This window comes from Halarchaeum grantii (assembly GCF_014647455.2).
Lineage (GTDB): Archaea > Halobacteriota > Halobacteria > Halobacteriales > Halobacteriaceae > Halarchaeum > Halarchaeum grantii.
In genome coordinates this window covers 111910-168029 of sequence record NZ_BMPF01000004.1, presented here as the reverse complement: position 1 = coordinate 168029, position 56120 = coordinate 111910, and the positions used below count along the sequence as shown (strand labels likewise).

57 protein-coding genes and 3 pseudogenes (1 of these 60 running past the window's edge) are annotated in these 56120 nt (G+C 60.1%); 14 read left to right on the top strand and 46 right to left on the bottom strand.

Going from position 1 to position 56120, the window contains the following annotated elements; all coding sequences use genetic code 11:
• A protein-coding gene (locus IEY12_RS13210) for a heavy metal translocating P-type ATPase (RefSeq protein ID WP_188884134.1) crosses the window boundary here: on the bottom strand, positions 1-983 show its beginning. It extends 1294 nt beyond the left edge of the window; 983 of the gene's 2277 nt are visible here — the first part of the coding sequence; the start codon lies at positions 981-983; the stop codon falls past the left edge of the window.
• 131 nt (positions 984-1114) lie between these two features.
• On the opposite strand from IEY12_RS13210, the gene IEY12_RS13205 reads away from it, so the two are divergent.
• Positions 1115-1669, top strand: a complete 555-nt coding sequence (locus IEY12_RS13205; RefSeq protein WP_188884133.1) for an ArsR/SmtB family transcription factor — start codon at positions 1115-1117, stop codon at positions 1667-1669.
• Positions 1670-1727: 58 nt separating this feature from the next.
• Here the strand turns inward: IEY12_RS13205 and lpdA are convergent, their stop codons facing one another.
• Complete coding sequence (lpdA, locus tag IEY12_RS13200) at positions 1728-3104, bottom strand: dihydrolipoyl dehydrogenase (RefSeq protein ID WP_188884132.1); 1377 nt, start codon at positions 3102-3104, stop codon at positions 1728-1730.
• 117 nt (positions 3105-3221) lie between these two features.
• Positions 3222-4676, bottom strand: a complete 1455-nt coding sequence (gene merA / locus IEY12_RS13195) for a mercury(II) reductase (protein WP_188884131.1) — start codon at positions 4674-4676, stop codon at positions 3222-3224.
• A 78-nt stretch (positions 4677-4754) separates the two neighbouring features.
• Between merA and IEY12_RS13190 the strand changes: the two genes are divergently transcribed.
• Entirely contained in the window at positions 4755-5099 is a 345-nt protein-coding gene (locus IEY12_RS13190; RefSeq protein ID WP_188884130.1) for a winged helix-turn-helix transcriptional regulator, read from the top strand.
• A gap of 56 nt (positions 5100-5155) precedes the next feature.
• Here the strand turns inward: IEY12_RS13190 and IEY12_RS13185 are convergent, their stop codons facing one another.
• The 8 genes from IEY12_RS13185 to IEY12_RS13155 form a co-directional block, all read right to left on the bottom strand.
• Positions 5156-5467 carry a hypothetical protein gene (locus IEY12_RS13185; RefSeq protein WP_188884129.1) on the bottom strand — a complete coding sequence of 104 codons (312 nt, stop codon included), beginning with the start codon at positions 5465-5467 and terminating at the stop codon, positions 5156-5158.
• Positions 5468-5564: 97 nt separating this feature from the next.
• A complete protein-coding gene (locus IEY12_RS13180) occupies positions 5565-6725 on the bottom strand; it encodes a hypothetical protein (protein WP_188884128.1) in 1161 nt (386 codons plus the stop codon).
• 68 nt (positions 6726-6793) lie between these two features.
• Positions 6794-8494, bottom strand: a complete 1701-nt coding sequence (locus tag IEY12_RS13175; protein WP_188884127.1) for a DUF262 domain-containing protein — start codon at positions 8492-8494, stop codon at positions 6794-6796.
• A gap of 280 nt (positions 8495-8774) precedes the next feature.
• On the bottom strand, positions 8775-9164 hold the full coding sequence (locus tag IEY12_RS13170; protein ID WP_188884156.1) for a DUF7522 family protein: 390 nt from the start codon (positions 9162-9164) through the stop codon (positions 8775-8777).
• A 73-nt stretch (positions 9165-9237) separates the two neighbouring features.
• Positions 9238-9780, bottom strand: a complete 543-nt coding sequence (locus IEY12_RS13165; protein WP_229871330.1) for a hypothetical protein — start codon at positions 9778-9780, stop codon at positions 9238-9240.
• The gene (locus IEY12_RS13160) at positions 9777-10241 is read right to left on the bottom strand and encodes a hypothetical protein (protein WP_188884125.1); all 465 of its coding nucleotides are present in this window, start codon (positions 10239-10241) and stop codon (positions 9777-9779) included. The genes IEY12_RS13165 and IEY12_RS13160 overlap by 4 nt, the downstream gene beginning before the upstream one ends.
• A gap of 197 nt (positions 10242-10438) precedes the next feature.
• Positions 10439-10570 carry a hypothetical protein gene (locus tag IEY12_RS15900; RefSeq protein ID WP_008458061.1) on the bottom strand — a complete coding sequence of 44 codons (132 nt, stop codon included), beginning with the start codon at positions 10568-10570 and terminating at the stop codon, positions 10439-10441.
• Positions 10570-11256: a DUF6166 domain-containing protein gene (locus IEY12_RS13155; RefSeq protein ID WP_188884124.1), complete on the bottom strand. Its 687-nt coding sequence runs from the start codon at positions 11254-11256 to the stop codon at positions 10570-10572. Before IEY12_RS13155 ends, IEY12_RS15900 begins: the two co-directional genes overlap by 1 nt.
• Before the next feature lie 118 nt (positions 11257-11374).
• On the opposite strand from IEY12_RS13155, the gene IEY12_RS13150 reads away from it, so the two are divergent.
• The gene (locus IEY12_RS13150) at positions 11375-12739 is read left to right on the top strand and encodes a restriction endonuclease (protein WP_188884123.1); all 1365 of its coding nucleotides are present in this window, start codon (positions 11375-11377) and stop codon (positions 12737-12739) included.
• 13 nt (positions 12740-12752) lie between these two features.
• Here the strand turns inward: IEY12_RS13150 and IEY12_RS13145 are convergent, their stop codons facing one another.
• Entirely contained in the window at positions 12753-13325 is a 573-nt protein-coding gene (locus IEY12_RS13145; protein ID WP_188884122.1) for a hypothetical protein, read from the bottom strand.
• A gap of 186 nt (positions 13326-13511) precedes the next feature.
• Here IEY12_RS13145 and IEY12_RS13140 point away from each other — a divergent pair, with 186 nt between their 5' ends.
• Complete coding sequence (locus IEY12_RS13140; RefSeq protein WP_188884121.1) at positions 13512-15614, top strand: hypothetical protein; 2103 nt, start codon at positions 13512-13514, stop codon at positions 15612-15614.
• A 147-nt stretch (positions 15615-15761) separates the two neighbouring features.
• On the opposite strand, the gene IEY12_RS13135 is transcribed toward IEY12_RS13140, so the two are convergent.
• From IEY12_RS13135 to IEY12_RS13075, 13 genes are all read right to left on the bottom strand, one after another.
• A complete protein-coding gene (locus IEY12_RS13135) occupies positions 15762-16157 on the bottom strand; it encodes a DUF7567 family protein (protein WP_188884120.1) in 396 nt (131 codons plus the stop codon).
• Between the two features lie 132 nt (positions 16158-16289).
• A complete protein-coding gene (locus IEY12_RS13130; RefSeq protein ID WP_059058927.1) occupies positions 16290-17567 on the bottom strand; it encodes an RNA-guided endonuclease InsQ/TnpB family protein in 1278 nt (425 codons plus the stop codon).
• Complete coding sequence (locus IEY12_RS13125) at positions 17564-17719, bottom strand: DUF2080 family transposase-associated protein (RefSeq protein ID WP_004048587.1); 156 nt, start codon at positions 17717-17719, stop codon at positions 17564-17566. The genes IEY12_RS13130 and IEY12_RS13125 overlap by 4 nt, the downstream gene beginning before the upstream one ends.
• A gap of 133 nt (positions 17720-17852) precedes the next feature.
• On the bottom strand, positions 17853-18221 hold the full coding sequence (locus IEY12_RS13120; protein WP_188884119.1) for a DUF7568 family protein: 369 nt from the start codon (positions 18219-18221) through the stop codon (positions 17853-17855).
• 3 nt (positions 18222-18224) lie between these two features.
• Positions 18225-18716, bottom strand: coding sequence for a DUF7995 family protein (locus IEY12_RS13115; RefSeq protein ID WP_049983737.1), 492 nt, complete (start codon positions 18714-18716; stop codon positions 18225-18227).
• Between the two features lie 310 nt (positions 18717-19026).
• Entirely contained in the window at positions 19027-21816 is a 2790-nt protein-coding gene (gene acnA, locus IEY12_RS13110) for an aconitate hydratase AcnA (protein WP_049983736.1), read from the bottom strand.
• 186 nt (positions 21817-22002) lie between these two features.
• Positions 22003-24393, bottom strand: a complete 2391-nt coding sequence (locus tag IEY12_RS13105; RefSeq protein WP_188884118.1) for a heavy metal translocating P-type ATPase — start codon at positions 24391-24393, stop codon at positions 22003-22005.
• 60 nt (positions 24394-24453) lie between these two features.
• Positions 24454-25200: a helix-turn-helix domain-containing protein gene (locus IEY12_RS13100; RefSeq protein WP_188884117.1), complete on the bottom strand. Its 747-nt coding sequence runs from the start codon at positions 25198-25200 to the stop codon at positions 24454-24456.
• Positions 25201-25261: 61 nt separating this feature from the next.
• Positions 25262-25546, bottom strand: coding sequence for a DUF7967 family protein (locus IEY12_RS13095; protein WP_006825398.1), 285 nt, complete (start codon positions 25544-25546; stop codon positions 25262-25264).
• 37 nt (positions 25547-25583) lie between these two features.
• Entirely contained in the window at positions 25584-26246 is a 663-nt protein-coding gene (locus IEY12_RS13090) for a DUF6735 family protein (protein ID WP_188884116.1), read from the bottom strand.
• Between the two features lie 67 nt (positions 26247-26313).
• Positions 26314-26694, bottom strand: a complete 381-nt coding sequence (locus IEY12_RS13085; RefSeq protein ID WP_188884115.1) for a hypothetical protein — start codon at positions 26692-26694, stop codon at positions 26314-26316.
• 91 nt (positions 26695-26785) lie between these two features.
• Positions 26786-26974 carry a DUF8012 family protein gene (locus tag IEY12_RS13080; RefSeq protein WP_188884114.1) on the bottom strand — a complete coding sequence of 63 codons (189 nt, stop codon included), beginning with the start codon at positions 26972-26974 and terminating at the stop codon, positions 26786-26788.
• A gap of 138 nt (positions 26975-27112) precedes the next feature.
• The gene (locus tag IEY12_RS13075; RefSeq protein WP_188884113.1) at positions 27113-27994 is read right to left on the bottom strand and encodes a biosurfactant protein 1; all 882 of its coding nucleotides are present in this window, start codon (positions 27992-27994) and stop codon (positions 27113-27115) included.
• Positions 27995-28138: 144 nt separating this feature from the next.
• Between IEY12_RS13075 and IEY12_RS13070 the strand changes: the two genes are divergently transcribed.
• Entirely contained in the window at positions 28139-29368 is a 1230-nt protein-coding gene (locus tag IEY12_RS13070; protein WP_188884112.1) for an RNA-guided endonuclease InsQ/TnpB family protein, read from the top strand.
• Between the two features lie 108 nt (positions 29369-29476).
• Here the strand turns inward: IEY12_RS13070 and IEY12_RS13065 are convergent, their stop codons facing one another.
• The 10 genes and pseudogenes from IEY12_RS13065 to IEY12_RS13020 all read right to left on the bottom strand — a co-directional run bounded on the left by IEY12_RS13065 (position 29477) and on the right by IEY12_RS13020 (position 40916).
• On the bottom strand, positions 29477-30403 hold the full coding sequence (locus IEY12_RS13065) for a transcription initiation factor IIB (protein WP_188884155.1): 927 nt from the start codon (positions 30401-30403) through the stop codon (positions 29477-29479).
• 284 nt (positions 30404-30687) lie between these two features.
• Positions 30688-31356 (bottom strand): hypothetical protein, encoded by a 669-nt coding sequence (locus IEY12_RS13060; protein WP_188884111.1) that lies wholly within the window; start codon positions 31354-31356, stop codon positions 30688-30690.
• Entirely contained in the window at positions 31328-33856 is a 2529-nt protein-coding gene (locus tag IEY12_RS13055; RefSeq protein ID WP_188884110.1) for a hypothetical protein, read from the bottom strand. Before IEY12_RS13055 ends, IEY12_RS13060 begins: the two co-directional genes overlap by 29 nt.
• Positions 33857-34250: 394 nt before the next feature.
• Positions 34251-34880: a hypothetical protein gene (locus tag IEY12_RS13050; RefSeq protein ID WP_188884109.1), complete on the bottom strand. Its 630-nt coding sequence runs from the start codon at positions 34878-34880 to the stop codon at positions 34251-34253.
• A gap of 198 nt (positions 34881-35078) precedes the next feature.
• On the bottom strand, positions 35079-35945 hold the full coding sequence (locus IEY12_RS13045) for a DNA-binding protein (RefSeq protein WP_188884108.1): 867 nt from the start codon (positions 35943-35945) through the stop codon (positions 35079-35081).
• 589 nt (positions 35946-36534) lie between these two features.
• Positions 36535-37044, bottom strand: coding sequence for a PIN domain-containing protein (locus tag IEY12_RS13040; protein ID WP_188884107.1), 510 nt, complete (start codon positions 37042-37044; stop codon positions 36535-36537).
• Positions 37041-37637, bottom strand: a complete 597-nt coding sequence (locus IEY12_RS13035; protein ID WP_188884106.1) for a DUF7437 domain-containing protein — start codon at positions 37635-37637, stop codon at positions 37041-37043. The genes IEY12_RS13040 and IEY12_RS13035 overlap by 4 nt, the downstream gene beginning before the upstream one ends.
• Positions 37638-37686: 49 nt before the next feature.
• Positions 37687-38055 (bottom strand): annotated as a pseudogene (locus IEY12_RS16015) (DUF7558 family protein).
• Positions 38056-38225: 170 nt separating this feature from the next.
• Positions 38226-40409, bottom strand: coding sequence for an LUD domain-containing protein (locus tag IEY12_RS13025; protein ID WP_188884105.1), 2184 nt, complete (start codon positions 40407-40409; stop codon positions 38226-38228).
• The gene (locus IEY12_RS13020; protein ID WP_012289746.1) at positions 40410-40916 is read right to left on the bottom strand and encodes a LutC/YkgG family protein; all 507 of its coding nucleotides are present in this window, start codon (positions 40914-40916) and stop codon (positions 40410-40412) included. It lies immediately after the preceding gene.
• Between the two features lie 172 nt (positions 40917-41088).
• On the opposite strand from IEY12_RS13020, the gene IEY12_RS13015 reads away from it, so the two are divergent.
• The 3 genes from IEY12_RS13015 to IEY12_RS15765 all read left to right on the top strand — a co-directional run bounded on the left by IEY12_RS13015 (position 41089) and on the right by IEY12_RS15765 (position 44190).
• A complete protein-coding gene (locus IEY12_RS13015; RefSeq protein WP_188884104.1) occupies positions 41089-42801 on the top strand; it encodes an L-lactate permease in 1713 nt (570 codons plus the stop codon).
• A gap of 106 nt (positions 42802-42907) precedes the next feature.
• A complete protein-coding gene (locus IEY12_RS15770; RefSeq protein ID WP_229871325.1) occupies positions 42908-43609 on the top strand; it encodes a hypothetical protein in 702 nt (233 codons plus the stop codon).
• The gene (locus IEY12_RS15765; protein ID WP_206674357.1) at positions 43609-44190 is read left to right on the top strand and encodes a DUF2238 domain-containing protein; all 582 of its coding nucleotides are present in this window, start codon (positions 43609-43611) and stop codon (positions 44188-44190) included. Before IEY12_RS15770 ends, IEY12_RS15765 begins: the two co-directional genes overlap by 1 nt.
• 446 nt (positions 44191-44636) lie before the next feature.
• Here IEY12_RS15765 and IEY12_RS13005 read toward each other — a convergent pair whose 3' ends face one another.
• From IEY12_RS13005 to IEY12_RS12985, 5 genes and pseudogenes are all read right to left on the bottom strand, one after another.
• Complete coding sequence (locus IEY12_RS13005; protein ID WP_188884154.1) at positions 44637-45563, bottom strand: transcription initiation factor IIB; 927 nt, start codon at positions 45561-45563, stop codon at positions 44637-44639.
• A gap of 284 nt (positions 45564-45847) precedes the next feature.
• Positions 45848-46120: pseudogene (locus IEY12_RS16010) on the bottom strand (DUF8030 family protein); the annotation flags it as partial.
• A 574-nt stretch (positions 46121-46694) separates the two neighbouring features.
• Entirely contained in the window at positions 46695-46976 is a 282-nt protein-coding gene (locus IEY12_RS12995; RefSeq protein ID WP_188884103.1) for a hypothetical protein, read from the bottom strand.
• Positions 46977-47142: 166 nt separating this feature from the next.
• Positions 47143-48168 (bottom strand): phospholipase D-like domain-containing protein, encoded by a 1026-nt coding sequence (locus tag IEY12_RS12990; protein ID WP_188884102.1) that lies wholly within the window; start codon positions 48166-48168, stop codon positions 47143-47145.
• 8 nt (positions 48169-48176) lie between these two features.
• Positions 48177-48659, bottom strand: a complete 483-nt coding sequence (locus IEY12_RS12985; protein ID WP_188884101.1) for a hypothetical protein — start codon at positions 48657-48659, stop codon at positions 48177-48179.
• Between the two features lie 55 nt (positions 48660-48714).
• On the opposite strand from IEY12_RS12985, the gene IEY12_RS12980 reads away from it, so the two are divergent.
• Positions 48715-49353 carry a hypothetical protein gene (locus IEY12_RS12980; protein ID WP_188884100.1) on the top strand — a complete coding sequence of 213 codons (639 nt, stop codon included), beginning with the start codon at positions 48715-48717 and terminating at the stop codon, positions 49351-49353.
• A gap of 70 nt (positions 49354-49423) precedes the next feature.
• Here the strand turns inward: IEY12_RS12980 and IEY12_RS12975 are convergent.
• Together IEY12_RS12975 and IEY12_RS12970 are read right to left on the bottom strand one after the other, a co-directional pair.
• Positions 49424-49889 (bottom strand): annotated as a pseudogene (locus IEY12_RS12975) (primase-associated protein); the annotation flags it as partial.
• A 98-nt stretch (positions 49890-49987) separates the two neighbouring features.
• Positions 49988-50878, bottom strand: coding sequence for a DNA-binding protein (locus tag IEY12_RS12970; protein ID WP_188884099.1), 891 nt, complete (start codon positions 50876-50878; stop codon positions 49988-49990).
• A 605-nt stretch (positions 50879-51483) separates the two neighbouring features.
• Between IEY12_RS12970 and IEY12_RS12965 the strand changes: the two genes are divergently transcribed.
• The 3 genes from IEY12_RS12965 to IEY12_RS12955 all read left to right on the top strand — a co-directional run bounded on the left by IEY12_RS12965 (position 51484) and on the right by IEY12_RS12955 (position 52871).
• On the top strand, positions 51484-51780 hold the full coding sequence (locus IEY12_RS12965; protein WP_188884098.1) for a ribbon-helix-helix domain-containing protein: 297 nt from the start codon (positions 51484-51486) through the stop codon (positions 51778-51780).
• Complete coding sequence (locus tag IEY12_RS12960; RefSeq protein WP_021780587.1) at positions 51770-52057, top strand: type II toxin-antitoxin system RelE family toxin; 288 nt, start codon at positions 51770-51772, stop codon at positions 52055-52057. Before IEY12_RS12965 ends, IEY12_RS12960 begins: the two co-directional genes overlap by 11 nt.
• 295 nt (positions 52058-52352) lie before the next feature.
• Complete coding sequence (locus tag IEY12_RS12955; RefSeq protein WP_188884097.1) at positions 52353-52871, top strand: DUF7342 family protein; 519 nt, start codon at positions 52353-52355, stop codon at positions 52869-52871.
• Positions 52872-52904: 33 nt separating this feature from the next.
• Here IEY12_RS12955 and IEY12_RS12950 read toward each other — a convergent pair whose 3' ends face one another.
• Both IEY12_RS12950 and IEY12_RS12945 read right to left on the bottom strand, forming a co-directional pair.
• Complete coding sequence (locus IEY12_RS12950; protein ID WP_188884096.1) at positions 52905-53435, bottom strand: PIN domain-containing protein; 531 nt, start codon at positions 53433-53435, stop codon at positions 52905-52907.
• On the bottom strand, positions 53432-54130 hold the full coding sequence (locus IEY12_RS12945; RefSeq protein ID WP_188884153.1) for a DUF7437 domain-containing protein: 699 nt from the start codon (positions 54128-54130) through the stop codon (positions 53432-53434). Before IEY12_RS12945 ends, IEY12_RS12950 begins: the two co-directional genes overlap by 4 nt.
• 121 nt (positions 54131-54251) lie before the next feature.
• Here IEY12_RS12945 and IEY12_RS12940 point away from each other — a divergent pair, with 121 nt between their 5' ends.
• Both IEY12_RS12940 and IEY12_RS12935 read left to right on the top strand, forming a co-directional pair.
• Entirely contained in the window at positions 54252-54500 is a 249-nt protein-coding gene (locus tag IEY12_RS12940; protein WP_188884095.1) for a hypothetical protein, read from the top strand.
• Between the two features lie 134 nt (positions 54501-54634).
• Positions 54635-55042 (top strand): hypothetical protein, encoded by a 408-nt coding sequence (locus tag IEY12_RS12935; RefSeq protein WP_188884094.1) that lies wholly within the window; start codon positions 54635-54637, stop codon positions 55040-55042.
• Here the strand turns inward: IEY12_RS12935 and IEY12_RS16005 are convergent.
• Positions 55028-55417 carry a DUF7558 family protein gene (locus IEY12_RS16005; RefSeq protein WP_425433169.1) on the bottom strand — a complete coding sequence of 130 codons (390 nt, stop codon included), beginning with the start codon at positions 55415-55417 and terminating at the stop codon, positions 55028-55030. The two genes, IEY12_RS12935 and IEY12_RS16005, sit on opposite strands and share 15 nt — an antisense overlap.
• A complete protein-coding gene (locus tag IEY12_RS12925) occupies positions 55414-55698 on the bottom strand; it encodes a DUF8069 family protein (RefSeq protein WP_188884092.1) in 285 nt (94 codons plus the stop codon). The genes IEY12_RS16005 and IEY12_RS12925 overlap by 4 nt, the downstream gene beginning before the upstream one ends.
• Between the last annotated feature and the right edge of the window lie 422 nt (positions 55699-56120).

The following is a 56120-nucleotide window of genomic DNA, read 5'->3' as shown; positions in this document are numbered from 1 at the left end:
ATCGCCCGCGCCTCTTCGATCTCGCGGGCCACCTGATTCAGGAACGCGTCCTCGCCGGTTGCAGTTACCTCAATGAGCAGGGTCCCGGTTTCGTTGACGCTGCCACCGATCACCGTGTCGCCGCCCGTTTTCTCCTCGGGGATGGACTCGCCGGTGGCGACTGACTCGTCGACGGTGGACTCTCCCTCGACGACCGTCCCATCGACAGGGATGTTCTCGCCAGGCTTGACCCGGACGTAGTCGCCGACGTCGAGGTCGTCGAGGGAGACTTCCTCGACGTCACCGTCATCACTGACGCGGCGTGCCGTGTCGGGCTGGAGGTCGAGCAGGTTCTGGACGGCCTGGGAGGCGCGCGTGCGGACGATGAGGCTGGTGTACTCCGAGAGGATGTGGTAGGTGGTGATAAACACGGAGACGGCAAAGAAGTGGACGGTCGGGAAGCTCGGGAAGACGAACAGGCCGAGTAACCCGCCGAGGAGCCCGGCGAACGCGCCCGCTTCCAGGAGGACGTGCTGGTTGAAAATACCCCGGCGTACGCTCTGGAAGGCTTTCTCTTTGATGTAGCGGCCGGGCCCGAACATCGTCCCGAGCGCCAGTCCCAAGCTCACTATATCCATCGCGAGAGATGCTGACTCGAAGCGCCCCATCACGAGAATCATCCACCCCATCAGGGCAGCGACCACGATAGATGCGCCACCTGCGAGGAGGAGGCGGCGCTTGCCGTCGGCGAGTTCGGCCTGCTGTTGCTCATACCGCTTCGCTTTGTCCGGGTCGCGGATGGTGTACCCGAGGTCCCGGAGCGTGTCCTTCACTTCGACCTCACTCAGCAGGTCGTTGTCGTATTCGACGAGAACTTCCTCGTGGGCGAGACTCACGTCGACGTCCTCGACACCATCGGTTCGGCTGTAGGCCTTCTTGATGCTCTCGGCACAGAACGAGCAGGACATTCCCCCGACGTTGAATTGTTCGTGTGTCGTTCCCATCGTGGATGGTGGTTACCGTGCGACGCGGATAACCATTACGACGATAGTTATAGCGGTCTCGATGTTATACTACCACTGTCGGGTGAGTGGCGTTACTCTTACTGTCGTTGTCCGTCTACCTCCTCACAAGAATGGCGCTCCTCGAATCTGACGTGCCGATCCGGGAAGTCGTAACCACCGACCCGGAGAAAGCGAAGGCGCTGGAGAACGATGTCCGGGCGAAGATCCTCGATATGCTCGCGACCGAGGAGATGACGATCGAGGAGATTCACGACGAACTGCATCGTCGCGGCGAGGAGAAGGCGGAAACAACGGTCCGTCACCACGTGAACGTCCTGAAGGACGCCGGGATGGTCGAAATCGCGCGGCTCGAGGAAGCTGGTGGTGGGACACGGAAGTACTACAAGTCGAACACACGGGTCTTCTCGTACGACCTTCCAGAAAGCAGCGGAGAGCAACTTGCTCCGGCGCAGGACACGACTCGTGAAGAGCTAGCTGCGGTGATCCAGACCCTCGCCGAGCAACACGGCGACGAGATCGAGGCCGTAGCCAAGGAGATGAAGCCGTGTGAATACTGCGAAACCCAGCACTACGAGGAGTTCGTCGTTCGAGAACTGCTCAATCGCGCGCTCATCGACCTCGGCGAAACTGGGGAGCTCGACGAACTCTTATCGGCAGCTGAGTGATCGATTTCGCGGTGAAATATCGCCTGCTCTGTGACGTAATAACTCGCTTCAAGACGCGTTACGAGGGTTGGTGAACGCCTCCGGCGGCTGAGTTGATGCTCTCGGGGAGCGTGGGGTGGATGTGCATCGTGTCGGCGATCTGGTCGGCGGTCGCGCCGAGTTCGATGGCGAGGATGAGTTCGTGGACGATTTCAGCCCCTTGTTCGCCGACGACGTGCGCACCAAGGAGTTCGTCGGTGTCGGCGTCGGTGACCAGTTTGACGAATCCCTCGGTCTCACCGAGTGCCTTCGGCTTGCCCTGGTCGGCGAAGTCCTGGCGGCCGATGCCCACCTCGTACCCTTCGTCTCGTGCTTCCTGTTCGGTCAGTCCGACGTGGCCGACCTGCGGGTCGGTGAACACCGCCCACGGGACGGTTCGGTTCTCGGTGCTGATCGTTTCGTCTTTCGCGAGGTGTCGATACAGGAGGTCGGCGTCGTCGCGCGCGGAGTGGGTGAACATCGGTGGCCCGCTCACGTCGCCGATGGCGTAGATACCGTCGGCAGTCGTTTCGAAGCTGTCGTCGGTCTCGACGAATCCTCGCTCATCGAGCGACACGTCGACATCTTCGAGGCGGAGACCGTCCGTATTCGGCGTCCGCCCGGTGGCGAGCGCGACGTCTGAGACGGTGACGGCGCCGGCACCATCGGCATCGACTCGGATGCCGGAATCAGTCTCCGACAGTGCCGTCACGGGCGCGTCTGTCTGGACGGTGATTCCTTCGTCTTCGAAGGCGCTCTCGATAACCTCGCTCACCTCGGGATCCTCGTCCGGGAGGAGGCGGTCACCGCGCTGGAAGACGGTGACGTCAGCGCCGAACCGGCTGTACATCTGGGCATACTCGCAGCCGACGTACCCCCCGCCGATGACGGCAAGCGAATCGGGAACTGCGTCAAGCTCGAGCAAATCTGTACTGTCATGGACATCGACGGCGTCGAGACCGTCGATCGGCGGCTTCGCCGGGCGTGCCCCCGTATTGATAATGACCCGGTCGGCCGAGAGTGTCTGGTCGTCGACCTGGACTTCGTGTTGTGACGTGAAGACGCCGTGGCCTTCGATGAAATCGATGTTCTCGTTTTCCTCGACATTTTCGTAGGCGCCCTCACGGATGCTCTCGACGATGTCGTCTTTGCGATCGAGAACCGCTTCCATGTCGGCCTCGATTGCGCTGTCGATGTCGATGCCGAACTCCTCGCTGCGGCGGGCGAGATTCGCGACCTCCGCGCTCCGGAGCATGGTCTTTGTTGGGATACACCCGCGATTGAGACACGTTCCGCCGAGGAGATCCTCCTCGACAAGGGCCGTCTCCATGCCCGAATAGGCACACTTCATCGCGACGGGGAGGCCGGCCATCCCACCCCCGAGCACGAGCAGATCGTAGTCGTATCCGTTACTCATCGCTCTGGCTCCCGATCTGGATTGTATTGTGGTCCGCCGTTGCTTCTCGGGTAGTACATTGAACGAGAATCACTGTATTCTTGGATACGGTCATAATTCGGATAATGTTGGTGGGGATTACTCAACGCAGCAGCTCATTGTGGATGTGTCCCGCCGGAACGCCTGGCAAGCGTGTTTGAACGCTTCGCTGAATGTCGGGAACGGGTGGGTGGTGTCAATAATATCGTCGACGGTGAGGCCGAACTTCACGGCGAGCGTCGCTTCCATAATCATGTCGGCGGCACGGGGGCCGACCATGTGGACGCCGACGATCTCGTTGGTCTCGTGGTGCTTGACGACCTGGACGAGTCCATCAGTGTTCTTGACCGCCTTCGCCCGCGGGACGTCCTCCATCTGGACGGTCCGACACGAACAGGTGCCGTGCTCGTCCATGTATTCGAGTTCGGTCGTGCCAACGGCTGCGACCTCGGGACTGGTGAAGACGACTGCGGGGACCGCATCGTAGTCGATGCTGAGGTCCTCGTCGCCGAAGGCGTTCTTGACGGCGTGGTTGCCCTCCTTGGCGGCGACCGTCTCCAGTTCGGGTTCGCCGATCACGTCGCCCGCAGCGTAGATGTCGGGGTTCGTCGTTTGGAAGTGCTCGTCGACGCGAATGGTTCTGTCGGGATTCGTTTTGACACCTGCCGTATCGAGGCCAATGCCCTCGCTGTTCGGCTGAACGCCGGTCGCGACGAACAGGGCGTCGCCGGTGACTGTCCGTTCGGGGCCGTCGACGGTTGTTTCGATGACCACTCCTGACTGGATCGTTTCGGTACCGCCGTCGGTTGCTGGCGTACGGATGCGTTGGAAGTTGTTGCCGGTGATTACGTTAATTCCTTCCTCCTCGAACGCGCGCTGCATCTCGCGACCAAGTTGCCCTTCCATCCCCGACAGCACGCGCTCGGAGCGCTGAAGGAGGGTCACGTCGACACCCACGCGGTGGAGAATCTGGCCCCATTCGAGCGCGATGTACCCGCCACCGAGCATCACGATACTTTCGGGGAGGTCGCGCTCTTCGAGGATGGTCTCGCTGGTGTAGTAGTCGATGTCGTCTAGGCCGTCAATGGGCGGTGCCCACGGTGAACTTCCAGTCGCGACGAGCGCCCTCTTCCCAGTAATGCGCGCGCCCTCGTCGGCGCCGTCGACGACATCAATAGTCGTGTCGTCCACCAGCTGGCCGTACCCCTCGTAGATGTCGGTCTCGAAGTGCTCGGCGACGTCGATGTAGTTCTCCTGCCGGAACCGTTCGACGAGTTGGTCGGTGCCATCGAGTGCGTCGGCCCAGTCGACAGTCGGTTCCTCGGGGTATCGAACGGCGTCGAAGGGATTCTCCGTCGCTGTGGCACCGCTCTCAGCGACGGCGAGAAGATGCTTGCTCGGGACACAGCCGACGTTCACGCAGGTCCCGCCGATTGGCAAGCCTGTGTTCACCATCGCCGTCGAGAGGTCCCGCCGGCTCGCTTCAGTGATCGCGGCGAAGGCTGCGGCGCCGCCGCCGAGGATCACGAGATCGTATTGAGAGTCGCTCGTCACGTGTACTGCGACTTTACGACGGGAAGCTCTTATACTTCGGAGTCTAAAGCTATGGAGTAAGTTGGAGGCCGCAAAGCTATGGCAGATACCACCTCATCAGCGCCCGTCTGTGATGTCGACGGGACGTGTTACTGTCCGCTCACAGGAGTTATCGATACGTTGAGCCGGAAATACGCGATGCAACTCGTCAGCATTATCGGCGCACACGATTCACTGCGGTTTGCGGAGATCGAGGAGCACCTCCCGACGGCGAGCACGTCCACGATCTCGAAACGTCTCGACGAATTCGAGGAGGCAGGGCTCGTCTCACGGACACAGTACAACGAAATCCCCCCGCGTGTCGAATACGCGTTGACTGATGACGGGGACGAGGTTCGAACGCGATTGGAACCGCTACTCGAGTGGGCAACAGAAAACAGCTGAGATACGGGAATTCACGTCAAGAGAACGTTACTCGATGGGACTCCACTTGAGCCTAGCTAGGCGTCTGGAGATCCTAGCAAAACGAGATTCTGAACAGGGTACGGGTTATTCTCGCCGGCGAACTCGTCCTCAGGGACGTAATGCCAGAGGTGGCCGTCTACCTGGTAGAGAAACGACTCGCCGCCTTCTGCTTCTACTCTCACCCGCTTCCCGACATTATCGTCTTCTTCCCAGCCGATGACGGTCAATGGCTCGACGGGCCATTCAAAGAATTTGACCGAGTCACCAGGCTCCAACTCTTCAAAGGTCTCTATATCCCCCTGCTGTGGCTCTCGCGCGTCGAGAGTCGGATTATGCTCAATAGACATGGTCTCTGGGTGCGCCCCTACTCACTTAATACTGTCAGCAGTGGATTCCAGCCGCTAGAACGGAAGCACGCCTAGCGAATCTTCTCTCCGACTGCTCTTAGCCCATCGCCTCTTGGAACCGCTCACGTAGCGCGTCCTCGCGTTCTTCGAACTGCTCGACTTTCTCCTGCAGGTCGTCGCTGACGCGCTCGATGCTCGCCAGCGCTCGTTCGCCGGCCAGCGACGCCTGTGACCCGTCGTCACCGTCCGCCTCTAGCTGCTGCTGGTAGGCCTGCTCGACGCGCTCGATCGTGCCTTCCGGATTGAACAGGATGTCGTTGGCGATGCGGACGTACTGATCGAGGGATGCCCCCTCTTTCCCCTGGAAGAAGTGGGTGAGGGCGTACGTCGCGCCGGAATGCAGCGTCCACATATCGATCTCGAAGGGGGACGCCGCATTGGCTTCTGCATCGCCGGCGGCACGCTCGGCCAGGTAGTCCGGGAACCCCAGCAGGGTGTAGAACTCCGTGACGGTGAACGGGAGTTCGGAGAAGTCGAGTTCGATGTCCTGGGCGTCCCGGATGAACTCGAAGAGGTCGTCGGCGACGAGTTCGATCTGTGCGAGGAGTTCCTCCCACCAGGTCCGGAAGTTCCGGACGTCGCCGACGTGTTTGATGACCTCCTTGTCGGTGAGCGAGCGCATCGTGTTCGAGCAGTAGCCATCCTGAGCGAACCCTTCCACGTAGACGGCGTGCTCGCCGAAGAAGTCGTAGCCCGACGTGACGCCCATCGTGATCGGGTCCGACCGGCCGGGGAGGCGCACCTCGAGGCCGTCGAACATGATGTCCATATGGACCTCGCCGCCGCCCCGGTAGCGCCGAATCTCGCCGAACATCACCTCGCCCAACGGCGTCTCGTCGATGGTCTCCTCACGGAGGACCTCCTCTAGCGGCCCGTAGACGTCGACCGGGTTGATGATCGCGTACGAGTCTGTGGGAACGTGGAACAGCGGATCCGTCTCCGCGTCTCCATCTCGGGCCTGCTCCCGAGCGCGACTCGGCTCGACGAGCGCGTTGAACCGCTCCGTCTCGACCCACTCGCCGGTGTGTGGATTGCGATACGCGACTGCTGTGTCGACTGCCTGGGGCAGCTCTCGAATCGCCGCACTGAAGCTGATCGGTTCGGGACCAGCGTGTTGCTCGGCGTACCAGTCGGGTAGTTCGGTGTCGGTTCGCCCATCGAGGCCTACGAAGACCGTAGCTGTCTCTGGGTCTTTCATGGATTCCATCCCACAGGCGCAATGCGTTCCGAACCGCGCCTGCACCCATCGCAGGCGCAAAACAGACGCTACGTATCGTCGATATCTGGAATTGTCCAGATTGAGGCGACGCGCTCGGCGAGGTCTTGATTACGTTCCCTGATTTTGTCTTCAGTCCAGCGTTCCAAATCTTCGAAATAGCTGTTTAGTTCGACGTGGCTTTCCATAAGCAGTTCTCGCTTCTCCGCGAACGGCCGATTCGAGAGCTCGGGGTTGTATCCGCTGAGAGTCAAGTTACCCAGTGCGTGTAACCACTGGTCATGAATACGCTCCCACTCTTCGCCGAGCATATCCTTCCATTCGTCACCCCACTCGTTGTCATCGATGGTCTGGGGCATCACATGCTCTATCGTTAATTCATCGTACTGTACTGGCTCTTGGTGGCCGAACTGCTCTTCGAGCGTCCAGAGAATAAGCCACGTTTTCTTCTTATCCCGGTTGTACATATCGAATCGATTGATATTATCGAAGAGTTCTGCGTCATCAGGCCACCCTTGGCTCTCCAGATAGGCGAACAGCGATTCTATCTCGTTGCCATCTTCGATTGAGCGGGCCGCAATTGGGAACGTCCGATAGTACCCCCGGGTACTACGACCGCAGATGAATCGACGGAGCACGAAGCTCTCTAGTCCGTGAAGGATGTCGAGGAGCTCATCGAGGCTGAGCTCATCGGAGTTCCACCGGTCAAGCAAATTCAGGATCAATTGGTGGGCAGTCCCGATTTCCAGATACTGGATGCGTTCTAGCGCATCCGTCAGCTCCTCACGGGGGGCTGTTCCAGGCCGATGGATCCAGAGGTACAGATCGGCATAGTACGATAATTTGTCAACCAATTCGTGGGGAGTCAGGTCTGCGGTTCGTTGCTTGAACTGATGGTAGATCTCATTCTTCTGAACGTATTCACCGTTTCGCATCATGTAATCCCGATAGAACTCAGTGAGATCGACCCCGCCATGACGGTCTGTTTCTTCGAATTTTTGCTCGAATGGCATCCAGTGATCGTCGTTGAACTGGTCCTGTTCGGTCAGAGATAGCTGCATAAAGACGTGATTCCGGATAAGATCCGATTCCTCAAGCTGGAGTCCACGCTCGTTCAACGTCTCAAAAATCGCATAGGGATTCTCATCTTCAGACGTCGTAATCATCACCAGTGGAAGCTGCTGGATAATGATTTGTTTGAGCCGATCTAAGGTTTGTAGTTCGTCGTCGCCGTTGAGGTCGTCAATCCGTTCATAGAGGAACTCGTAGCTGCTATAGATCGAAGTATCCGCCAAATCCCCATCCACCGATTCCTGCTCAACGATTGCGAAGAGGGCGTCTCGATCCTCAGCGCGGGAGACGACCTTGAATTTCTCAACCCCGTCTTTGAACTCGTCAATAAGATACTTCTTGTTGATCTCCTCAGCGAAGTTCGTGTACTTCTCGCCCCCGATTTCGGCTGCGTAGTCACGAATGGCGCTCAAAAACAGCGTGAGTGAAATGAGGCGCTGCTGTCCGTCAATCACGAGATATTCGGGAACTGTCCCGGGTCGGTGGTTGCCGGGCATAACGACGAAGGTTCCAATGAAGTGTTCTTCCGAGATTGAGTCGGCTTCTAAGAGATTCTGGATATCAGACCAGAGGGCTTCTAATTCCTCTTGTCCCCATGAATAGTTCCGTTGAAAAACCGGTATGACGAACTGCTTCTCGCCCGCAAACACATTTTGGAGAAATTGATCTTCAGCGTCCATTCGTGAATCTATAACAATCACCTAATGCGAATCTCATAAACATAAGGGAAGTCTCCGGATAGAATCGTCCTACACCGCGTGATTCAGTCCTTTGTAGAGGTCTACGGCTCGGAAGCTGAATATATGGGTTCTTGATCTGTCGTTTCGGTCGCCTGAAGCAGCAACGCCCACCAATTTGCGATTGCATCGTCTCGGCCCCGCGAAAAGGTAGTTAATCGATTTTTCACTAAAAGGCGCGGCGAACTTCACAAAAGGCAGCTGGATGGCCTGTTGTCAGCGACTACTCTCGTTCTTCGAGGACGATTCGCCTTGCCTCAGCTACCAGTCCGTGGGCATCAGCCATTGCTTTAGCATCAAGAGCGACGGCGGCCCCAACACCGTCCTCAAGGACAAAGTTCATCTCAATAACGTTCTCGAAGCACTGCACCAAGCAGGTGAGATTTCCGTGGTCTCTCGAATAGGTGTCTTCATAGATTGGAGCAGTTAATGATTCCATCCGAGAATCGTCGATCGCGGATTCAATCTCCTCGGTAGTATATTGCTCAGCGACATCATCCCTGAGATAGACGATCTCGTAGGAATTCTCCTCGTATTTCACGATACTACGAAGGTGCCCATCTGTTCGTTGCTCGAAAAAGTCCTCGAGACGGGTGGCCATCCTTGTCGCCATATTACCATCTCTCGTCTCTTTCACTATATGTGTACGGCAAAGAACCCGGCGTAATATTTCAAGTGTTCGACTTTTAGGGGTCAGTACTCCGCTGACGACGGACCTGTTCGGGTATTGGAACCCAGGGGTGTGCTTCCCAGCAATGCCGAGCGTGGCTTTGCGGTGAGTCGAACTCTCTACTACAGGATCCACACTCGTAGGTGGCATCGGGCCAGGGCTCGCTGACGAACATCGCTGTCACCGTCGTCGCCACCGGGTCGGGGGCCTCGTTCCGCGTAACGTACCTGTAGCCGAGAACCGTCCGTTGGCCCATCGCTGTTCGGGCGACCTCTGCAGGCTTGTCCTCGGGGAGATACACCCAGCGAACGAAGTCGTCGACCGATTTCTTGGCTGAGGGCTGGAGGATGAACCATCGCTCGTGGCCATCTCGGAACAGGTAGCGTTCAGTCCCCCTGTTTTGGAGGTATATTGGGTCACCCCTGCCGGGGACGAGCTGCAGTCCGAGCGACGGCGATACCGGCTTCAACAGCTGGTCGACGACCGATGGGCCGTCATCTGTCTGGCTGTCCGAATCTGGCTCCGCTACGAATTCATCGAGACTGGCATTCGTGGTCACGGGGACCACCTCCCGAGTGAGGCCTGTTCCCGGTCGGACTCAGCTGGAACTTCGCAGAGAAACCGCCACTTTGGCTGTTCTCGGATCTGCTTATCGGGGCGATTTCCCGCTTGGCCGGGGTCCGTTTTACCGGCACAGTGCCAGCCCTTGTCTCTGAGCGCTTTGATCATCGAGCCGTCGAAGTCGGCTCGCACGAACGTCAGCAGGAGCCGAACGCCTCGTCGCCTGCCGTGCCGACGCACGAACTGTTCCATCGACCGGGCGAGGGCGGCAGAGGCGAGATTGGGGAAATCGACGCCGATGCAAATCCGTGCTGCCTCGACGATCTCGTCGCCCTCGAATCGCGTCCCGTCGTACTCCAGCGAGCGAATCAGCGGATAGCGCCACGTAATCGCTCCTAGTAGCTGGTTCTGATAACAGAGTCCGTGATGGACGAGATTCGTCCGGGGGACATCGTCCATATAGGAGTGATGTGCTTCGTAGATCGCGCCAGCGACGTGGCGCGGGATCGATTCGATATGGACGCGCTCTGCGAACCGCAAACCGAGCGGCGCCGTGATCGGCTGCCCCTCCCGATGGATGGGACACGAGCACCCCTCGGGGGTAGGCGTATACTGGAAGCCGGTACTCCGTATTTGGTCTAGAGAGTGAGTTTCGGTCACGAGTCGGTGTCGTCGGTGCGCTCCTGTCGGTCGTTGTATCGCTCCAGTTCGCGCCCGATTTTCTCGAGCGCCTCAACACCACGTTCGAGGAGCTGGTGGGTGGCTCGCGCCAGTCGAAGCGTCTCCATCAGTGCTCCTCCTCCGGGGGTTCGATGAGGTCGTTGCTCTCTTCGGTGAGCTCCTGAATCACCTGTTCTAGGTCAGCATCCTCGGCAACCGTCCGATGTGCGAGCGGGGCAGGATATGCACGGTCGCCCTGGCTGCAGAGCACGACCAGCCACTCGTCGCTTCCATCCCCGAGTACGATGTAGTGGTCGCGATCAGCGCGCTGGAAGACCCGCCGGTCCGGGCGAGAGACGGTTCGCCAGTTCTCGGGGAGCGACGGTGACGGCCGTCCGCCATCCGCGAGCGCGACGACGTCGTCGGTAAGGGTCGCCATCGCGGTGTCGATCTCCTCGCCGGTGAGGTGCCAGCACGCCGCTTCACCGTCGCACTCCAGTTGTGAGACCACCTGATTCCGGAACGCGATGTAGTGCTCACGGGCGAACTGCTCATCGTCGTAGTAGTCGAGGAGGAGCGCGCACGCGAGCTGGGCGGGCCCGCTACCACTGTACCCCCACTCGAACCCGCTTGGACTGTGGTTGACGAGGTCCAGACTGCGCTCGAGGGGGAGTCGCCGATGCTCCGAGAGGTTCAGGACGACGGCTTGGCCATCGACGCGGAAGCCGACGTACTCGACTGTGTCTCGGTGAGACTGTACAGGCGATGCGACTGGAACCGATTCCGAACTTGCTACAGGTACATTCCCGTTCATTCGTTGCTCGCGGGCGGTTCGGTGACCCCCGCACCCCTCTCAGGGGTTCAACAAACAGGATGGCGTAGCGTTCGGCAACGTATTTGGCAGTTGCAACGTACTATCCAGATATATCGGAATGGCTGTACTGGACGACCTCTCCGGGTTCGAGTTTGAGGACGTGATGGAAGACGTGTTCCGCAACCTCGGCTACGAGAACGTCCGCCAGGCAGAACGGACTGCCGACGAGGGACGCGACGTCATCATGGAGGAGGTCGTCGACGGCACTCGGCGCGCGATCATCGTCGAGTGCAAGCACACGGACACCGTCGGGCGACCGGTTGTCCAGAAGCTCCATTCGGCGATTGCCACATTCGAATTCGACGGCCCGAAACGGGGTATGGTCGCTACCACCGGCCGATTTACCAACCCTGCCCAGGAGTACGCGACCCGCCTCCAGCAGAACGACGACCCACATCCTATCGAGCTGCTCGACGGCGAAGATCTGCGGGAGATTGCCGACGATATCGGTCTCGACCTCTACAACGGCCGGATCGAAATCCTCTGTGACGAAACGCTTCGGCCGTACGACCCCGCGGCCGACGTCGATGCGCCCGTTGAGGAGGCGTTCCGCGACATCGAGAATATCGAGGCGGCCGACCTGCCGACCCCCCGCTCAGAAGCGACCTTTCGACCGGTGGTGGCTGTCACTGCCGACACGAACGCGGTCTTCGAAACGTCAGTCGGCGTTATCCACCGAATCAACGAGCGGACAAGGTTCGTTGTCCATGCCGAACGCGGGCAGCCGCAGGTCGCTGCCGACGACGTCGCGACGTTGGTCACGGAGAACCTCCACGCGACTGTCGACTTGGACACCGACCGCTTCCGCGAGGTGTTCGACGAGGCCGAAGCACGGCGGTTCGGACAGACCCAAACCGAGTACAAGGAGTGGGCCGTCGACCGGCTTCAAGATCATCACACGACGACGGTGACCTACACTGGCGATAACAACGTCACATACAACAAGACCTGCGAGCCGAATCGCTCGGATATCTCCGTCCAGTCGATCGAGCCAGTCTACCTCCCCGAGGTTCGACAGACGACCGAGATCCAGGAGTACACCTACCCCTACGAGTACTACGCGGCAGGCCCGTCACGAGTGACCACCGAGGACGGCATCCACCGCTGCGTCCATTGTGACACGAGCGGCGGCGACGAGACGTACACCTACTGTCCGAACTGCGGGGCCATCGCCTGCTCCAGCCACATCAAAACGGAGCGGCTGGAAGGCGAGCCGATCTGTACGGGCTGTGCGGTGACGGAACGGTTCGCGCTGAAGACGAAGTACTTCTACGACGAGGAGAATCTCGAAGCGTTCCGCGAGGAGTACGCCGCGATGCCGCTTCACGAGAAGGCGATGGAAAACAAGTGGCTGGCCGGGGGAAGCGTTGTCGCGACGCTGCTGGTCGTCGTCGGACTACTCGTCATCGGCGGCATCATCTGAGCGGGCTAAGCGTTCACGCCGGCTCAGCGACCACCTCTTCGAGCGCGTGCCCAAGCGGGCCGTGGAACTGCCAGCTGGCCCGCTCGAAGGCTTCCTCGGTCGGACCATCCCAGCGCGGGAAGGCGGAGTGACCACTCACCTTGACGGTCCACTCGGCGGGCTCCTCGAACGGGTTCCGGGTCGGGAGCTCGACGACGTAGAGGTACTCCTCGTCGCCGTGAATGCCGTCGGCTGGGTTCTCAACGCCGTGTCCGAGCAGGAACATCGGCTGGTCGAGGTGCTCCATATTGTCCGGCTCGAGGAGATCCGAGGGTTGGTCAGCGTGGATTCTCCGGTCACGCCCTTCGTCCACGTAGAGGGTCATCGACGTGAGCGTGTGGAGGAACAAGAACTGGGCAGCAGCGTATGCAGTCCCGCGCTCTGTTCGTGTCTCGTCCAGCAACTGCTTCAGCTGGTCCAGGTCATGGAGGACGCTATCGGGATACCCGTCCGAGTGGCGGTAGATTTGTGCGATGCGGTCGGTTTCGGACTGTTCGTCTGTGGTCTCGCTCCGTTGGATGAATCGGAGTTGACTTCGTGTCGACATCGATCACCGCCGACGCGTGTGCGCCGGCACTCATCGCCGGCGCAGAAACAAACCCTACAGACTCATGGTGAGTGGCCGAAAGTTTGTAAATTGACTGAGGAGATTAGGTTCTACAACGAGTAGCTCTATAGTCCGAACGTACGAACGTCCATTTATAATCCAGTTCCACAAGCAGAGTAGTATAGGATGAGCATCGACTTCGGGGAACTCCGCGATCTAGAACTCGAAGACGAAGAGCAACGGGAGTGGTGGGAAGCCAATCGCCAAGAGCTAACTAGAAGCCAGAAAGACAAACTGTTCTACTGGATCTTCGACGAACAACCTTTCCATTACCGTTGGCTAGTAATAGAACTCTCCCTAGATAACCTCAAGAACCCTCCGAGACTCGTTGACGATTTCCAACGACTAGCACCTCATATCGATGGCGACCTTGCTTGGCAAGAATTCTACGACGCATTCAGAAGTCGAGTGGAAGGGCATGAAGATTTGATGTGGGACATCTACGAGCACCTCATTGAAACGGACGATGAGTGGTTAACGTGGATGGCCGGAGTAGTACTGGCTCAATTACCAGAGGATCAAATGCGCGAAACCACTCTTGATCTCCTCCATGCGGATGAAGGTACAAAGGTGCGGGCTGGACTCCAAGCAACACTTGAGCAGTATCAGGAGCAGGAACTACCTGAGGAGTATATTTCAGCATTTCGTGGATTGGCATTAGATTCGGAATCCGCGACGTTACAGGAACTGATCAGGGCAAATGTCGTCCTCTTCGAGGAAAACAACCAACTTTGGGATATGACGGTGGACATTGCGGAGCGTAACCCAGAAACGATTCCCCAGATCAGCCGACGCTTTGCGAGCAAAATCGAGAATGAACATCTTGAGGAGTACATCCAGATTCTCAAACACGGAATTGAAAACGGCCAAGACGTAGACTTAGCGCACGTAAACCAGTTCCTTCAATCCAACTTCGCCAATGCAACCGAAACCTTGGCAGAGTTCACCATTTGGCTCGACAACCGAGATGCACTGACTTCAAATCGGTTGGCGGAGGATGTCTCCCGGGAAAATCCCGAGTATCTCCCAGAACTCTTCAGTCGGCTCGACGACTACGAACACCCGCTCAAAGGACAGTTTTCGTTTATTCATGCAGGCAGATCCAGACCGGCCGAACTCGTACAGCTCATCCTCGAAGAATATGACGAAGAGAAATCAGTGTTCTACCTCGAACTGCTGCGAAAGGCGCTCGGTGAATTATTTGAGCACGAGGACACGCATCTTTCCACCGTCGAGGACATTTACGAATTCTTGGTTGAACATTTTTCTAGCGAACAATTCGTACACGCTCTCGACCGTGACCGACTAAATCTGGATGATCCGGACGTATACGATGAGGAAAGAGCCCTTGGGGCGCTTCGGGAGTTCCTCATCGAATTGCACACCATCCGGGATTTTGACGATGAACTCTTGGAAACGCTCAATGAATATGAGTCGCTGTCAGACCACTTTTATGATCTCGTGGCAACCAGGATAGAAACGGGCAGCCCACATCCCTTCCTGTATCTACTCCGGGACGAAAGGAAGGAACTTGATCTCCTTGAGAACAACTGGGACCGGATACCCCAGGACAAGCGTGATGATCTGCTAGCCAGCACCGGGTTCTACGATTTTCTCTCCGAAATTATGTTCTATCTCCACTTGGACAACCAAAAAGTGGCGTTCGAGCCGGAGGTCCCGTTACATGATTGGCAGACGGATGAGCTGAAGGGAAACGTCGACTTGGTGGTCGACGATATCTTCATCGATATTTACCGGCCTGAAGCATGGACCCCACTGGCCTTGTCGAACCGGGGTAGGTTCATTCCGAATAACGCCGAGAGTAAAATCCTGGGTAAGTTCAAGAGTAAATTCCTCGGGACACGGGAAATGGCCGATAATCCGTGTTTCATCGCTCTCGATATCGACCGGTCCGAGATTGATCGTGAACAAGTTGTGGCAGCGCTCCTCGGCTCGATGCAGGTGAGAATCTATTATGACGAGGAGACGGGAGAGACCGTTGGTGAGGACTACGTTAGAAACAGAGATGAACGTCTCGAAGGCGACTATTATCTGTTAGACAAGCATCTCAATGGGGTCATCTGGTACGAGACAGACCTCGTTGAAGGAGAAGATGGAGTTATGCCTGCTCTGGACCTTGGTGTTGTCCCGAATCCGGAACATGAAGACGGAGAGAGTAATTTCGAACTTTGTCAGAAGCTTGAGCGTTCGCTTACTGGGGGTAGCTGAGGAGATCCCGACTCATATCGGGCTTGAAAGTGCTCCTTCAAGTTACCAAGGCTTGGTTTGTTGGCTAAATTGAGGTTACTAAGTTCCTGCCCTCTATTCAGCAAGATTGCTGAGAACCATTACCTACTACGGATTTCATCAAGGTCACTATGCGAGATGCGACACCTCTGATGGTTCTTCGACGTCGTCGAACTCTCCACGCTCCACAGGTTCCCAGTCCTCACCTGGCTCCGGACTCCACCAGTCGACGTCGTAGGCGCCCGGTGCGCCGAGGATCTTCACGCGGGCCGACCCATCAGGCAGGTCGCGGCGTAGTTTCTCGTCGACGTGGAGGTTCCAGGTCGTGGTAGAATCGAAGCAGGCGAGCACGGCCTCCTCGTAGCCGCGTGTCTCTCGGGATTCCTGGAGTTCGACCTGGGTGTTGCAGTTCTTGCAGAACACCCCCTCGAACGGGATGTGAGTGAAGACCTCCTGCCCGCAGACGGGACACCAGAGGAACTCGAACAGTGCCTCGCTGTGTCGGTCAAGTACTTCGAGACTCATTGGTTGACTCACCCGGTCGTACCGGGCTACCACCTCGTGCCCGGCCGAAAAACAGCGGCCAGCGGGGATCCACCCGCTCACCGTTCGGCGCCGTGAACTGTCTCGAGAACGGTCCTCGAGACTTCCCGTGGATTAGTCGGACACTCCCGCGACGCCATCGGTCTGATAGCCTCGAACGGCGTCGTGGGTCACGGTCGGGGCGTCCACGGCCCCCGATGCCTGCCGTCGCACCGTCCGCACAGTGGGAAGGCTGTTGAGAGCAGGCACAGTCCACTCTTGATGCTCTTCGATACCTTTCACGGCGATATTCACGCTTGCACTCCGGTCGGCGTGGTCTTGATGCGAACAGGACTGGCACTTGAACCGCTTCTTGTGACGGTTCGATCGTTCCGTATGACCGCACATCGGACAGCATTGGCTCGTGTATTCGGGATTGATCCAAGCCGTCGGAATACCCGCGAATGCTGCCTTGTAGGACGTGTAGTGCTGAAGCGCGCGGAACGGGAGGCGGTGCAAGCGTCGGTTCATCCGGCATCCGTAGTCGAGGCCATCGCGCATCTCTTTGAGGTCTTCAAAGACGATGCACGGCTTCTCGAACTGCTGGCTCCACTCGACGATATGACGGCTCACTTTGTGGAGTCGGTCGCGGACAAACCGTTCCTCACGTCCTTCCAACGTGTCGTGGATGCTGTCCTTCCCCGCGTTCTGCACGCGCTTCCGCATCGTGAAATAGCGGTGGCGCTTGAACTTGATGTCCGGAAATTCGATAACGACTGTGTCCTCGACACTGCCCTTGGAGAGTGCAGTCAGCGCCACATTGTCCTCGTTGACATCCACGCCAACGACTGTCCGTGAATTTTCCTTGTCTCGAACGGTCCCCTCGGAGCTAGTTACGTTGACGTGCAGCTCGGCGTTGCCGTTTCGGAACAGGGCTTCCGCCGTCCCAATCGTCCATGCATCGCTTTCGAGGGCGGTCTTGAGAATGTCGAGATGAGCGTCGTCACCATCGAGGACGCCCTTGACGTGCTTGTAGGGCTTCGCGCTGATCCGGAACGCCACGTCGCCGTCGTCGGTGAGTGACAGGTTGTACCCCTCCTCGTAGTTCGCCCGGAGCGGGTACGTTCCGTCTTTGGTGTGGCTGGGTTTGTTGTAGTCGTCATACTCGTAGTAGTTCTCCATCGCACCGAGTGCTTTGGCGACGACGCGCTGTATCGTGTTTTTCACGAGGCTGGCGTCCTCGGCCACGCGGTCGGGAATGACGTTCCAATCCACACCTTCCTTGGCGAGTCGGATAGATTGGTTGTATACCGACCTCGCTTCGAGGGTGGCGTCGTACAGCAGGCTCTCATTATCGCTCTGGATGTCGAGCTGGAAGTCCAGCGTCTTGATGAGAGCCTGTGAATCAGTCATTCTTCGTCTTGTTCGGTTGGTTCTGAGGTACGGACGACTTTCACGTTAGCCCCACGCCAGCGTTTGGGGACGGTGACGTGGGCGCTGTTCCCGAACTCCTTGACTTGGCCGTCGAGAACTTCCTCGCCGTCGATTTGAAACCGATTCGCCATATCGGTGTATATCCTTTGGATATACTTAATTCGATCGGTGGCTGATCCTCCATATAAGCGAGAAGCGAACGAACCACGCATACCTGTTCCTTAGCGGAACGTACGGCCTTCACTCTCGGAGTCAAGCCCTGAGTCACGGCGTACTCCGTCCGTAGACGATGCGTGAGGGGGCTTCGTACCCACAATCGGGGCAGTCATACCACCGCTGGACTTTCGCCCCGTCTGCCGCCTTCTCGCCGACGCGAACGTCGTCGTTCGGACACTCCGGGCAGCTGAGGTCCGGTGCGGGCCGCTCCCGGAGCTCGTCACGGAACGATGTCGCATCCTTCGTCTCGTATCCCCGCGACCAGACCGGGTAGCCGTCGATGAGGATTGCCCCACGCCATTTGTACCGGTAGGAGTCCGGGGCTCGATGCAGGACGGCTCGCGCCCCGGTCTCGGTGTTCCGATACGCAAGCGTCGGCGAGCGGCTCTCGCGTCGCCAGTTGGTGATGCGAGGCATTGGTTAGAAGTGGACGTCAGCGGGCACGATCCAGAGCTCTTCATTCTCCTCGAGGAGTCGATCCAGCTGTCCACGGTGGCGAATGCCGGTTCCGTGTTCGGTGTACAGGAAGATCGTCGGGCCGTCGTACGCACCGACCTGGTGGAAGGCGTGCCGGGCGAGGTCCTCGTCGCGCATGATCTCCTCGTCGGAGAGCTCGTCGATGGCCTCCTTCACCCGGTCGAGATTACGCTCGAATTCCTCCTTCGTCGCCTCCCAGCCACACTCGAGCAGGTCTTGGCCGTCATCGGAGTCGACGGGGGCTGCCGTCGGCAACCCCCCCCATCGTGCCTTCCCCGCAACGGACGTGTCCTCCTCGTCGAAGGTCACATAGTAATCGAAGACGGCGCCGGCGTGTGGGTCCGCGCCGACCAGGCGGTCGAACACCGACTTTCCGGTGGACAGCGCGTCGTCGTGCGTCGATGCCTCTACGAGTGCGTATATCACCATATGCATCTTGGACACCTCGAAACGCCGACGCACGGGTGTCGTTGGTCGCTCCAGCTGCGCCGGCACCCATCACCGGCGCGGAATAAACAACTCTGGCCTCACTCGATCACAGGATATTGTTCGCCCACTCGACGGTGATCGCTACGGCATCGGGTGTGAAAGCTACGATGGTCATTTTACCGTTGATTGAACTGGAAACACTCTTGATATGTATTCACGCACAAACACGGTGTGCCGTTTCAGAGGGCTACGCTAATTCCGAGCGACGGAATCGGAAATTCGCGATCTTACTGGTCGAGGAGACACTTTGAAAGCGTCACGATTCGGTTAGCAGCTGTCGAAGGACGTAGTGTAGGATGCCGCCGTGTTCGATGTATCGCACCCCGGCAGGTGTGCCCACCTGGGCCGTCACCGGGAACTCAACCGACGACCCGTCCGACCGCTCCGCAGTCACCGTCAACTCGGCCATCGGCTCCAACTCGTCGTCCAACCCGTAGATCGTGTAGACCTCTGACCCGTCCAATCCAAGCGCCTCCCAGGAGTCACCGTCCTGGAACTGCAACGGCAACACACCCATTCCGACGAGATTGTCCCGATAGATGCGCTCGTAGCTTTCCGCGATGGTCGCACGAACACCGAGAAGGTCGGTCCCCTTCGCCGCCCAGTCACGGCTCGACCCAGTCCCGAACTCCTCGCCCGCCATCACGACGAGTGGAGTTCCCTCCTCGCGGTACCGCTGGCTGGCCTCGAACACGGTCGTCTGCTCACCAGTCGGATGGTGGATGGTGTACCCGCCCTCGACGTCGTCGAGCATCTGATTCTCGATGCGGACGTTGGCGAACGTGCCCCGCATCATCACCTCGTGGTTACCCCGGCGGGCACCGTACGTGTTGAACTCGTGGGGCTCGACACCGTGGTCCATCAGCCACTGGCCGGCCGGCTGATCCGTCCCGAACGGCCCGGCAGGACTGATGTGGTCAGTCGTAACCGTGTCACCCAGCGTTAGCAGACACCGTGCATCCTCGACGTTAGAGACGCCGGGTTTCTCCAGCGGGAAATCTTTGAAGAACGGCGGCTCCCGGATGTATGTCGAGTCCTCGTCCCACTCGTAGACCTCGCCGGTCGGGGCCTCCAGCGCGTCCCATCGCTCGTCGCCTTCGAACACTTCGGCGTACTTCTCCTCGAACATCGACGGGTCGACGAAGTCGTGGACGGCTTCGTGGATCTCGTCGCTGTCTGGCCAGAGGTCCGCCAGATAGACTGGGTTTCCGTCGTCATCGTACCCCAGCGGGTCGTGCTCCAGATCGATGTCCATCCGCCCAGCGAGCCCGTACGCCACCACCAGCGGCGGGCTGGCGAGGTAGTTCGCGCGCACTTTTGGATGGATGCGCGCCTCGAAGTTCCGATTCCCGGAGAGTACGCTCGTCGTCCAGAGGTCGTGTTCGTCGATAGCGGTCTCGATCGGCTCCGGGAGCGGCCCTGCGTTCCCGATGCAGGTCGTACAGCCGTAGCCCACGACGTTGTAACCCAGGTCTTCGAGGTATGGCAACAGCCCCGATGCTTCGAGGTACTGGGTGACGACGCGGCTGCCGGGCGCGAGGCTTGTTTTAACGTAGTCCGGGACGTCGAGGCCACGCTCGACGGCGTTTTTCGCCAGGAGCCCGGCTGCCAGCATCACGGAGGGATTCGACGTGTTGGTACAGCTGGTGATGGCGCTAACGACGACGCTCCCGTGCCCGATTTCGACGTCGTTGCCGTCGATATTCACGGAGGCGCGCTTCGTGAGAGGGTCGAGGTCGGGGCGGTCTCGACCGGTGTCCACGACCGCCTTGCCGCCGTCGGTCTGCCCCATCGATTGGTCGCTCTCACCGAGCCACCGGGCCAGCGCCTCCTCGTCAGCGTCGTCGAGTTCGTCCTCGAACTCGCCGTGGAGTAATTCCCGGAAGTGGGTTCGCATGTCACCCATCTCGACGCGGGACTGGGGTTTCTTGGGGCCGGCGAGACTCGGCGTCACGGTCGAGAGGTCCAGTTCGACCGTCTCGGTGTACTCGGGGTTCTGCTCACCGAACAGCCCCTGGGCGTCCAGATACTTTCGGACGAGCTCGATGTGGTCCTCGTCGCGGCCCGTCAGTTCGAGGTAGTCCAAGGTGGCCTCGTCGACGGGGAACATGCTGATGGTCGAGCCCTGCTCGGGCGCCATATTCGCGATTGTCGCCCGATCAGGAACAGTCAGCGTCTCCACGGCGGGCCCATAGAACTCAACGAATCGATCGACAACACCGACATCCCGCAGCAGTTCGGTGACGTGCAGTACGAGGTCAGTCGCCGTCGCACCCTCGGGGAGTTCACCTGTGAGTTTCACGCCGACAACCTCGGGGAGGTTCATCGTGATGGGCTGGCCGAGCATCGCGGCTTCGGCTTCAATACCGCCGACGCCCCAGCCGACGACGCCGATGCCACCAATCATCGGCGTGTGGCTGTCGGTCCCGACGAGGGTGTCTGGGAACAGCCAGTTCTCGCCGTTCTGCTCGCGTTCGTGGACGACTTGCCCGAGATACTCCAGATTCACCTGGTGGACGATACCCGTCCCTGGCGGCACGACACTGAAGTCGTCGAAGGCGTTTTGCGCCCACTTCAGCGCCCGGTACCGTTCGCTGTTGCGCTCGTATTCGAGTTCGACGTTCTTCTCGTAGGCGTCCTCGTTGCCGAAGTAGTCCACTTGGACGCTGTGGTCGATGACCAGGTCGATGGGGACTTCGGGTTCGACGAGGGTTGGGTCGCGGTCCTTGCGTTCGACGGCCGATCGGAGTGCCGCGAGGTCTACAACGGCGGGGACGCCGGTGAGGTCCTGGAGGATAACCCGGGACGGCTGGAACGGGATGTCGGCGTCGGGAACGTCCGGTTGCCAGCCAGCGAGGGCCCGGATGTCGTCCTCGGTAATGTCCTCCCCGTCGGCGTTACGGAGGACGGATTCAAGCATAACACGGATACTGACCGGGAGTTTGTCAAGTTCACAGAGGCCTTCCTCTTCGAGGACGGTGAGGTCGGCCATTTTGTAGGTCGTTCCATCGGCTTCGAACTCGCGGATCGCATTGAAAGGGTTCATTATTGTGGAAGATTTCAAACGGAGTAACCTTATTCTTGTTCCCGTTCTCGGGAGACGGGATTCGAGCAGTTCGACGTGTTCGTTGGACCTGCCCGAAGGGGTTCAGAGAGCTCGTTGCTCTCGTGTTCGACGAGTGACACAGTTCTGCATAAGGTGGCACTGTCTTTCTCGCTAGTCTTCATGGGTTCATACACCCATTTCTTGGCCAGTCTTACCGTCCATGCGTTCAGGCGCGATTCGCGACAACCGCATCGCGTTCCCGGTGACACCGAGGCTCATCCCCATATCACCGACAACGACCGCCAACGCAACGCTGACCAGACCCAGCGGCACGCCCAGCGCCAGCAGGAGCTTTACGCCGAGGCTCGCCCAGATGTTCTGCCGGATCACGCCGTTGGCCGTACGCGACAGGTCGTACAGGTACGGGAGCTTCCCGACGTCGTCGCCCATCAACGCAATATCGGCCGTCTCAAGAGCGGTGTCGGTGCCGGCTGCGCCCATCGCGATGCCGACCTCTGCGGTGGCGAGCGCGGGCGCGTCGTTGATGCCGTCACCGACCATCGCCACCTCGCCGTACCCCGCCTGCAACTCCTCGACTGCGTCGACCTTCTCGTCGGGCAGGAGTTCTGCGCGATACTCGTCGACCCCGACCTGCTCGGCGATTGCGCGGGCGGTGCCCTCGTTGTCGCCGGTGAGCATCACCACGCGCTTGACGCCCAGCTCGTGCAGGCGTTCGACGGCCCGCTTTGAGGCCGGGCGCACCTCGTCGGCGATGGCGATTGCACCCAGCAGTTTCGACTCCGTCCCGACGATAACGACCGTCTTGCCCTCCTGCTCCAGCGCGGAGAGGGCATCCTCGGCGAACGCCCCGTCGTCGACCTCGGCCGCCTCTTCCGCCATGACGCCGCCGTCCGTTTCGCGGCGTGCCCGAGCGAGGTCGAAGCCGAGCTCTTCGAAGAGCGCTGGCTTACCCGCATAGTACGTCTCGCCGTCGATCTCGCCGCGGATGCCCCTCCCGGTGAGGCTCTCGAAGCCAGTCGGGTCGGGCAGGTTGCCTACGCCTGCCTCTTCAGCGCGGGCGAGAATCGCCGTGGCGATGGGATGCTCACTGCGCCGCTCCAGCCCTGCGGCGCGACGGAGCAGATCGTCCTCCGTGGTGTCACCCACCGGAACGACGTCGGTGACGGCGAGTTCGCCCTTGGTGAGCGTCCCGGTCTTGTCGACGGCAACGGCATCGACCTCGCCCATCGCCTCCAGATAGTTGCCGCCCTTGATCAGGACACCGTTCTTCGCGGCGCTAGTAATGCCCGACACCACCGAGACGGGTGTGGAGATGACGAACGCACACGGGCAGGCGATCACCAGCAGCGTGAGCCCGCGGATGAACCACGTCTGCCAGCTGCCCGCGAAGGTGAATCCGTATCCGGCGAGGTCCACCGACACCGGGTCGGCAATGACCAGCGGCGGGATGGCGGCGGTCAGGATTGCCAGCGCGACGACGAGAGGCGTGTAGTAGCCCGAGAAGCGGTCGACGAACTGCTCAGACTCGGTTTTCTTCGCCTGTGCACCCTGTACCATCTCGATGATGCGCGAGAGCGTCGAATCGCCAGCGGTCGAGGTAACCTCTACCTCGAGGTACCCCTCTTCGTTGATCGCGCCGGCGTAGACCTCGTCACCGGTAGCCTTGTCGACGGGGACACTCTCGCCCGTGATCGGCGACTGGTCGACTGCACTCTCGCCGTCGATGACCGTCCCGTCGAGCGGAATCTTGTCGCCGGGGCGGACGACGACGGTCTCGCCAACGTCGACCTCCTCGGCGGGAACGGTCACTTCCTCACCATCGCGACGGACGGTCGCCTCGTCGGGCGAGAGTTCCATCAGCTCGCGCAGGGAGTCCCGTGCCCTGTCCATCGCATAGTCCTCGAGCAGTTCGGCGATGCTGAACAGGACGGCCAGCGTGGCGGCCTCGACGAAGTAGCCGATACCGGTCGCCGCGATGATCGCCGTCCCCATCAGCAGGTCGATGTCCAGACTTCGGTTCTTCGCGGAGTAGTACCCGCTACGGACGACGGGGATGCCACTGGCCGCGACGGCGCCGAGGAACAGAACATCTGCGATATGGAGCGGGTACTCGAGGACGCTCGCCACTGTGACGTTCTGCCCGGTGAGGAGGAACTCGAAGAGGAGACCGAGCGTGACGAACGCCGCGCCGAGCCACGTCTTCTTCGCGCGGGGACTCGTCCAGACCTCCGACGGTGGCGCGATGTCGACGCCATTGCCCGACTCCTCTCGCTCATCGCTCTCGGCGTCCGAACCTCCGACGACCTCATAGCCGGCACCTTCGATCGCTTGGACCACGTCGGATTCGCTGATTCGGTCAGGGTCGTACGTAACAGTCGCCGTGCCGGTGGTCGGCTGGAGCGTCGCGTCGACGACGCCGTCGACGCGCTGGAGGCTCTTGTCGACCTTCTGGGCGCAGGAGGGACAGTCCATCTCGGGGACGGTGAAGCGGGCGGTCAACTCCTGTCGCTGCCCGCCCCCGCTCGCCTGTCCCGCTATATTCGGATTCTCTGTCATCACTTCACGGTAGGAGCGGGAGTTCGATAGGTCTTTATTGGAATATTCCAACTACTGGCGTCAGTGTGATGCCAGCCGTTCTTCAGCTACCCGCTCGCCGGCGACATGTTGCTTCGCCAAATGTTCTTCCGCCCGACGGAGTCGGTAGGTGAGTGTTGACCGTGGCACGTCGAGATGCTCGGCGAGCTCGCCGACGTCGACCTCGCGGGGCGACTCGTAATAGCCGTGTTCAACCGCAGCCTGAAGAGCGGCCTCTTGGGCTGGCGGTAGGCCGCTCGGTGTCCCGTCGCGTCCCCCAGCTGATGTTGTGTCCGCTGTGCGGAGCATCTCCATCTGGGCGCACTCCCCGACGGCGACTTTGAGAGCGTCGAAGAACGCCGCCACGTCGCCATCGCCGGAGTGGATGAGTCGCCACGTGTAGTGGCGGCCCTCGTGACGAGTCTCGAACAAGACGCCGTCGCCGAGGTGATCTCGAGCGATATGGGGAACTGAGGCGCAGGTCGGAGTGCGCTCCCAGTCGGAGTAGAGGATGAGCGTGTCGTCCGTCCGATCCAGCACACGAGTCGTCTGTGTGGCGCCACAGTCCTCGGTGGCGAGACAGTCAGCGTAGTAGTCGCCGGTGAGAAAGGCGTCCTCGATGGCGTCGAGCGCCTCAGGAGTTCCGGTGGCGTGGTCAACCCGCCAGAGACGCTCGGCAGTGGCGTGCAGCGAGAGCGAGCGGACACGGGCGTCGGGGTGGTCGGCGAGGGCGTCCGCCACCCGGTTACAGCCCGGCTCGTATTCGAGGGCGAAGACGAGTTCGCGCATACCCTGTGTACGGCCTCCTACGACATAACCCATGGCCCGGGGCGATGTCTACTGGCGGGTATCAGATCACGTCGTCCGGGTCGTGGACCTCCTGCATTCGCTGCGCTTCGGCCGCGTATTGTTCCTGGAGGTCGGGGTCATCGACCGTGCCGAGATTGTCGGGTTCAGCGTCGACTGCTGCCGTCGTATCTCGGACGTCGGTGAATGAGGTTAGTGCTCGTTCCTTCCGATAGTACTGTTCGCCATCGGGTGTTGCGTAGGTGAGGATGATCAGATTCTGTTCGTCATCGGAGTACGTCCGCTCGACAAGCCAAACACGAACACCGTCTTTAGGCTGATTTGACATACTTGGGTGTTTCCCGGGATCCACTAAGGAAGTGGTGTTACGGCTTGCTGAGACTCGCCTTCTCGAAGGGTAATTCTCCGGTCGGAATGAGCAGCTCCTGTCGGTCTCCGACTCGCTCGGCCAGCTTCCGTTTCAGGTACTGTCTCGCCGTCGACGGCGTGAAGACGCCCTTGTCGAGCATGTCGCCGACGACGTCTTTGAGGGCCGCGAACTGTCCCTGCAGGTGGCCGTCGCCGACCGGCTCACCGTCGTACCAGCGCACCGTCGCGAGCGCGCCGTTCCCGACGGTCTCTCCCTGTTCGACCGTCTCCGAGTCGTACTGGAGCCCGAACCACAGCGTCCGATAGGCGGTCACCTCGAACGTCGTCGACACCACGAAGAACGCCTCGTGGTGGAGGTAGTCGAGATGGTCCGCGACGATCTCGTCGAGGGTGAGCCCGGTGGCGCGGGGCTTCGGTTCGACGACCGACGACGGACGATCCTCGCCAGCGAGGTAGCCGTCGACCGCATCTGCCTCGAGGCCATCAGCAAGCTCTGCGAGGAGCTGTTTCGCCCACTTGGAGTCGGTGTCGTCGCCACCGAACGGCGACTCAGCCGAGATTCGGTGCTTGAGCTTCAGGTTCGCTGCACCCCAATGGCTGTAGTGGAGCGTGTACTGTCCGTCCGTGCGTTCGTACGCAACGAGTGCGCGGTGTCCCATCGAGCAATCACCTCACGGGGCGACCGCGACTGGATCGCCCCGCACCCCTCCCGGGGGATGAACAACGCTACTCGTCGATCGGGTCGGGGGAACTGAGGTCCGCCTGGAGGACTTCGCCATGGCGAACGACGTACCGCTTGGCCAGGACTGGGAAGCGGCATTTGGTGAACCCCGCCGTCTGGATATCGAGTTCTTCGTTGGCTTCGAGGTGGTCGGCGAGTTCTCGCAGGAATTCGTGGGTCACGATCCCGCCTTCGTAGTCCGGGAGGCCGTTCTCCCGCGCCTCGTACACCTCGAAGTCGTCGTACCCCCAGATGGTGAGCTCTCCGTCTTCGGTCACCTCCCAGTCGAGCGTCCCGAAGCAGTAGCTCTCACAAAGCTCGCGGACTGCCTGCGGATCCGATACGATCGCGCCGGTCGATGTCGTCGCAGCTTGCAGTGTCGCCATGTCTGGAGTTCACGGGGTCGCCCCCGCACCCCTATCGGGGGAGATAAACCGACGTGAGAGGTGCCTCCCGAGGCGTGGCCGACGACGCCAGTTAGGAGTCTGCGTGGGCGTCCACCCCGGCTCCGTCGCCCGGCCGCGTGAGAAGGCTCACCTCTTCCAGGAGGTCTCTCGCGGTCTCGACTCGCTCTCGATCGGCGGCGTCCAATCGATCGACATCGAGTCGGTTGAGATTGCTGAGTATACGATGCATCCGGTAGCCCTGTTTGAACTCTTGCTCCATCGGAAGCGCCTCACCACTCGCCGGCGCGGAAAGACACCCCATCGAGACTGGCGTCGGGCTTGCAGGAGCTCGCTGCCTTAACCAACGAACCTCGACGCTACTCGCAGGGTGTTGGTTAATCGACGCCCAGCACTGGCGCTACTCGAGACTGGGTCCGTAGCGAGCCGAGCCACACACCCGACACTCCCAGATCGGTTGTCCCGTCCACGCCGCATCCGGGACCGACTCGTGGGTCTTAAACCGATGGTCGGTCGCCCGTCCACAGGTTTGACAGTCGAGTTCCTGCGTCGTCGGTACCGACGACTCCTGGTGATCAGCCGCAGCCTCGCCAGTGGATTCGGTCAGCGCTATCGCTGGAACCAGCCACACCGCGTCGTCGGCGTCGTCGAGGACCGCGTCGAGACGCGACGCGTCGCGGATGCCGTCCCCACGCTGGTCGTAGAGCCGCGTCGGGGCCTGCTCCTGGCGCTCCGACGCTTCCTGCCTGTGCCACCCAGTCCGGTCACGGGCGGCACTGAGAAGCCGCTCTCCCTCCTCTGACGACACCTGTACCGCGTCGGGGAGTGAGGGCCATTGCTCGGCCAGCTGGCGCGCCGGCGCCTCGTCGAGGTCGTAGATGAGCGTGTAGTCGTCGACGACCGGCTCCGCCTCGTTGGCGGAGAGGAGGTTCGCCGCGGCGCCGCCCTTCGCGACGGCGCCGTAGAACGTGGTCGACTCGACGACCAGGTGGACGATGCCGAGGCACGTCGTCGACGCGGCCTCGTCCGTGCGAGTGGCGTCACTCCCGAGATGGTTGGTGAGACAGAACCGGCATTTCGTCTGGCCGTCTGGGACTGACGCCCCACAGGACCGGCACTCGCCATCGGCGGCCGTCGCCACATCAGGGTAGCCACCAGAGCTCGTCGCGACGCGTTGCCGACGGGGGGAACCCTCACAGCCGTCGTCCAGCCTCGTGTCCGGAATGTGGGACGCCTCGCCGGTCGGCCGCAGTTCCTCAAAGTCGGAGTAACGACCGTTCATAGATACCACCCTGTGGAAACCGATCCCCGCAGCTGAGGGAACGAATGTGTTCGCATGCCTACGCTACCGCCGTTGCCGGTGGAGGGCAGCATCCCCCACCTGACCATATTAATACATTTAAGCATAGATTGAGTTGTGAGTTGTATGGAGGTCCGTCGAACTGTCCCGGTCAAACTCGACGTGACCGACGAACAGGCGGACCTGCTCCACGAGACGATTGACGAGTTCCTGTGGGCGGCCAATTACGTCGTGGACTCCGCGTGGGACGGAGAGTGGGCTGAAACCCGTTCGTCCGTCCTGCATGAGATGACCTACGACGAGGTTCGCGAGCAGACGCGACTCCACAGCAACCACGTCCAATCGGCTCGTAACCGTGCTGTTGACGCGCTCAAGAGCGTCGTCGCCGAGTGGAAGAACTGCGAGTACGCTTCGATTCCGACGTTCTCCTCGTCGTTCTGCGAATACAACCAGCGCAACGCCACGTTCCATGACGACCACGCCACGTTGTCTACCGTCGATGGGCGTGTCACCGCCGAGTACGTCTTGCCCGACAAAACCCGTGACACGCCCCACTCGAAGTACCTGCGTTCTGAACGATGGGAGACGACAGGCGCGACACTCCACTATCGCCGTGGTGACTTCTACCTCCACGTCCGAACAAAGGCGGACGTGGACGATCCCAAACCGGCCGAGAACGGAACGGTTCTCGGTGTGGACCTCGGGATCGAGAACATCGCCGTTACCTCGACTGGCGCATTCTGGTCTGCCGACGAACTCAACCACTGGCGAACGAAGTACGTCCAGCGCCGCAAGTCGCTGCAGGAGTGTGGTTCGCGGTGGGCCCACGAGAACGTCCAAGCGGTCGGACGCAAGGAGACGGGGCGCTTCGAGCAGTATCTTCACCGTATCGCGAACGACATCATCGCTGAAGCGAGCGAGAGTGGTTGCACGGTAATCGCCTTCGAGGACCTGACGGATATCCGCGATCGGATGCCCGACGCCCGCAAGTTCCACGAGTGGGCATTCAATCGTCTGTACGAGTACGTCTCGTATAAGGCCGAGGGACGCGGGATTCAGGTTGAGCAGGTGAACCCGAAGAACACGTCGAGGCGGTGCTCGTCGTGTGGGTTCACCCATGCGGAAAACCGCCCGTCGCAGGACACCTTCCGCTGTCAATCCTGTGGATACGAGAACCACGCGGACTACAACGCAGCGAAGAACATCGGCTATCGACTCCTTCGCAACCAAACTGGCGGCGAAGGAGGCGCACCCGTAGGTGTGCGCTTGAACAGCGGGATGCTGAACGCGAACGGGGTCAAACCCGTACCGGATTCGGTTAGAGCGGGAGTCCATGGTGAAAGTCCGCCTCTTTAGGTGGGCTAGCTTACAGAGTAGTCTACAGAGAACTTCGCTCGTCTTCGTGTTTAAATCGTAGCGTGGATAGAACGATGTGTAGTACAGTCGGAGAGACAGTGATCTGTCTCAGGCGACCTGTTCCTCCAACGTATCCCGGTGCGCCCGAACAGTCGCCTTCGAGGCGTTCGCCACGTCCGCGGCCTCGGATTGCGTCAGCCATCGCCCCTCTTCGCGACCGGCCTTGTAGAGACAGGCCGCGGCGAACCCGGCCGGATGGACGCCCGTCGTGACGCCGCGCTTCTCGGCCTGTTCCGCGAGGGCTCGGGCCCGCTGTCGGATTTCGTCCGGACACTCGAGGTCCGAAGCGAGGCGCGGCACGAACATGCTGGGGGAGACGGGCTCGGCAGGGAGGCCCAGCTCTTCGTTCAGCGTCTTGTACCCGTTCGTGACCCGTGACTCCGCAACGCGGGCCATCTCGCTGACGTCATCCACTAACCGTGAGCGGCCGTTGCACCGGCAGGCCCCGTAGACGCTGGCCGCGGCGATAGCCTCGATGGACCTGCCTCGAAGCAGATCCTCGTTCTGGGCGCTCCGGAAGAGCTGACACGCCTGGTCGCGGACCGAATCGGAGAGTTCGAGCGCGCTCGCCAGCCGGCGCACTTCGCCCAGCCCGTGGGCGAGATTCCGTTCCGCTTTCGACCGCCAGCGACCACGGGTCTGCTCACGGCGCATCCGCGCGAGTCGCCGTCGCTTCTGCCCCGAGATCTCGTTCCCCTTCGCGTCGGTGCCGCGACCGATTTCCGTCGACAGGCCGCGATCGTGGCGAGCCGCAGTAAGTGGGGCGCCTGTCCGCTCGCGCTCCTCGTCGTCGTACGCCCGCCACTCCGGCCCGTGATCGATGCGCTGTTCGTCGATGACCAGGCCACAGTCCTCGCAGACCGTTTCGACCGCGTTCGTGGTGACTCGACCGTCGCACTCGGGACACTGGTTCGCACTCGATTCCGTTCGGACGTCTTCGTCGAAGCCAGTTTCGTAGATGTCTCTAGTTGCCATCGTTCTCACCGTGTTTCGGGAACCCGCCAGTTCGGCGCGCCCCTCACCCATTGAGGGGGAAATAAACGCTATCGAGTACGGACCTCGATTCAGCCGGATAGTGGCTCAGAATGAGGTGCTTGGGTCACCGTAGTGTAGCCGACTACAACGGGGTGGTCAAATTATCCAAAGGAAACATTTGGACTAGATTGGTTGACTTGTAAGACTTGGAAAAAGGCATGTTCCAATACGTGGCTATTGAGTCATTAGCAAGCAGGGCTTCGGTCCACTACTATGTGGCCGGTTCAATCCTCAACTACTCCGCTCCCCTCGCTCACTATCTGTTTGATTTTGAAATAATAGCTATTGAGCCATGACTCGATGGGGTCATCGCCATACTCCTCAAGAAAGTCGTCGACTACCTGATCTGGAATATTCGATTTCACGTCATCCGGTACTTCATCCAGTTTGTGTCTGGTGAATGTCTTCCCATCTATGGATGGTTCGCCAGCAAAATCTGGATGCTTTGGGCTCTTATCAATCACCTCATACTCTGTCTTCCCCACAGGAGTGACGAGGGTGCGCTTTACTACATGATTTCGTAGTTCAGACAGAACCCGCATCAAGGGATCCGATTTCATCTCCGATTGCGCCCCACTATACCAGTCATCAAATTTCTCTTCTCCACCGTGTTCCTTCTGTAGCGCAAACGTAACTGATCGACAGGCTGAGAGAGTTGCACTAGAATAATATAGGAACTCTTCGCCCTCTGAGTCCATTGCCTTCTGCCTGAAGAAATCAGCTTCGTTGAGTTTGGTCCTCGCTCGTTCCATTGAGTTATCACTTCTTGCTTGGAGTCTGGGGAGAATAAAATCAGGGTGAAGATTAGACAGGGTTACGTTCTTTGAAATTCCAACTTGGCAAAATATTCGATCTCCTCTCCTCTCAATTCTGGATTCGGAATACAACCCCATTAGGGCCGGTACTTTCAATATGTGCCTTATATGATGTGGCTATCCGAACATAGTCACGGATGTCTTCCTCATCAGGGAGTTCGTCGGGATCCCAGGTGGCCACATCTTCCCCAGGAGTCACCTCAACCGCAATGGGATAGTCATCGACTTCCTCTACATAGTTGAAATCATTCTCAAACAGCACAACAGCCGCAAATTCGGTCGTTAAATCTCGAATAACCGGAATATCCATAAAAGCAAAGTAACTTCTCAGATCATCGTTTGAGATTCGTTCACTCCGCTCGTCATCACGTAGTGTACGAGCAACTTCCATCTGTTCGACGATGAGTAGCGCGACGTCTTCTTGGGATACTACTGCTGCGAGTGCGTCCGATATATCTGTAGCCGCGTCGACTTCTTTTTCAACAAGATCGAGCTGTTCCAGTACAACCCCACGATACCTGTCGAGCAACCCTGAAAAGTTGCTGTTAAAGAACGTCGAGATACCATCGTCTACGAACGCTTTGCGCGGTGCTGAATTATACAGGGTAAATTCGGCGTTCGCGTCTTGCTCAAGACTATCCAGTTGCGTTATCCCTCCAACCTCTTCGATAGCAGTCCGTAAACCACAAGACTCTAACTGTGAATGTATACTCTCACCATAGCTGTCCACGTATCCTTCGCTAATCGGAAGGGTCCGAATCCAGTCTTGCTCCTGCTCATCAAGAACATCTCTGACCGATTCAAAATATTCGATCAGAGCATCACACCGATCATCCGCAGATGGGCCCCCGCTTAACATATCGTCAAGCGGATACTCCTTTTTGTAAGCCTCGAGCCGATCGACGATTTTGTCCACACGGGGTTGCATATGATCGTACTCAGTAAGCGGGCTTTCACTGGGGTCTTGTTCTTGGAGATTATCTATCGCTTCCTGACTATCCAGAATCCAGACAAGAGCAGTACAGTAAAATCGGAGGAGCCACGTATTAATCGCCATCCCTGTCGAGGCGACTCCGTAGCTCTTCTCAAGTTCTCGATTGAGGTTCCAGCGTTCCCAGTAATTCAACGGTTCCGTCGCCTCACCCATATCGAAGTACATCTCAGAGAGGCGGCTTACAGATCCAAAATCCTGTTCGACATATTCGTTAAAAACCTGTTCAACAAAATACTCCGAGACATCTTCTTCCTCAAATAGATTAAGCGTCCATCCATAGGTAGCAAACTTCAGATGGTTAACAGCAGCGCGGTAATCATCGGCCTGCTCTTGTTTCCGTACGTCGAGTGAGTCATAACTGTCTCCAGCATTTCGGACTGCTCCGGGAGGAGCATATTCGTACTCGCGGAACTGGTAAACATCATCAAGCAGGTACCGTAGGTAGTCCATGGCTCCCACAGCCTCGTTCTCGGCGGCGGTACGCCACAAGCTGGTTTGAGTTTCAAGTAGCTGATCTACCTGCGCCGTCGCGGTCTCATAAGAAGCATCATCATCCGCCTTCTTGAATTGGCTGAGGATCCGATTTTGGGCGTTCTCAAATCTCTCCAGTAAAAACTCTGCGGAGCTACTCTGAGGTTCTATAGAATACCCACGAGCAAACAGGGTTGCATAGCACTGGATAGTCCATCCCACCAACTCCACGTTACCGTAATTCTGGGTTTTCCAGTAGATACCAGAGAGGGACGCTATCACCTGTTTTTCAAGCTCTGCGTTCTGCTGTACAACACTCCTCCGGTAGACAGAATCGTAACGCCCAGAGATATAGTCCCAAAAACTGCGATCTTCTTTTAAATCAGACTCTGATGCGAGCAGTTTGTCGAGCAACTTTTCTACTCCACGAAGCTTCTCTCGTAGCCGTTCGGGACGATCGTTCTCAATCTCTGTTCGGCTCGCATCGAAGAAGTGGCCTACATACACGTCAAAATCACTTGCCGTTGAAGGAGATCTACCGGCCAGTGCGGCATCAGCAAAGTCGAATACTTTCTCGTCCAGCGTATTGTGCAAGAGGAGATCGAAAACGACCCAGAATCGATGAACAGTCACCACTGCGCTGGCGATAAGTAACATTCCAGCCGCTGTGCCTATGTCCGCAGTAACGACACTATCTGTGGCCAGTAGAACGCCAGTGCCGATACAAAGGTTCGCAGTAAACAGGAAGGTGATTGTCTCGATCGATCGCAGCCGATATGCAGTCTCCTCAATGATCGTATCTGTCGTCGGCAAGTTCTTGACGGAGTTCCAAGCAAAGGACAATCCGACCAAACTCAGCGTGATAACGGTCGCGTGAACACCCCAAAGCACGGCAAGATTTCCTGTTGTGAAGGAGAATGGTGGAATCAGCGAAGTATTGGTGACGATCTGTTTCAGAGTCGGTCCCGCCAAGTATCCTACAATAGCAGTTAGTACTCCACCAATGAGACCGATTCCGATTCCGGCTTTTCTGCTGTAACGGCCAGTGAGAAGACGGTAAAAGAGCGAGAAAGCGACTGTACTAACTCGCGATACTCCGCTCTGGATCCCCATTACTCATGTCAGCACGTTCTTGCCATATAAAATGTCCCTGGGACCTCCGTCAAGAAAATCTCATCTGGGTACTGTCGTCGATTATGGACTTACGTGGCTATTCCCTTCCATAGGCGGAGTTTGAACCATCCGCTAGCGCACCAAGGACTATGTCCGGGGTGTGTATGTCAAGTATACTCAACACTTCCAGGGAAAAATAAACAGACTCCGTCGCGACAGCGGTCCTGCCCCTCGGTACACCACTCCCAAAGCTGTGACTCTGGTTGTGGCTGCCGGCCGACCGGAGGGAGGCCGGGAGCGGAGGGTAGGGCGGTAGGGCTTGGGCTGGTCTGGCGCTCACTAAAACAAGAGGTGTCCTTATCTGGATCTCTCATGCGGCCACCGTGCGATACCGCTACTCGAGAGTGTATTTCATCCCCCAGAGATCCTCGAAATACTCGAGTGTGTATTTCCCTCGACTGCCACCTTTGTACGAGTTGAACCGGTCGACGTAGTACATCACCTCAAGAAAGCCTTCTTTCTCGTGATGGACGCCCTGTTCCATCCGGGGCAGAATCTCGTCAAGGAGGAGATCGACCTGTTCGCGCTTGACGATGAACTGATCGCGGAGCGGTGTGAGGAGCGTCCGTGTATTGCTGATACCCTGCACGCCCCAAATGTACTGATCGCTCCGGTTCTCATTGGCTTCGAGACTCGACACATGACAGTTCACATCGTGAGCATCACAGTACGCACAAAGCGCCTCCATCAGGTGGTCACGATACGTTTCGGTGACCTCGATCTGCGGCTGAAGTCGATGGTCGACTCGATACTCACTATTCTGGTTTACTTTCACGCCAATCCAGCCTTCTGCGTCAAGAGTTCCAGTCAGCTGTTCGTGGGTGATTCGGAGCATGGGTGCAAGTTCAAAGCCGGTGCTGTACCGCTCTCGCTCGGCAATCGAGACGCGGATGCAGCCTTCGCCGTCGAAGAAGCCAGTAAACCACGCGTCGAAATCGTGGGTCTCAGGTGAACTATTTGACATCGCGCTGCGCCCATCGGCGGCGCGGATAAACTCTCCCTGCTACCAATTGGACGAGAAGAGATCAACTCACCACCTCACTCTCCACAACGGTCGTGGCTGCGCGCGCAGCGACCGAAGGGAGCGAGCACGGAGCGGAGGGTGGGGCGGTGGGGCTTGGGTCTGGTCTGGCACCGAAAAAGAAAGAGACCAGTTCGCTCGCTACTCTTCCCACCACCGGCCGCGCTCCGGAAATTCGACCCGCGACCACCCGGTCAGCGCGATTGAGCACCGGCCTTCGTACCAGTTCTTGGCCGCTGCCCGGAACCTGACCGTCTGCCCTTCACGCACCACGGGCTGATTCGAGCGCTCCCAGATCGTGAATTTCGTACGTCCACTTTCGTCTTCGATGAGTCCGACTTGGGCGATTGCTGGGGAACTGGGATCCCAGAGTTCGCTCACTGTGCCTTCGACCGTCACCTCACCGACCGGGACGTCCGGCACGTCCGCGATGGGCACGATCGCCCCCGGCGCCGCCTTCAGTTCTTCGAGGGTCTCCAGCACCGCCTTCGTGACGTCCCGACCGCGCTGCACCTTCTCGGCCAGCTGCTTCGCGACGACCGCTCTCGACCAGCCGCCCTGCACTTCGTCGCTGATCCGCATCGCCTGCTCGTTGACCGCCGCGAGTTCGTCTTGCGTCAGCATCTCTCGGGGATCCGTGCGCTCCGCCGGCGCCGGCTCGTCACGACCACACTGCTCGCTGACGACCTCTCGCGTGCGCTGCTCGCGACCCTCCTGCGTTCCGAGCTCGGCCTGGGCACTGATGCGCTCCAGTTCGGCTTCCCGCGCCCGAATGCGCTCTTCCTGTTCGAGGGTGACCCCGTGAATCCGGTCCTCGCTCGTGTCCGCGATCCCGTCCGGGTGGTTCGCATCCACCTTCGCCTGCGTCTCCTGCTCGACCGCTGCCTCGAACTCCGGCGTCTCATCGACCACAGGGAAGCCGTCTTCATCGACAGCCTGCTCGTCCGCTTTTTCGAATGCCTGTTCATCCACCGTAACGACCTTGCGACTCGAGTTGGTACTAGACATTGGGTACTCACCGTACCTGTGAAGGCGCTCACGCGCCGACACCGCGATGCTCCTACATCGCGGTTTTCCGACGACAACGACCGACAGAACCATCTGCGCGCTCTCGCTCGCGCCTTCGCGAGCGCCCTACCGGGCGCGAGCGAGAGCGCGCCTGCATGAAGTGGCCCCAACCAGCACCGCGCGCCGACACGCCCGGAGCGAGCGGCCAGCGGAGTAAGCGTGGGGGGTGAGCAGCCACGCCGCGCAACCCCTCGCGCTTACCCGCTGGCGCCGAGGGCACATTCACTTTAGCCCGGAACGGGCGCGGGCGGTGTAGAGAGCGCCCGCACGCCCGGAATGGTCGGTCGCGAGCGACGCGGAGGGCGGCAGCGGCGAGCGGGGCGGGCCGTCACGTACGCACCCGTTCAGCCGGCTACGTCGCTCGGTGGGCCATCAACAGTCCTGGCGGACTCAGAAAGGGCGAGGCCGCCTCGGCCGTCCCCCGACCCCGCAAGCACCGCAGGCACGAGGCGCGCAGCGGCGGTCGCGGGACGTCGAGCGGCCGAGGGCTTTCGAGTGTTCTCTCCACCCGAATCAGACTAGCAATCAGTCAGCTGTCGCCGGCGACCAGGTCCTCGATGAACCGGAAGCCGTTCACGAACGTCACCGAGTCACCGTACCCCTCACTCGCGAGTACGGTTTCGGCGCCTTCGCCGGCCGCGATGTCGGTCGTGTAGATGTACACCTCGGTCGCCGTCCCCGCGCTGAGATGCTGGGCAGCCAGGGCGGCGAGGGCGGCGTCGGCACGCTCGACTTCGTCGGCAGGGCGGTCGTCGGCGTTCGCGATGTACCGCTGGACGCCGTCCATCACCCGCGAGACAACCGGCTCTGAGAATTCCAGTGGCGCCGCAATCGTCGCCCAGCCCTCGTCAATCGCGGTGTCGATGGGTGGTGCCTCGACGTCGGGTTCGTCGACGGTCAGCTCCTCGTACACCCGTTCGGGCAGGACGAAGGTGATGTCGTTCCGGCGAGCGAACCGCCGAACAGCCTTGTACCGACTGTTCGAGGGCTGTCCCCCCGCGACGAACAGGCCGGTGTCAGCGATGTGGAGCCGGCTCACGCGTCGTCAGCACCGTCGCCGTCGATGGCCAACTCCTCGACCCCTGCCCCGGCCTCCTCGATGTCGTAGTGTTCGTGGACGACGGGGCGGAGCGCCTGGAGGATCATCTCCGCCGCCAGCGGCGAGATGTCCAGATCTTCCGCCATCAACCGGTGGGTCACTTCCCCACGCTCCCGAGCAATCGCGTAGGTGAGCGCGGTCGCGAGGCCGGCGACGCCGTGGCGGTCGATGTAGGTGTCGATGTCGGCGTCCGTCTCGCGGCGGCCGACGGCGTCGATCAGCGCCGGCGTGATCGTGTACTCGCGGTCACCGGCGGCCGTCGTCACGGTCAGGTCGATCTCCCGAGCGGCGTACCGGCGGGGCTGCTCGTCGTCGGTGACGTCGACGACGCCGGCGTCGACGAGCCGGTTGACGTAGCTGTAAGCGGTTCCCTGTGCGAGCTCGAGGTCGTCCATCACGTTCTGAACGGTCGCCTCCCCCTCCCGGGCGAGGTACGCGTACAGCTGGGCGAGCTGTGGCTCTTCGAGGAGATCGGCGACCGAGAGGAAGTCTTGGACGATGTCGCCGTCGGCGCGGTTTGAGGTGCGTGACACGATTCGGTCTTGATTACAGTTTACAGCGAATCGGTAAAGAGTGTTGGGGTTACTCCGCCGGCGTCGCGACGAGATGCTCCTCGAGATCGCGCGTCCAGTACGTCGCGAGCCCGCCCGGACTACAACGGGCGCACAACTGTATCGGGCCTTCCAGATGCCCCAGTTCGACCCGGAACCGCGTGAGCGCCGCGAGCGTGTCGACGACCAGCCCACAGCCGTCACAGGCGACGTGATCGCACTCGTCGGGATCCGGCTCCGTCTGGATCGCACAGTCGACACAGATCGGATGGCTGACCCGTTCGTCCTGTCCCTAGGTATGGGCCTCGCCAGTCTCGGTACCGGGCGGGGCGTCGAAGAAAGCACATCCGTTGAGTTCTTGGCAGGTCCATGCAGGAATGTTCGCTTGCTTCCCCGACATCTTGCTTTCAGCGTCGCTCCGGTTCCTACTCCTGCCAGAAACGAAGGCTACCGCGCGAAACGGTTAGTGTGACAGCACACTAATCATCCCGCTCTCCCCGACCGAACAGCTCTGGAAGGGAAGACTACTGCCGCCGGAACACCCTATAGCGACCTCTCATCCGGGCCGGACTACTGTGTATCGAGTAGCCGTACCGGATGTGCGGGCCGGCGCGTGAGGAGTGCGTCGAGTTGCTCGAGACACGACGTCCCGCTGGCGACGACAGTACGGTCCGCGGTGTCTTCCGTGGTGAATTGATCGACGAGTGTCTCGCCAACGTCCACGCTGAGCTCGTAGTACTCGGACTTGTAGCCGAAGCTTCCAGCCATTCCACAACACTCCACGTCCGAGGTCGTCACGTCGAACCCGCAGTCTTCGAGCACCGCCACCGTGTACGGTTCGAGATCGAGCGTCCGCTGCTGGCAGTGGCTGTGGTAGGCGATCCGCTCGTCGTCGCCGCCAGGGAGTACATCGATGTCCGCCCCGTTCTCCAGCAGGCCGTAGACGTACTCCATGAGTTCGTAGCTGTGCTCCTGCAGCGCGGCGTAGTCGTCTTCCGGAAGGAGCCGTTCGTACTCGCGATGGAACATCGCGAGATCCGACGGCTCGATGACGACGACGTCGTGACCTGCCGCGATAGCGGGCGCGAGCGCGTCGTAGACGGCGTCGGCGTTGGACTGGGCCGTCGACACCATCCCCTGTGAGAGCGGTGCGCGCCCGCTCTCGCCTGCGGGCGGAACGTCGACGCGGACGTCGAGCGCCTCGAGGACGCGGACGGCCGCCTTCCCGCGCTCCGTGCGCACGTAGTTCGTGTACGCGTCGGGGTAGAGTGCGACCTGTCGGCGTGCCTCGTCGCGACTGACGCGTGGCCCCCGCTTCTCGAACCACTCCACGAGTGATTCACGTTCGAACTCCGGGAGTTCGCGGCGGCTGTCGACGCCGAGAGTTCGCTCCAGCAGCGAGCGCGCGGGACCGGTCCGTGCGGCCCAGTTCGAGAGCGGTGCGAACGCCGACCCGAGTTTCGCCAGCGTGTCGAAGTTCCCGAACAGCCGTTTCTGGAGGTCGACCCCACCAGGCTCCTCGTCCGGAGTGAGCCCCTCCACGAGGAAGTCGAGGTCGCCGTCCTTCCCGCGATTGATGCGGTCTCGGACGACCGTGTTGATCCACGGGATGTCGATGTTCACCGGACACTGGTTCACACACCGACTACAACCCGTACAGAGGTCGTTGAACTCGGCGGCGCTGTCCTCGCCGTGGACGCCGGCCTCCCAGCCGGTGGCGATGCCGCCGGAGTACGTCTCGCCACCGAAGGCGTGGCCGCCGACGTGCTGGAAGTTCGCACAGGAGTTCGCACACGCCGAACACCGGATGCAGTACAGCGTCTCACGGAGCTGATCGTCCTCGCGCATCTCCATCCGCCCGTTGTCGATGAGCACGAGGTGGAACTCGCGGTCGTCGCCGGATTCGAGTTCGTTCCCGCCGAACGTGGGGGAGTCACTCGGCGGGGTGAACAGCGAGACGTAGGAGGTGATGTCCTGGCCGGTCCCGGACCGCCCGATCAGTTCGACGAACGGCTGGAGATCCTCGACACTCGGGACGAGTTTCTCGACACCCGCGACTGCGACGTGGGTGTCCGTCGCTTGCACGCACTTGCGGGCGTTCCCCTCACTCGTGACGAGCGCGAGCGTGCCGGTGTCCGCGGTAACGAAGTTCGCGCCCGTCATCCCGACCTCGGCGTCCAGGATCTTCTCGCCGAGGTACTCACGAGCGAATCGCGTCAGTTCCTCGGCAGTCTCCAAGGGTTCCTCGGGGTCGAACACCTCGTTGAACAGGGTTGCGATCTCCTCGCGGGACTTGTGGATCGCCGGGGCGACGATGTGTGAGGGGGCCTCGTCGGCGACCTGGAGGACGAACTCTGCGAGGTCGGTCTCCCAGACGTCCCCGCCGCGTGCCTCAAGCGACTCGTTGACCTCGATCTCCTCACTGGTCATCGACTTTGACTTCACCACGTCGCGACCGTCGACGACCTCTGTGATGTATCGGTTCGCATCGGCGGCGTCGTCGGCGACGTAGACGCTGCCGCCGTTGGCTTCGACGGCCTCGGTGACCTGGTCGATCAGTTCAGGGAGGCGTTCGATGGCGTCTTCCTTGATGGCACGAGCCTCGTTTTTCAACTCGTCGTAGTCATCGAGATTCGCGGTGGACTCGTACCGGCCCTCGTTGAAGACCTGGGTGTTCTCGTGGACGGCGTCGCCCTCGGTGTCGAGGAGATGGCGGATGCGCTCGGCCTTCTGCCGGCGGGTGTCGGCGCTCATCTACTTGCCCTCCAGAAGTACGACCGTCACATCCATCGGGCCGTGAGCGCCCGTCACGAGCGCGCCCATGTCTGCGGTTGCGCTCGGCCCCGTCGCGATGATGGACTGTCCGACGCCGTTCCGGATGTCCTCGGCGAGCTGGTCGAACGTCGCGTCCATGTCCGGGAGTACGTCGCTGGCGGCGACGACGGCGACGTGTTCGTCCGCGTAGAGACTCACCGGCTCCTCACCGTCGGTACCGCCCTGGATGATCACCGAACCGTAGTCGGCGATGCCGTAGCCGGCAGCAGTGACGCCGGTCGCCGCGGCCTCGAGGTCCGCGATCGACGGATCGGTCTCGACGCTGTCCGGCAGCGAGACGGTCTCGAAGGGGAGTGAGGTGCCGACTGTGGGCGCGTCGAGCAGGGGTGAAAGCGTCGACGCGAACTCGTCGGCCGTGGTTCGCACGAGTTCGACGCCGACTTCGTCGAGTGACGACTCGAAGGTCGCAATTGGCTCGGCTGACATGTCCCAAAAAATTGTACCAACAGTTAATGGGTGTTTCCTCTCCGGCCCGACCATGATTTTCTTTCGTTATGGATAATCGCCCGATCCGGCCGTATTTGCAGATACATATCATACAGAAAGTAAGTTACATATGGCTGGTTGTGCGATGGGCAAATAGTAGAGAGTTCCAACCATGCCTGATGTTCTCATACTGGCTCTCGTCGGCGTCGTCCCGATCGGCGTCGCGTTCGTACTGCTCGCTGGACTCCGGTGGTCCGCCGCCCGCGCAATGGGTGTCGGGTGGCTGCTCGCGGCCGGAATCGGGCTCACGTACTGGAGTATGGAGCCCACCTGGTTGGTGGCGTCGGCCATCTACGGCGCGCTGCAGGCCGTCGACATCATCCTCATCGTCTTCGGGGCGATCCTCCTGATGAACTACTTGGAGGGCAGTGGCGCTATTGCTACGATCAGGTGGTACTTCGGGCAGATCGAAGAGGACCGGCGCATCCAGGTGCTGCTCATCGGTCTCGGGTTCATGACCATCATCGAAGGTGCAGCCGGGTTCGGGACACCGGGCGCACTCGCCGCACCGCTGTTCATCGGCCTCGGATTCCCCCCGTTGGCCGCTGCGGTGTTCGGGCTCTATTTCAACGCCCCGAACCCGCCGTTCGGCGCCGCCGGCACGCCTGTCATCGGCGGCACCGGTGCCGTCATCGACCCAGCGCTGTCCGGGTCGATGAGTGTATCCGAGTTCCTCTCGATGGTCTCTGCGTGGACTGGCGTCGTCACGGGACTGACGTACGTGTTCTGGGGACTGCTCGGCGTGTTCTTCCTGACGTACTGGTTCGGGAACGGTGACGGTGAACGCAACATCGGAACCGCCGTGCGGAGCACTCTCTCCATCGCGCCGTTCGCGCTCCTGCTCGGCGTCGTCACTGGCGGCACACAGCTTGTAGTCGCGTGGTTCGTCGGGCCTGCACTCCCCGATATCGCTGCGGGGTTCGTGGTGCTCGGCATCGGTCTCCTGCTCGCAAACAACGATATCCTCATCCCTGATGACCAGTGGGACTTCCCCGAGGAATCAACCTGGAGCGACACGTGGCTCGGCGGCCTCGATCTTGACGAGGTGTCCCGTGACCAACCCAAAAAGGAGATGTCTGTGCTGTTGGCGTGGACGCCGTACCTGCTCGTTGCGCTCGCACTGCTCGTCACGCGGTGGCCGGACCTCACCGTCGCCGGCGTCGCCGTCCTCGACTGGATCCAGAGTTTCTCCGTCGGTCTCGACTCGATCCTCGGTACTGAACTCGGATACACTCTTCAGTACCTCTATCTCCCCGGAACGATGCCGTTCATCCCCATCGCGATCCTCACCGGCTTCCTTCACAAGATGGACACCACACAGATGGGGGCAGCGTGGCAACGGTCGATCCAGCAGATCGCTCCGGCCGCCCTCACGCTCATTATCGCCGTCTCGATGACACAGATAATGATTCAGTCGCAGACGAACACCGCCGACCTCCTCGGCATGATGGAGGCACTCAGCCGCGCGCTCGCGATGGGCGCCGGCGGCCTGCTCCCGCTCATCTCGCCGTGGATCGGCGCTATCGGCTCGTTCATGACGGGGAGCAACACGTCCTCAAACATCCTCTTCAGCGTACTCCAGTACAACGCCGCCGAGACGGTCGGCGTCTCCCGGGTGATCGCCGTCAGCCTGCAGAACGTCGGCGGCGGCCTCGGAAACATGGTCTCGGTGTTGAACGTGGCCGCTATCTGTGGCGTCGTTGGAATCACTGGGCGTGAAGGCGACCTCCTGCGGAAAGCGATCGTCCCGATGGCGCTGTTCGCCGTCTTCGCCGGCCTGTTCGGGATGCTGCTGACGTACGTTCTGGTTCCCGGCCTGTTCTGACACGTAGCGAGCGGAACCCCACCTCTTCAGGGGTGGGAGGAGGTCAAGTGGGGTGTCGTCTTCGGCAGAACGCTTAATCGGCACTCAGCCGAACGACCCGTCGCCCATGGCGGAGACCGACAGGCTCGCGGCGCTCTTTACGAACTCGACGGCCAATACCGTACTGTCATGGCTGTTCGTCGCAGTACTGATCGGTGCTCTCGCCCGTGACGTGTCGACCGGTCAGTACGGGGCGACACTACTGACTATCATCGCTATCGCCATCGTCCTGGCACCTGCCGTCGCGTTTCGCGACCCCACCGTCGTGCCACCGTGGCAGTTCCTCGGCCTGATCTGTCTCCCCCTGCTCTGGCAGGTGTTCATCCCGAGCGGTCCGGCGACGGCGATCGTTCCGAGCCTCTCGACGGCCACGCTGGGACTGCTGTTCGTGGTCGAACTCCACCTGTTCACGGACCTCCGGCTGGTTCCGTGGCTGAGCGTCGTGCTGACGGTCCTAGTCACGCTGGCGGTGGCCAGCGTCCGCCAGATCCTCCGCTGGAGCGCTGACGTCCTGCTCGGGACGTCGTTCCTGCTCGACGGTCGATCGGGAATGGCGATCAACAGGGCGGTGATGATCGAGTTCCTCTCCGTCGCCGTCGCGGGCGTCGTCGCCGGCGTCGCCTTCTACCGGTACTTCCAGCGCACACCCGGATCGCCCGACTCCCGGATCGCTGCGGAGGACACGCCGCCGACTGAGACCCCCAAGCTGCGCTCATCAGTGATCGGCTCAGCCTCTCGACGGCGCGCCAACGACGAATCGCGGCGGTGATGCAGGCCATGCTCGGTCTCGTGTTCCTCTACGGGCTCTGGACCCGTCAGCTCCCGCTGCTGGTCAACGCCGGGACGATGCTCGGAATCACGTTCCTGCCCGCTGTGCTTGAGCGCGACTACGGCATCCCGATCGAACCGGGACTCGCGTTGTGGATCACGAGTGCCGTGTTCCTCCACGCCCTAGGCACCGTCGGCCTGTACGACGTGCTTTCGCAGTGGGATACCCTCACGCACCTCTACTCGGCGACCGTCATCGCCGCCGCAGGGTACACGACGCTCCGAGTGATCCACCTCCACGTCCCGTCAGTGTATCTCCCGCCGTGGGCGATGTTCGCGTTCACGATCGTGTTCGTCGTAGCGATGGGCGTCGCCTGGGAGATACTGGAGTTCTTCGCCGATCAGAGCGCCCGCCATCTCGGCGTCGAGGCCGTGCTCGCACAGCGCGGCATCGACGACACGATCACGGACATGCTGTTCAACGCGGTGGGCGCCGTACTCGTCGCGACGTGGGGGACGACGTATCTCGTCCGTCTCTCCGATACCCTCGCCGCGTTCCTCGAGGACGAGATGGACGGGTAGCCGGTGAATGTGGCCTCCACCGTCGCGAAGAACGCCGGGACGTAGTACGCTCGAAAGCAACACCACAAACTTCACTCCTCGCCCACGTCGGGGAGTGGAGACGCACCTGCCTACTGCTGGAGACTGATTGCCGGGAGCCCACAGCAAAGCCCCATCATCAGGGATCTCCGATTTCTAGTTAGCAATCAGAACGCGACGCGTTCTGACGACACCCTCAATGACCGAAGCGTGGAGTCGTTCGAGACCACGAAAGCCGTCTCGTGATGCCGAGAGAGCTTTGCTCCCTCGGACCACGCCAAGGGAGTAGAGTGGGGTAGTTTACACGAGTGTGGAACCTCCCGAGGTCGGGGCACGGTCTGTGACCGTGGAATCCACGACTTCAGTCGTGTGAGGATGTCAGCCTCCTTCCGTCAACAGGGGTCCTGAAGTTCGAAAGCGTATCTCGCCTACTCCACAACGGAGAGCAGCCGATCGCGATGGCTTCGAACGGTCTCAACCGTCACGTCCGCCACCGCTGCCGCATCGGCTTGCGTCAACGGGGCGTCGTGGGCACACGCCGCCAGGTACAGACACCCAGCAGCGAAGCCTGCGGGATGTACCCCGGTTGTGACGCCGGCGTCGATGGCCTGCTCAGCAAGCTGCTCTGCCCGTCGTCGGACGGCATCTGTACACCCCAGCTCGGACGCCAGCCGCGGCACGAACTGTGTCGGCTGGATAGGCGATGTCGGCAACCCCAGCTCTTCGTTGAGCACGCGATAGGCGTTCGCAACACGCTCCTGTCCGACCTGCGCCATCGGCGCCACGTCGGCGATGAGCCACGACTGCCCGTTGCACCGACAGGCGCCGTACACGCTCGCGGCCGCCATCGCCTCGATCGATCGCCCGGGGAGGAGGTGCTGGTCCTGCGCCGTTCGGAACAGCTGACACGCCTGATCGCGTACCGAGTCGCTCAGGCCGAGTGCACTCGCGATCCGCCGGATCTCTGTCAGGCCATGCCCGAGGTTGCGTTCCTGTTTGGATCGCCAGCGACTGCGTGCGTGTTCACGGCGGAGCCGGGACAGGCGGCGACGCGTCTCGCCATAGAGGGTGTTACCGTTCGCGTCCTGGTGCGTCCCGATCTCCGTCGAGAGGCCGCGATCGTGGCGGGCGGGCGTGAGTGCCGCGCCGGTTCGCTTCGCCGTGTCGGCGCCCTCGTCGACGTGCCACTCTGGCCCGCGGTCGATTGCCTGCTCGCCGATGATGAGGCCACAGTCGTCACAGACGGTTTCGGCCGTGTTCGTTCTGACCTGCCCACCACACTCGGGACAGGGATCAGTTGGACCGCACTGGACGTCCTCGTCGAAATCACGATCGTAGATCTCGCTCATCGTCATCAGTGTCACCTTCTCGCGGCGACGCCGATGCAGCGCGCCCCGCACCCCTCTCGGGGGTGACAAACTGGACAGCTGTCGACGCAACTCCGACGTCGACGGCGCCGAGGTGTTAACCAACGCTTCGACGGGGAACACAGAGTTGTTGGTTAAGCCGACGGTCGGGGGGTCTCGAGGGCATCCCCGATTTGCCGGTGAAGCTGGGGCCGGTTCCCGTTCGGTCCGCAGCCCGTCGGTTCGTGTCGATGCCGACCGCGTGAGCTGGGTGATGCGCTCGTCTTGAACGGGTCGTCGACGTGCCGCTTCTGGAACTGCTCACCGACGTCGTCGCGGGCGACGGACTGCGTCCGCGTCGACCGCCCGACCTGGTGGGCGACGAAGACGGCGCCCACGGTCTCGTGCGTGAGTTCGACGAGGGCACACTCCACGAGGGCGACGACCGACGCGTGATCCCGGTCGGTCGGAACCGCCATCTCGAGGTCCGCCCACGGCGCCTCATCGTCGGGGGTAGTTCCTGCGTGATCCGCTGCTCGTGTCTTCCTGCGTTGTTCCGAAGCCATCGTCTATCGGGGGCACGTGATGCGCCCCACCACCCTCTCGCGGGGGCGACAGACACCACCGAAACGTACCCGGTCAACCTATACGCTACATCTGACACGTCCGTAGTTCCGCTCCTCCTGTGATGGCCCCTCGGCCTGAGAGAGCCGGCGGCCTTCGCACACTGCATATCGCCTCTTTGTTTGGACGAAAACCGCGATATGCAAGGCGAAATCACGTGCTCAAATCGCAGAAGAATCCCGTCGGGCCGATTTGAGGCGGTAGAAAATACCTTGACGAGTTCGAGAATTGCTCTTCGACTGCTAAAATTGCTCGACGGCGGGGTAACGGGGATAATATCAAACGTATCTGAATTTCTCTGGGTTGCTCCTTCACCTGTTCTGAGCCCCTCGAGGTACTCCCAGTGCAGCACTTCGAATCAGAAACACCCCTGTTTCCCCGATCCCGGGCGTGTTAGCAGCTGAAAATTGCGCGACGGGGATTCAGTAGGATCAGCTTCTACTATTTAACGGAATCGTTACAATTCATTAGTTGTGGTGAATTGCAGATGACATGCTGAATAGCCAAACGAGTAACTCAGCGACAGATTGGACAAACGCCATCCCGATCCTCCTCCACTGCAAAGCGGAAGGAACATTCACCGCAGATAACCTCCTCGGTCATCACATCCAGCTGCCAGGATGGGATATGAGTACCTCCAAAATCTACACTTCCTGTCTCTACCTCGAAATCGAGTAGGCCGCCGCCATCCAGATCATCAAAGGCTTCTGAGAAGACCTCCTCCGTGACATCAGATGCTAATTGGAGGGTTTCATCACGTCCAATAGCCTCCCAGTATGCCCGTTGCTCACCAGTCAAGAAACGGTCCAAGCGATCGATGAACCTGCAGTACGGACACCGTAGATTCAGGTAACATTGGTCCTCAACAGTCGGTAGATGAACCCTGAATTTTCCTTCACAGCGAGGGCATTGACGCCCCGTCATTCCATCCTCACTTCTCGGCAAGGCGATTGTAATCGGCTTACTAACCATTGACTTGCTCACCTTGCTCCCAGGCCGCCTGGAAGGTCTCCATCGTCGACTCCAAGTTCACAGGCCTGACCTCGCTGACCGTATGCTGAGTCTCTCCTGCATCTTTGAACGACTGATCCCACGTCCATCCCTCGATCTCATCCCTCACGAGATACCTAGCATGGAACAGTCGGGCTTCGAAGTCGTAGTACTCGACATACCGGACATCGACCTCGCCGGATCTGCCTTCCGAAAAGTCAGCTACCAAGTCGCGGTACTTGCTTTCATCATCGAACGCTCTCTCCGATGTAAGAATTTCAATATTGACCGTGTCCGGAACTCCCTCCAAAAGATCGTAGGCAGGTTCTTTGAAGTACCAATCGACGATAGTAATCTTCTCTTGGGCGACCTCGACTACGCTCTGGAACAGGTTTTGGGCCTTCTCGGGTTCATTTGGCCCTACCGAATGCTGTGTCCACCGTGTCAGCGGCTGCGTGTTCGGAATGGAAGTCCCATCTTCAACGTGTAGTTCGTACTTATTCCGACCTCTCCCCGTGATTTCGACTCCACGGTACGTGGCCTCAGGCCTAGATCCTACAGCTGCATCAACGAGCTCCTTCATATCCAAGTATCCAATTGCGGGAAGGATTCGGTCCTCATCGACATCTAATTCTTCAGCTATCTCCTCGCTGGAGAGTTTGACCGACCGGAACGGATGTTCGCGGTCAGCCTCGTACAGCAGCTTCAGTATATCGTACCGAATCTGGTCCTCTAAGACTGTCTCGTAGCCGTCTTGATCCAGCTTCTCGATTCCGTCCGCAGTTATTTCCAAACCGTATATTCCGCCCGTTGAGATATCGAAGTCGATCTGCCTCTCATCTCTCAAGCGGACAACGTTGTAATTAATCTCGTTCTGGTCAACCTCGTCCAGTTTTCCGTAGAGGCCTTCTGTACCTGCCCTGTCGAGGACCGATTCCTCGAACTTGTCGTAGATGTACTTCAGGACCTCTCTACGGATTTTTCGGTCGGATTCATTCATTCTCTGGGCTAATAGTTCTCTCTGCGGAGATTGTTGACCGCGTACTGCAGTTCCTCTACATCGTCAGCGAGATCCTCAATGTCTTCTTCTATGCCACTGAATTTGCGTGGATAGACGTCCTGAATCTTGGCGAGGGGGGAAACCGGTTCCTTGTCCGAGTTCGTAAAGTAGACTGTGCCGATATCGTCGTCCTCGTACCCTATGACCTTCCATTCGATGAAATTTCTCCAACCGAGATCTTCCAGCTTCATCGCGATACGGGACTTGATCAATCCGTACGTCTCCTCGTCCACTTCTTCGAGTGCCTGCTCTTCGTCGACGCCGTCTAACAGGAACAGGGCATCCGCCTCGTCCTCGATAATGTGGTCTGTTATTTCTTCTAACGTGAAGGCCTGCTCGTCATTGTGACGTAGAAAGTCAGTGATGTGGACTTCAAGCGGATCCAGTCGGCGGCCCTTCTTCCACTCTTCAGAATCTACGTCGATTGGCATACTCGAATAGACTGAGGATGGCCTTATAAACCATTTCCCGTACACATACTCAGTGATGGCTGGAACAGAGCTCCATATCTCCGGCGGGAATCATATCACTCTCCCTTCCCGAAGAAAAGACTCGGATGCTAATGATTTCGACCGGCTTGATGTCATCTTTGTCGAGGCACCCTTGGCAAAGAGGCCTAGGAAATTAGAGCACCTGGCGAACCTGATCATGGTCCCTCTCTTGGTCGCAGCTCTGTACCTGATGCTGCTGGGCCAGAAATTGTTCAAGATCGCAGGCTTCCATGATTCTCATCTCGTATACGACTTGGCGGAGGAATACGACGCGGAGATCGTGGAGGTGGACTTGGATCTTTTTGATGTGATCGATGAGTACCGGCTGCTGTGGATGCTGGTTCACTATGGCATCGTGATGTTGGCGATATTCGCTTTGCCGAAGGTCGTTGAGACGTTTCAGTGGGTGCCAATCCCTGTACTTGTCCCCTCTGTCTTTGTCGCGGCTGCTGTTCTGATATTCGGTGCTTTCGCCACTGGAACGATGGCTGCCAGAGACATGAGGATGGCCTACGACGTTGAGGAGTACAGCGAGGAGAACTCTGTTGAGGATGCACTACTTGTCATCGGTGCTCTTCACCGTGCCGGGGTGAAGAAACGTCTCCAGGACTCCACGCAGGTTCAGATAGCTTGAGTCTGCCTCAGGAATAAATGCCGGCCTTTCAGCCAGTAATGTAGGTCAAGAACGATAACACATCTGTAGTTCAGAATTGCTCAGTGGGCCCAGCTGATTCCTCCTCAACTTGCTCGTACATCTCGTCTGGGAACGGGAGACTGCCCCAGATCGAGTAGGGACACTGGTCCTGACCGATGCAGTAGCGCTGCAGATCGTCGTTATCGCAGTTCATCGGCAACGGCGTGTCGCCGTTGATGGTGTTCGAGAACTCGTAGCGAACCTGGTATTCGGTCTCCTGCTCGTCGTACCACGGCCACCGGGAGAAGACATCCTTGAGGTCCGCGACAATCTCGTCGAGGCTGCTGTCTTGGTACTGCGGCAGCCACATCACCATCCGTGCGAAGTTATAGAGGTCCTTCCGGACGGGCTTCTTTTCGTGCAGTCGCTTCTCCATATTCGCCATACAGGAGAGTTCGAAGAGGTCCTCGATCTCCCGGACCTCGAATCTGCTCGGCGCCGGTTCTGACTCCCCCGATTCGGGTTGTGGCTGCGCGCGCAGCGACCCGTGTGGGAGCGAGCACGGAGCGGAGGGTGGGACGGCGGGGCTTGGTCTGGTCCGGCAGACAAAAAGAAAGAGGCTACGCTGGTCGTGCTACTCCCAGTAGCGGCCGCGCCCAGGGAAGTTGATGGTGGTCCAGCCGGTGCACGTGACGGACACCCGGCCTTGGTACCAGCTTCGGGCAGCTCCCCGAATGCACACGGTCTCGCCTTCGGCTACCGCTGGTTGCGCGCTCTTCTCCCAGACCGTGAACTTGACCGTCCCAGAGTCATCTTCAAGGAGGCCGACTTGGGCAATCTTTGCACTCGAGGGCGTCCAGAGCGTCTTCACGCGTCCGCGAACACTCACCTCCTGCCGATCGACATCGCCAACCCGATCGATGGGGATGATCTGTCCAGGTGCGGCCTCAAGTTCGTCTTTCACGTCGAGGACGGCACTGGGGATGTCCGCGCCGTCGCGCACCGCCTGTGCGAGCCGCCGGCTGACCGCCGCTCGCGACCACCCATCGAGCTCGCCCGCCAACCTGGAGGCTTGCTCGTTCACCGCCCCGAGTTCGTCCTGCGAGAGCTGCTCACGTGGGTCGTGATCGGGACTCAGCGACTGGTCCACGCTGGCGGCGCGCCGCTCGAACTCCCTGCTCCACGCGGCGCTCCGCTCGGCCGCGACGTCGCGCGCCCGCTCGGCACGTCCCTCCTGCTCGCCCAGCTCCGCCTGAGAGCTGATCCGCTCAAGTTCTGCCTCACGCGCCTTGATGCGTTCCTCCTGTGCAAGCGTCACACCGGGAATCCGCTCCTGACTCGCGTCCGCGATTCCGTCCGGGTGGTTCGCGTCGACCTTCGCCTGCGTCTCCTCTTGGACCGTGGCCTGGAACGCCGGCGTCTCCGCTACGACCGTGAGGCCGTCTTCGTCGACCGTCTCGCGCTCGCCGCCGCCAAACTGTTCATCCACCGAAACAACCTTCTGACTCGCGTTCTGACTCGACATTGCAGTAATCCTCTGAAGGCGCTTACGCGCTGACGCCCGCGATGCTCCAACATCGCGGGGGCCTCGGCACAACGACCGACAGTGACGTCTCTGCGCTCTCGCTCGCGCCTTCGCCTCGCCCCCCGTGGGGGCGAGCGAGAGCGCTCGACACAGCGGCCACTATCCAGCCGCGCGCGGCGACCCGCCGGGAGCGAGCGGCCAGCGCATTCCCCGTTCGCCGCGACGCAACCCCGTCCGTCGCGGGCGGCAACGCCGCGGTCCTCTGGACCCGAACGGGTGAAGCGCTGGCGTCGAGACCATATCCATTTTAGCCCGGACCGGGCGCGGGCGGTGCGGAGAGCGCCCGCATGCCCGGACTGGTCGGTCGCGAGCGACGCGAACGGTGAACACCGTGAACCGTGAGCAGGCGACCGGCGGCACGCGCCGAGCGCGGCGAACCGTCGCGTCACACCGGTCAACCGAGTGTGCCCCTAATCGGCGTATTGCCGTTGTGAGTCTGGTACGAACCGGACAGCACACTCAGAAACGAGTCCGCCAGCGTCTGACGGGCTAGACTCTCGTGGGGAATGTTTATCTGATATACGGACGTAAAGCACTAGTATATCATGTCTGATGCCGAAAGCTCAACGGGGAATGACGGGCCGGAGACTGTCCAAATTAATCTCCGACTCACGCAAGCGTTCCTTGATGATATCGACACGACGTGGGAAGAACAAGGCTTCAATTCACGAAGTGAATTCCTCCGCTATGCAGCACGAGACGCGGTCAAGCATCCGGAGTTCTCGCGTGAGGGCTGGAAGCAGATTGCCGCAAGCGAACACGAACTTCGGACTGGGGACGAGGAGCTTGTGTCTCGTGAGGACGTGCTGGCGATGATGGACGACGGTACGGATGGGGAGTAAGGATGACGAGTGGACGTGGAAGTTCACACCACGCGCTGCCACGCAGTTCGACAATCTGGAACACCACGTTCAGGATCGGATTGTTTCAAAGCTCGACGAGATTGTCGACGACCCATGGCGGGATCCGGACGACTATCTTGAACCACTGACTGGTGGCCCGTTCGAGAAGCTTCGCGTCGGGCAGTATCGACTTGCGTGTGTTCTTGACCGGGACGCGCTCGTCCTTGAAGTTCACCGAATCGAACACCGGAGCGGAGCCTACACAGCTGACGACTGATTGACGCTCCTCCCCTATTGAGGGAGGCTGACGTCAAGCCGAATCGAACCACCCAGCCGGGCTTAACACGACGACGCACCCGCCGTCGCGATCCGAGTGCCGCCTCCAGCAGTATTACACCGAGGCCGGTGGATCACGGTCTGGAAAGGCGCTTTAGACCGCTAATTGGAGCGTTCGACACACCACCGTTTCCAGTAAAGTCGGTGAAGAAGCGAGCGGTCCCTGCTTCCGACTCTGCCATTCAGCAAGTCGAGCACCCACAAACTACTGGGGGTCAACGACGTAGTGACGGGTGATGTCGGAGGAAACCCCGCCAGATCTCGACCTCACCGGAGAGTGGGAGACGAGACTGGAAGCACGAACGGTGGTGGAGCGCGTCTCCGAGGTTGCGATGGCGTCGACGGCGCCGACGTCGGCTACGGAGATTGCAGAGCGGGCTGACTGCGCGACGGCGGAGGCACGGCCACATCTCGAGTGGCTCGTCGAACGCGGCATCCTCGAGAAAGCCACGGACGACCCGGTGGGCTTCGTGCGTAATGAGGCGTACGTCGAGTTCCGCCGGATTACCGAACTGACGCGGGAGTTCGAAACGCCGGCGGCAATCGCGGACGCAATCACGGAGTATCGTGAGCGAGAGCGCGACCTCGCAGCGTCCTTCGAAGCAGCCTCGCCCGACGCTGTCGCACTCGCGGACGTCGACTCTGACGACCGTGACGAGGCCTACGACCGATTGAGTGAGTGGCGAACGATCACGCGACGGCTGTCTGAACTCCACGAAGCGAAACGCCGTCTCGAATCGCGTCACGTCGACTGATAGGCCAGCCGAGCATGCTGGTGGCTGTTACGATTAGATGAGGCGCATTGTGTCGCCGGAGTCGTCGCCGATGATGTCCGAGCGGCCGTAGACGGTGATCGTATCGGTATAGCCTTGTGCGCGGACTGCGTTTTCGACGCCGTTGCGTGCTGGTCCATCGTCGGTGAGAACAACGACGTCGGTGGATGCCTGCTCGCGGACGTACTGGATGGCGAGCCCGGCGATGATTGCGTCGGTTTTCTCGACCTCGTGTTCGGGTTGGCCGGTGACGTCGGCGATTGTTCGCCGTGCGATGTCGCTCGCAGCGACGGCATCTCCTGCTGTCGGGTCTGGCGCATCGATGATCTCTGCCCAGCCTTCATCGAGTGCGCGACGGACGCGGTCTCGATTCGGCCCACCGAGTTCACCGACAACACGCTGCGGGAGTTGGAGGACGACGCTCGCACGCCGGACTGCGCGTCGAAACCGCTGATACTGTGGGTTTGAGGGATGCCCAATTGCGAAGAAGATATTCGCGTCGACGAGGACGTCTTGGTCGGGTGCGAGTGGCGAGTCTGCACTCATCCGTCGTCCGGTGGGGACGGTGTCGTCTCCCGCTCGTCAAGATTGGGAAGCTCCATCGCGTCGTGGACGTCGGGGAAGAGATACTCGAAATAGGGGTCGTGGTCTCGGCCGACGGCAAGGGCAGGGACGAGTGCGTAGATGATCATCATCGCTTCCGTCTCGCGAACGTCGATGTCGTCGGCGACCATCCGCTGAGTGGTCTGGCCCGCGAAGTGGAGGCCGGCACCACGGAGTGCGGCGACGAGTTTCCCGATGCCGTAGCGGTCGAGGAAGTACGCGACGTCCGTATCGATCTCTTGGAGGGCGAACGCGTGGAGGACGGTCGGCGTGATGACGATCGGTGCGTGTTCGTCGACGACAGCAATCGGTTCGGCCGTCAGTCGCTGTGGCCGTGTTGAATCGTCCCGCGTGATGAGACCGAGGTCGACGAGCTGGTCGATGTATTCGTAGGCCGTCGATTTCGAGAGGTCGAGGTCGTCTTGGACGTCGGGTGGTGTCGTCGGGCCCCAGTAACAAATGTAGACGTAGACGCGCGTGAGCGCTGGGTGATTGAGGAGTTCGACGACAGTCTCAAGCCCCGGTGCATTCTGGGCGAGCCGCTCGGGAGCGAGTGACTCTGTGGTGAGGGCGTCTCCGGGGAGTGCATTCACGCCACCGTCCGGCCGGAGCAGATCGTCTGTCGGCTCGTCGGGCATACCCTGTAGTCCGAGGTCTATGAACTTCAGACTATTGGTTAGTATACGCTCACTACCATGGAATCTGTCTATATCATCTGTTGACGGAATTCTTAGGTATGCGTCGGTCAACAGCGCCCAGATGGCCTCGAAACCCTCCATCGGTGGCTACATTGCGACGATTGTCACCGCGACTGGTTTCGCTGCGGTGTTCGCGCTCGACCTGTTCAGTACTGGCGGCGTGCTAGCGCTCATTGGCGCCGTCGCGTTCCTCATCGTCGTCTGTACTGTTTTCTTCGTCGCGATCCACTCCCTCGTCAAGGAGTGGCTAACGTACGCCATCACGAGCGCCGGGCTTCCCTCCCCCGAACTCGCCGCCGAGGACGACTGAGCACCGACACTCAGCATGAACCGACCGCGAGCGATTATAGGACTCGTCTTCCGGCCCGTTAGGCGCTTACTGTGTCGCACACCGAGTTCATCAATAGACAGAAAGAATATACATATTTGGGAACCAATCCTTGTATGCAGAGACGTGAGACGCTATTGGCAACTGGAACGATCGGCTTGACGCTCATATCCGGTTGCTCAACGCAGAATGATGCATTCTCTGGCTGGGATGAGAATACAACACTGTCGCCAGATATACGCAATCTTGATGTAGTGAATACTAGCGATCAGAAAATATCATTCTCAGTTACGGTGTCTCAAGATAAGTCTGTAGTAGTTGATACAACTGTCCCCGTTTCAGCAGGTGGAGTCACAGAAATTCCTGATGTCTTTACTTATTCAGAACCTCACCTTAAGTATAAAACATCTGTCAATAGTAACTACGCGTCTGCCACGACTACTATACTTGTTGACGATTCATTTGGAGGTGCAACAATAGTTGCAGAAGATGGTAATATCACAATAGAATCAAATATTGTGTAACCCATTTAGGGGTGATGCGCCTCTCGGTGCGGTCGGGCCAAGCCATCTCTTTCGAACAAGATGTGCTTCAAGGTCGCGAGTCCAGTAGGTTGTCGGTCCGGTGGGACTGCAGCGAGCGCAGAGGTGGAGCGTGCCTTCGAGGTGGGCGAGTTGGACGCGATAGCGGGTGAGGGCGGCGACGGCGTCGACGAGACAGCCACAGCCATCGCACGCGAAGCGATGTTTCTCGGCCGGGTCTGGGTGCTCGCGGAGCGCGCACTCCACACAGATTGGGTGGGTGATGAGTTCGTCCGTACCCCATGACCCGGCTTGGCCGAGGCGGACGTCGGGGCCGGCGTCGCAGAACGCACAGCCCTCGAGTGTCTGCTGGCTCATGCATCCGCCCCGTCGTCGCGACCGGCTTCCCAACCCTGGTGGTAGGCGGCGAGCTGGACGACGTCCTCGAAGACTGTGTTCGTCGGCGCGTGAACGAGCACGCGGTCGGTCGGCACTGCCACCACGACGTCGTCCTCGAGAAGGTCGGCGATCAGTGTGCGGGCGTCTGCCTCGGTGAGGTCGTCCGTTTGGAGTCCGTGATCGCGGTCGCGGGCGAGTTGGTTGTGTTCGAAGCGCTCGGCGTCGTCGCTCGTGTCGTCGTATCGATCGGGTCCAGTCATCGATGAGAACTCACGACGCGTGGTGTGCGCGCCGCAGCACTCGGTGGCGCCGAGAAACGACTACGCGACGAATACGACTGGTCAAGCACCCCACGTCTTAACCAACAGATTATCCGTAATTGCTGCGTCTGTTGGTTAAGACGGATAGTCCATAGCTGGCAGCGCCGCTACGGGTATCGTCACTAGCGATTAGCCGCGAAGCTGTGTCATGGGATTTCGACCCTGTTGGTCCGGGACTAGCTCTACCGGAACAGATGATTGGTTAGTGTGCGAGCTTTTTCCTGCGCTCGCTGTTGGCTCGCCGGGAAGGGTCGACTACACGCCCACGAGTCTCCCTTTGGTCGGCTCTTGGTCCGTTCGCTCCCTCCGGTCGTTCACGGTAGGCGCTCAGTGAGACGTCTGCGGGATTGTGTGGCGCCTTC

Bases quoted from the DNA above. Each gene is read 5' to 3' on its own strand.
- IEY12_RS13205 (WP_188884133.1), top strand. From the start codon at position 1,115: ATGGCGCTCCTCGAATCTGACGTGCCGATCCGGGAAGTCGTAACCACC.
- lpdA (WP_188884132.1), bottom strand. From the start codon at position 3,104: ATGAGTAACGGATACGACTACGATCTGCTCGTGCTCGGGGGTGGGATG.
- IEY12_RS13190 (WP_188884130.1), top strand. From the start codon at position 4,755: ATGGCAGATACCACCTCATCAGCGCCCGTCTGTGATGTCGACGGGACG.
- IEY12_RS13185 (WP_188884129.1), bottom strand. From the start codon at position 5,467: ATGTCTATTGAGCATAATCCGACTCTCGACGCGCGAGAGCCACAGCAG.
- IEY12_RS13180 (WP_188884128.1), bottom strand. From the start codon at position 6,725: ATGAAAGACCCAGAGACAGCTACGGTCTTCGTAGGCCTCGATGGGCGA.
- IEY12_RS13175 (WP_188884127.1), bottom strand. From the start codon at position 8,494: ATGGACGCTGAAGATCAATTTCTCCAAAATGTGTTTGCGGGCGAGAAG.
- IEY12_RS13170 (WP_188884156.1), bottom strand. From the start codon at position 9,164: ATGGCGACAAGGATGGCCACCCGTCTCGAGGACTTTTTCGAGCAACGA.
- IEY12_RS13160 (WP_188884125.1), bottom strand. From the start codon at position 10,241: ATGGACGATGTCCCCCGGACGAATCTCGTCCATCACGGACTCTGTTAT.
- IEY12_RS15900 (WP_008458061.1), bottom strand. From the start codon at position 10,570: ATGGAGACGCTTCGACTGGCGCGAGCCACCCACCAGCTCCTCGAACGT.
- IEY12_RS13155 (WP_188884124.1), bottom strand. From the start codon at position 11,256: ATGAACGGGAATGTACCTGTAGCAAGTTCGGAATCGGTTCCAGTCGCA.
- IEY12_RS13150 (WP_188884123.1), top strand. From the start codon at position 11,375: ATGGCTGTACTGGACGACCTCTCCGGGTTCGAGTTTGAGGACGTGATG.
- IEY12_RS13145 (WP_188884122.1), bottom strand. From the start codon at position 13,325: ATGTCGACACGAAGTCAACTCCGATTCATCCAACGGAGCGAGACCACA.
- IEY12_RS13140 (WP_188884121.1), top strand. From the start codon at position 13,512: ATGAGCATCGACTTCGGGGAACTCCGCGATCTAGAACTCGAAGACGAA.
- IEY12_RS13135 (WP_188884120.1), bottom strand. From the start codon at position 16,157: ATGAGTCTCGAAGTACTTGACCGACACAGCGAGGCACTGTTCGAGTTC.
- IEY12_RS13130 (WP_059058927.1), bottom strand. From the start codon at position 17,567: ATGACTGATTCACAGGCTCTCATCAAGACGCTGGACTTCCAGCTCGAC.
- IEY12_RS13125 (WP_004048587.1), bottom strand. From the start codon at position 17,719: ATGGCGAATCGGTTTCAAATCGACGGCGAGGAAGTTCTCGACGGCCAA.
- IEY12_RS13120 (WP_188884119.1), bottom strand. From the start codon at position 18,221: ATGCCTCGCATCACCAACTGGCGACGCGAGAGCCGCTCGCCGACGCTT.
- IEY12_RS13115 (WP_049983737.1), bottom strand. From the start codon at position 18,716: ATGCATATGGTGATATACGCACTCGTAGAGGCATCGACGCACGACGAC.
- acnA (WP_049983736.1), bottom strand. From the start codon at position 21,816: ATGAACCCTTTCAATGCGATCCGCGAGTTCGAAGCCGATGGAACGACC.
- IEY12_RS13105 (WP_188884118.1), bottom strand. From the start codon at position 24,393: ATGACAGAGAATCCGAATATAGCGGGACAGGCGAGCGGGGGCGGGCAG.
- IEY12_RS13100 (WP_188884117.1), bottom strand. From the start codon at position 25,200: ATGCGCGAACTCGTCTTCGCCCTCGAATACGAGCCGGGCTGTAACCGG.
- IEY12_RS13095 (WP_006825398.1), bottom strand. From the start codon at position 25,546: ATGTCAAATCAGCCTAAAGACGGTGTTCGTGTTTGGCTTGTCGAGCGG.
- IEY12_RS13090 (WP_188884116.1), bottom strand. From the start codon at position 26,246: ATGGGACACCGCGCACTCGTTGCGTACGAACGCACGGACGGACAGTAC.
- IEY12_RS13085 (WP_188884115.1), bottom strand. From the start codon at position 26,694: ATGGCGACACTGCAAGCTGCGACGACATCGACCGGCGCGATCGTATCG.
- IEY12_RS13080 (WP_188884114.1), bottom strand. From the start codon at position 26,974: ATGGAGCAAGAGTTCAAACAGGGCTACCGGATGCATCGTATACTCAGC.
- IEY12_RS13075 (WP_188884113.1), bottom strand. From the start codon at position 27,994: ATGAACGGTCGTTACTCCGACTTTGAGGAACTGCGGCCGACCGGCGAG.
- IEY12_RS13070 (WP_188884112.1), top strand. From the start codon at position 28,139: ATGGAGGTCCGTCGAACTGTCCCGGTCAAACTCGACGTGACCGACGAA.
- IEY12_RS13065 (WP_188884155.1), bottom strand. From the start codon at position 30,403: ATGGCAACTAGAGACATCTACGAAACTGGCTTCGACGAAGACGTCCGA.
- IEY12_RS13060 (WP_188884111.1), bottom strand. From the start codon at position 31,356: ATGGGGTTGTATTCCGAATCCAGAATTGAGAGGAGAGGAGATCGAATA.
- IEY12_RS13055 (WP_188884110.1), bottom strand. From the start codon at position 33,856: ATGGGGATCCAGAGCGGAGTATCGCGAGTTAGTACAGTCGCTTTCTCG.
- IEY12_RS13050 (WP_188884109.1), bottom strand. From the start codon at position 34,880: ATGTCAAATAGTTCACCTGAGACCCACGATTTCGACGCGTGGTTTACT.
- IEY12_RS13045 (WP_188884108.1), bottom strand. From the start codon at position 35,945: ATGTCTAGTACCAACTCGAGTCGCAAGGTCGTTACGGTGGATGAACAG.
- IEY12_RS13025 (WP_188884105.1), bottom strand. From the start codon at position 40,409: ATGAGCGCCGACACCCGCCGGCAGAAGGCCGAGCGCATCCGCCATCTC.
- IEY12_RS13020 (WP_012289746.1), bottom strand. From the start codon at position 40,916: ATGTCAGCCGAGCCAATTGCGACCTTCGAGTCGTCACTCGACGAAGTC.
- IEY12_RS13015 (WP_188884104.1), top strand. From the start codon at position 41,089: ATGCCTGATGTTCTCATACTGGCTCTCGTCGGCGTCGTCCCGATCGGC.
- IEY12_RS15770 (WP_229871325.1), top strand. From the start codon at position 42,908: ATGGCGGAGACCGACAGGCTCGCGGCGCTCTTTACGAACTCGACGGCC.
- IEY12_RS15765 (WP_206674357.1), top strand. From the start codon at position 43,609: ATGCAGGCCATGCTCGGTCTCGTGTTCCTCTACGGGCTCTGGACCCGT.
- IEY12_RS13005 (WP_188884154.1), bottom strand. From the start codon at position 45,563: ATGACGATGAGCGAGATCTACGATCGTGATTTCGACGAGGACGTCCAG.
- IEY12_RS12990 (WP_188884102.1), bottom strand. From the start codon at position 48,168: ATGAATGAATCCGACCGAAAAATCCGTAGAGAGGTCCTGAAGTACATC.
- IEY12_RS12985 (WP_188884101.1), bottom strand. From the start codon at position 48,659: ATGCCAATCGACGTAGATTCTGAAGAGTGGAAGAAGGGCCGCCGACTG.
- IEY12_RS12980 (WP_188884100.1), top strand. From the start codon at position 48,715: ATGGCTGGAACAGAGCTCCATATCTCCGGCGGGAATCATATCACTCTC.
- IEY12_RS12970 (WP_188884099.1), bottom strand. From the start codon at position 50,878: ATGTCGAGTCAGAACGCGAGTCAGAAGGTTGTTTCGGTGGATGAACAG.
- IEY12_RS12965 (WP_188884098.1), top strand. From the start codon at position 51,484: ATGTCTGATGCCGAAAGCTCAACGGGGAATGACGGGCCGGAGACTGTC.
- IEY12_RS12960 (WP_021780587.1), top strand. From the start codon at position 51,770: ATGGGGAGTAAGGATGACGAGTGGACGTGGAAGTTCACACCACGCGCT.
- IEY12_RS12955 (WP_188884097.1), top strand. From the start codon at position 52,353: ATGTCGGAGGAAACCCCGCCAGATCTCGACCTCACCGGAGAGTGGGAG.
- IEY12_RS12950 (WP_188884096.1), bottom strand. From the start codon at position 53,435: ATGAGTGCAGACTCGCCACTCGCACCCGACCAAGACGTCCTCGTCGAC.
- IEY12_RS12945 (WP_188884153.1), bottom strand. From the start codon at position 54,130: ATGCCCGACGAGCCGACAGACGATCTGCTCCGGCCGGACGGTGGCGTG.
- IEY12_RS12940 (WP_188884095.1), top strand. From the start codon at position 54,252: ATGGCCTCGAAACCCTCCATCGGTGGCTACATTGCGACGATTGTCACC.
- IEY12_RS12935 (WP_188884094.1), top strand. From the start codon at position 54,635: ATGCAGAGACGTGAGACGCTATTGGCAACTGGAACGATCGGCTTGACG.
- IEY12_RS16005 (WP_425433169.1), bottom strand. From the start codon at position 55,417: ATGAGCCAGCAGACACTCGAGGGCTGTGCGTTCTGCGACGCCGGCCCC.
- IEY12_RS12925 (WP_188884092.1), bottom strand. From the start codon at position 55,698: ATGACTGGACCCGATCGATACGACGACACGAGCGACGACGCCGAGCGC.